This is a genomic window from Thermosulfurimonas dismutans, assembly GCF_001652585.1.
In the GTDB taxonomy this organism is placed as follows: Bacteria; Desulfobacterota; Thermodesulfobacteria; order Thermodesulfobacteriales; family Thermodesulfobacteriaceae; genus Thermosulfurimonas; species Thermosulfurimonas dismutans.
The window spans coordinates 337743-395269 of the sequence record NZ_LWLG01000001.1; the positions used below are offsets into that span (position 1 = coordinate 337743).

The window sequence follows — 57527 nt, forward strand, 5'->3', positions numbered from 1 at the left end:
TAATCTTGAGGAGGCCAAGAACTCCGGCATCGACTTTCGACTCGCCCCGGGCCTCTCCTACAATGTCTCCGTGTTTAAGCGGAGAGAGGCCTTTTTGTATTTTTCTATGTATCCGGTATTCGACGGCACCCTTTTTCCTCATATTACTATAGAGTTTAGGGATAAGGGTAAGGCGTATTTTGCCTATTTTATTCGATTTTAAAAGTTTTAGGCATAAGGAACCAGAATTAGCGAATATGTTTATTGAAAAGTTTAACGGTATTAATTTTAGAATTATTTTCCTCAGTGAATAGGATAGGAGGTAAAGTTATGAGCAAGGAATGTTTGGCTCTAGTCTTTTCTGACCTCCATCTCGGCGAGGAAGACAGTATCCTCATGTATCCCGACTCCAATGAGGGAGTGAATCGCCATTATCTGGAGGCCTTGAAGGAATTCCTATCCCAAAGTATCGGGACGGAAAGGGTACGCTACTTGATTCTGGCCGGCGATGCCTTGGATCTTTCTTTGGCCCGGCGACGGCAGGCCTTTTTGGCTTTCAAGACCTTTCTCGAGGGGATGCAAGATCTTTTCAGCGAGGCGGTAATTTATCTTCCGGGGAATCATGATCATCACCTTTGGGTAGCCCTCCAGGAAGAGGCCCTCATCTTTCAGAAGGTCCGCGCGGGTCGTCCGGTAGAACCCTATTACCACGCCCTTTGCCCATATCTTGACGAGGAGGGTATCCGCATTCCCGGCCGGAGAGTGAGTACCCCGTACGGAAAGAAGACTTTTCTCTATCACCTTCTCTCTGCCGAGGCCCAGGAAGACGGTCGGGGAATTCTCGTCGCTTATCCGAATCTTTATGTGCATACGGGCGATTTTTCCATCCTTATCACACATGGTCACTTTTTTGAGGAGGCCTGGAGGCTCTTCACCGATCTTTTGAAAGAATCTCTGGCCAAAATGGGATTAAAGCGTTTGAATTTTAAGAAGCTCGAACAGATAAATTCCCCCTTCATCGAGTTTGGTTGGTATTCCCTTGGCCAGGCCGGAGAACTGAGCAAGCTCATCGAAAAACTCTGGGACGACCTCCAGGCCGGAGGCACAGGGCCGATCACCGAGGGAGTACTCGAGGACCTTATCCACTATCTTGACGAACGCCTCACCCGGGAGCCCCGTCACAGAAAATCCCTCCTCGGGAAACTGGGCGCTCTCATGGGCCACTTCACCGGCACGCTATTTGAGGTGGGTTCGGATGCAGCCTTGCGGTTCATTGCAGAGATCCTCAAATACACAATCGTTGCCCAATTAGCCCCTAAAGGTGACCGGCACTCCGGGGCGCCTTTACGACATTTCCCGCGCATCTTAAGTGAGGATAGGACCAGGGCCCGCATTGAGGACTACTTGGAGATGGCCCTTCCGGCCTTTAAAGAGCTTAACACCTTAATCTTTGGTCACACCCACGTACCCTTTGAGCACGGAAGGATTGAAATCGACACCGTAGCCGGTAGAAAAGGCGTGACCTGTTTCAACACCGGAGGTTGGGTGACTGACGTCTACGAGGCCGATCATCTGGCCATCAGCAGGCCTTTTGTCTTCGCCTTAGGAGAGGAAGTCAAGACCTTGGAGATACCTTGGCCATCTTACGAAGAGTTTGAGTCCATTCTCGAGGGCGTAGAGGGGGAAGATCAGGCCCGGGAACTGGTAAAAAAGCTGGCTTGGGGCAAACTTTTTTAACAGGAGCTTCATTGATATTGGAGGGTATTAGATCTCCGATGAAAGGGCCGCAATCGGGCTCCCTTCGGAGTGTTGTTTTTTTATATCATAATCTACAAAGAACCCTCAAAAAACTCGCCTTTCCTTACTCCGAAAAGTCCATGCAGTATGCTCTGGAATTCTTAATCCTTCTAGGGAAAACGAGACTCCTACTGCAAACAAGTTCTCCCGCCAGACTGGTTCGATATCTGCATTGATGCTTACCGGGAAAGATTAGAGACCCGGGAACCGGTGCCCTCAAAGGGCTCCCCGTTTTTGTGCCCCTCGGTATAGCTTTCGAGGCTTGTTCTTCTGGCCCTTAAAAGGCTGAGAAAATAAGACCTTCTGGACAGAAATTATACAGAATTCTTGAGCCGAGGCCTCAAAAGGCATCTACTTTTCGTCACCGATGACTTCCGGAGCCTTACTGAAGCCACCTCCAATTTCTTCCCCTATAACTCAGCTCTACCTTCGGCGTAACTTTAAAGCCAAATTTCCTTCAAGGATTATCGCAGAGTAAGGGAGTTCTTTCCCAAACTGAAGATCTGATCGGATAGACAGGAAGGGGAGAGACTATTTGCAGAACTTTGCCGGGTGGTCAAGAACGAATATAGCCAATGGGGCCAGAGCCTTGAGGAAAAGGCTTCCCGTTACCTAGCCTTTCTAGATTGCCCCAGAGAAGTGAGAAAATACATCTATTCCCCCAATCCTGTGGAAAGCATCAATTCCGGGCTAGCTAGGATGGCTATGGAGCTTGGAAACTATTTTCCTTTGGAAAAGGCTCTCGAAGTGAACCTTTTCGTCCAAATGGCCGATCTCTAGTAGAGGTGGTGACTAAAACTCTTGTCCACCGTTCAGGCCTTGAGCTACGAGCTCTAGAAGAAGTTTATTTTGACCTATGAACTCAAGCAATCTAAAATGCCTTTACACAAAAGGCCCTGTAGGTCTTCTCAGGGGGCGTGACGTTGTCCCTCAGATTGAAGTCAGCCTCACTTGTCCCGCACCGACACTTAATCCTAATCTCTAGGAACATTAAGATACTTCTTATTAGGAGTATCTTAATCCACTATTACATAAAGCTGGGCAGATGGTCAAGATGGAGCTTTGCGAAGGATTCGCTCCAGAGTATAGGTGACCATAATCATTTTGATTTTAAGGGGGACACTATGGAGAAATTTGTCGCCTGTCTCAACTGTATGGATGGTCGGGTTCAGGAACCGGTGATCTCCTGGGTCAAGGAAAACCTGGGGATTCCCTTCGTGGATATGATTACCGAGCCCGGGATGGATGGCCTTCTGGGAAGAAATTTCGGGGAGGAGATTCCGCCACCCATCCTCGCTAAACTGCAAATATCTCTTAAAAAGCACGGCTCAAAGACTGTGATCGTGGTGGGCCACTACGACTGTGCCGGAAATCCGGTAGATGAAAACACGCATAAGGAACATCTCCGGGTAGCGGTGGAAAAACTTCGCAAGCTCTATCCGGAACTTACAGTGATAGGGCTCTGGGTTTCCGAAAAGTTCAGAGCCGAGAGATGGTTTTAGAGTTTGGCCAGCAAGCAGGAATACCGTAAGATGTTGGGTGGTAAAGACTTTAGCGACGGAGAAAATCCCCTCTTTGAGAGGGGGATAGGATGCCCTTTTGGGCCTGCGAGGTTAAAAGAAAGAACCTTTGCGGAGGTGGGGATATGAAGTTGGGATGGATAGGAGCGGGGTCTTTGGGTAAGGCCATGCTGGAAAGGCTTCTCGGGGAGGGCTGGAAGCCCCTGGTCTGGAATCGTACCCCTGAGAAGCTGAAAGATCTGAAGGTGGAGAAAGCCTCCTGCCCAGAGGAGGTGCTTCGGGAAAGCGAGGTGGTGGCCCTGTGTCTTCACGATTCTTCGGCGGTAAGGGAAGTTCTCGAAAGGCTCGTCGGTAAAGGTCTTCATGGGAAGATTTTGGTGGATTTTACCACCAACCATTTTGAGGAGGTGGTGTCTTTCCATGAGATGGTATCCCACGCCGAGGGCAGTTATTTGGAAAGTCCGGTGCTAGGTAGCGTTATCCCAGCCTCCCGGGGAGAACTTACCATCCTGGTAAGCGGAGAGGAAGGCCCCTTCCGCAGGGTACAACCTCTCTTGGAGTGTCTCGGACGTAAGATCTTTTTCTTTTCTGAGCCCGGTAAAGCTAGTCGTTTCAAGCTAGTCAATAATCTAGTGTTGGGAGGGTTCCTTGCGGTTCTGTCCGAGGCCGTAGCTCTGGCGGAAGAGTTAGGGTTTGACCGGAGTGAGACGCTTGAGGTTCTTGAGAACGGAGCCGGGCGTTCGCTGGTGCTTTCCGCCAAGAAGGCCAAATTCCTCAACGAAGATTTCTCCCCGCATTTTTCGGTCAAGAACATGCTCAAGGATCTCGACTATCTGTCTGAGATGGCCCGCAAAGCGGGAAAGCCCCTTCCCATTATCTCGGAAATACGTGAGCTTTATAGAAGCGCCTTTCGTCGCGATCCAGAAAAGGATTTCCTCCTAGTGTGGAAGGTCCTGCGGGAACTATAAACTCGCAAGGAAGGCGCAGCGAAGGCCGCCGTGTTCGGTAGTAAGGATTTGCCGGAAGCGAAGACCAGTGAGGCGCGAAAACTCCCGGGATCTGGCTTCGGGAAAGATCAATACGAGACGCCATCCCGAAAATCTATCCCTGAATATTTTTCCCAAAGTGCGATAGAAGACCACAAGGTTCCGGGATTTTAGGCGCTTTCCGTAAGGAGGATCGGTTATGATGTGTCCCGAACCCGGGCTCGGTGGCGAGAGTTCTTCTAATTTTATTTGAAAGGTTTCAACCCAGGGTTCAAGGCCTGAGGCCTGAAGGTTTTTCCGGGTAGCGGAAAGGGCCTTATCCGAAGCGTCCCCGGCAAAGATGAAGGGTTCCTCTGGAGGCGGGTTTTCGCAGGACCGGGCCTCGGCCTTTATTTCTTCCCAGAGCCCGGAGTCAAAGTTCGGCCAGTCTTCAAAGGGGAAAGACCGGAGAAGTCCGGGGGCGCGGTTTGCGGCGATAAGGGCGGCCTCGATGGGGATGGTACCGGTGCCGCAGAAGGGGTCAAAGAGGGGCGCGCAAGGGATCCAGCCCGAGGAAAGAATCAGGGACGCAGCCAGGTTCTCCCGGATGGTGGCCAGGCCCTTGCCCACCTTGTAGCCCCGCCGGAAGAGATCGCCCCCGGAGGTGTCAATACTTATGGTGCACAGGTCCTTCACGAATCGGACTACGATGAGGATCTCCTTTTCGGCAGCCTGAGTAAGGGCCCGTCCGAGACGATTCCCTAGGGCCGTAAGGACTCGTTCCTTGATGGCCCTCTCGTGATAGAGCTTTGAGCGATAGGAGGTCACCCGGAGCTTCACTCCGTAACCCTCGGGGATGTAGGTCTCCCAGGGATAGCGTTCGGTCTTGCGGATGAGTTCCGGAAAGGAGAGGGCCCGGAAACGAGCCACCCTGAGGAGAACACGGTTGGCCGTCCGCAACCAGAGGTTTGAAAGGTAGAGTTCTCTTAGACCGCCTTGGAAACGTACCCCTCCGATCTCAATCTCTCCTGAAAGACCAAGGCCCTTAAGCTCTTGAGCCACGAGCTTCTCAAGCCCTGGCGGAGAGACCGCAAAGAGTTCAAGGCTAGCCTCCCTCATCGTTCCTCCGAGTCTAACCCTTTTATATCTTTGGGCAATTATTCTGGAGGGCTTTTATTTATGAAAACTTTTTGACGTTGTCTATAGATTATCTTTAAAATTCCGATAAAACCCCTTGTGAGGGAGGCGGGGGATGCCCAGTCGACGGGATTTTCTTAAAATGGCGGGGATTGGCCTTATGCTTGCGCCGGAAATCCTAAAGGGAGAGGCCAGAGGCGGAGTGAGGCTTCCGATGGTGGGCTATGATTCCAGGAAGTGCCTGGGGTGTCAGGCTTGTGTGCTGGCCTGTCAGAACGCAAGGGGCCTTTCCCCGGAAACGAGACTGATCGAGATCACGATTTCGGAGAAAGGCCGCTACCCGGAAGTTAAGCCGGAATTCAGGCTGCGGGTCATGGGGTGCGATTTCTGTATTATGAAGCTCGGTGAAGGGGAGGTTCCGACCTGTGTAAGGGTATGTCCCACCGGGGCGCTTAGCCTGAAAGGCTCTTACAAAATCAAGCCGGGAAACCTGCCCCTTTCAGGGACGGAAAGGGTGGTGCATACGGTGTGTTTGGCCTGTAACGCCCGCTGTGGCCTGAGGGTCCGGGTCAGGGGAGATGGGATTGCGGCCGTGGATGGCAATCCCTATCATCCCTATAACCGCGCAGGAAATCCCATCCCCTATGAGACCCCGGTGCGGGAGAGCCTTTCGGAGGCGGCTAGCACCTGCGGAAAACCCCAGTGTGATCGGGACTATTTAAAGAATACCTACCGGGTCCTTTTGCCCTTGAAGCGAAACGGGCCCCGGGGCTCGGGCCGTTTTGTGCCCATCTCCTGGGATCAGCTTATAAGGGAGATCGCCGAGGGCGGAAAACTTTTTGCCCATCTCGGTGACGAGCGTCACTACCCGGGTCTCAGGGAAATACTTTCGGATGACCCCATTGACCCTTCTGCTCCAGAACTTGGGCCTAAGCGGAATCAGCTGGTCTGGCTTACCGGGCGCTCGCAGGCGGGCCGAAAGCACTTTATAAACCGGTTCGTGAAACAGGCCGTGGGGTCCGTGAACCACATCGGGCACACGGACATCTGCGGGATCGGTTTCCGGATGGGAAACTACATCCTTACCGACGGAAGGCAGGTGGAGCTTAAGGCCGATCTCAAAAATTCCCGTTATATGATCGTTTTCGGGGCCAACATCTTCGCCGCCGGGCAACCTGGAGTGAACACCGCCGGGGCTATCATAGCCCGTAGAGCCGTGGCCGGAAAGCTTAAAGTGGTCATCGTGGATCCTAGGGGGCACGAGGGGCTAGCCATAGCCCACGAGTGGCTTCCGGTTAAGCCCGGGGAAGACGGGGCACTTGCCCTGGGGTTTTTGCGGGTCCTCCTTGAGGAAGGGCTTTACGATCGGGAGTTTCTGGAGCTTCCTTCAAAGGAAGCCGCTTTTCGTGCCGGGCGGAACCTTTACACCAACGCCACCCACTTAGTGGTGACCAATGCGGACCATCCTCTTTACGGAAAAATTCTCAAAGTGAAGGATGTGGCCGGCGTTTCCGGAGCGGCCGAGGACCCAATGGTGGTTTCACCAGAAGGAAGGCTTTCTCCCGCCTCATCGGTGTCCTGCGGTGTGCTTGAGTGGGCCGGGGAAATTGAGCTTGCGGATGGCAGCCGAGTTCAGGCCAAGACCACCTTTCTTATTTTTAAGGAAGCCGTTTTTGAACATACGCTTGACTACTACGCCGAAAGATCGGGGATCCCGCGGGAGAAGATCGTAAAGATCGCCCGTGAGTTTGCGGCTCACGCCCCACAGGCCGCAGCCTTTGCCTATCACGGTGGCGGAAACTATCTGGGCGGGGCCTACGCCAGCTATGCCATTGCGCTTTTAAACGCTCTTGTCGGCAGTGTAAACCGTCGGGGAGGATATCTCCCTTCAGGTGGGGCCGCGGCCGACTGGCGGAGAGGTCTCTATGATCTTAAAGACTTTCCCGGGGCCTTAAAGCCCCGCGGGGTCAAGATCTCGCGTGAAAAATACGCCTATGAGAGGACCTCGGAATTCAAAAGAAGGGGGTATCCCGCGCCCCTTCCCTGGTTCCCCTTTACCAAGGGCGGCCTTTCGGTCTCGGCCATGGTGGGGATCGACCGCCAGTATCCCTACCCCGTAAAAATCCTTTTTACCTATTTCTTTAATCCGGTCTATAGCATGCCGGGTGGGAAGAGGTTCGAGAGGACGCTCGCCGATCCTGAAAAGGTTCCTCTCCATGTCTCCATAGATGTCACCATAAACGAGACCAACATCTATGCAGACTACATTGTGCCGGATGTGACCTATCTTGAGGGGCACTACGGGTTTCTCAACCCCCACGCCCCGGGCGAGAGGTTCACCGCGGTGCGTACCCCGGTGGTGGAGCCTCTAACCGGCCGCACCCGGGACGGGCGCCCATTCTCGCTTGAGACCTTCCTCATTGATCTTGCGGAGTATCTCGGGCTTTCGGGGTTCGGGGATAAGGCCATCCCGGGAGAGGACGGAAGGCTTTACCCCCTTCATCGGGCCGAGGATTTTTACCTGAGGGGGATTGCGAATCTTGCCGAAAACGCCGGGGTTCCTCCTGCGGCCGAGGAGGAAAGACGCTATGTGGAGGCCAACTATCCGGTTTCCCGCCATCGGGATCTTTTAAAGCCCCAAGAATGGGCCCGGTGCTGCACGGTGCTCGCCCGGGGCGGGGTGTTTCTGTCTCCGGAGTCCCTCTTTGACGAAAACGGAAATTTTAAGAAGGGCCTTCCCTATGTGCTTTTCTGGAACGAGAAACTGGCAAGCTGTGGGGATGGTCTTTCTGGGAGACACTTCCACGGCACGGTTCGCTATCGGCCGGTCTCCATCCGTGGGCAGGAGGATTTCCCCTTCGTGCTTCTATCGCACAAGCTTGCCCTCCACACGCAGTCGCGGACCATCTGTTATCGGCAGGCCCTGGCCCTTTTCCCCGAGCCCCCGCTTCTCGTAAACCGGATGGATGCGGAGCGCCTGGGGCTTTCCGACGGGGATCGGGTGCGGCTTACCTCGGCCTCCTATCCCGAAGGGGTGATCGTGAGAATCATGGTCTCGGAAAGAATTCGGCCCGGATGCGTGGCCCTGCCCCATCACTACGGGCACTGGCAGCACGGGGCCTCGAAACTTCAGGTTTTGCGGGCTGAAGAGGTCTTTCTCGGGGGAGGCCGGGTGGCCCGTGGAGATCGGGTTCTTCCTGATCCGAGGAGGGCCCGCGGCGCAAATCCAAACCTTTTGAGTTTCCGTTCGACCGAAAGTTTTGATCTACCTCTGGTAGATACCCTAGGGGGCATTCCGGATTTCAGCCTCACCAAAGTACGGGTAGAAAAGGTCTCAACGGAGGGGAAAGATGCGTAAAGTGATCCTTGGGTTCTTTTTGATTCTTGCGGTTTTTGGAACCGGAAACTGGGTGCGGGCGGAGAAGAAGATCTCGGGGCGGATGGTCTGGCGCTTAAGCATCTCCCCTCCGCCCGGGGCCAAGAAAGCCCGCCTCTGGCTTCCCTATCCCCGGACGGACAGGTATCAGAGGATACAAGATCCAGAGGTTTTCGGTAATTACGCCTATCACGGCCTTTTTACCGACGAGCACGGAAACCTCATTCTCTATCTCGAATGGGATCTTGACCGCACCACAAGGCCGGAGATGGTCCTTTCCTACCGGGTCTTGCGCTGGGAAGTGGTGCGGAATGATTTTCCTGAACCCCCTCAAAGCTTTAACCCCGAGAATTTCAAAGAGTTTCTTTCCGGAAACCGCTACGTAGAGGTTGGAGGGGAAGTTAGGAAACTAGCCTTGGAGATCACCCGGGGCAAGACCTCGGTTCGAGACAAGGCCCGGGCTATCTATGACTGGGTGGTGGATAATCTCAGGCGGGATCCGAAGGTCAAAGGCTGTGGTAAGGGTATCGTTTGCAAGGTGCTAAAAAATCGGTGCGGGAAGTGTGCGGACCTCAACTCGGTCTTCGTGGCTCTGTGCCGGGCAGCTGCCATTCCGGCCCGGGAAGTCTTCGGTCTGAGGCTTGGCCAAGAGGGCGGGGAGAACCTCACTGGAGCCCAGCACTGCTGGACGGAGTTTTTCGTTCCAGGCTACGGGTGGGTGCCGGCTGACCCGGCCGATGTCCTGAAGACGGCCCTCATAAAGGGGCTCTCGCCCAGGGCTCCGGAATTGAGACCCGTGAGGGAATACTACTTTGGGGCCGTGGATGCCTACCGGGTGAAGCTCTCAGAAGGGAGAGACTTAATTTTCAATCCTCCCCAGGAAGGTGAGCCCGTAAACTATTTCGTCTATCCATATCTAGAGATAGACGGAAGGCCGGTGGATATCTTTCGTTCGCCAATTCTTGACTTTGAGATCACCTGGGAGAAGGAATAATATGTTTTGGCATGGGAAAGATTATTTGGCTTCTTGCCGGAGTGGTCGTGCCTCTAATTCTCGTCAAAATAGCCTACGCTGTAAGCATGGTCTTGGTCCTTCCGAAAACCAAGGGAGCCCTCTTTGTCTCCACCTCACGTCGTAAGATCCGGGCCATTCTTGAGGCCGTCTCCATGAGTCCCGAGACCAGGCTGGTTGATCTCGGCTGCGGGGACGGGCGATTTCTGCGGGCGGCCTGGAAACGATACCAGGTGCGGGGTGTGGGCTACGAGATCAATCCCTGGGCCTATTTTTTGGCCAGAGCGAAAAACGGACTCTTTCGGGTTCCGACAGAGGTGCGATTTAGGGATTTCATGAAAGAAGATCTCTCGTCTTATGAGGTAATTTTTTGTTATCTTTTTCCGGACGTTCTTCGAGAACTGTCGCCCAAACTCCGGCAAGAATTGCGAAAAGGGGCTATCGTGATCAGCTGTAACTTTCCTCTGCCGGGTTGGAGGCCTCAAAAGGTGATCCAGGAAGGTGATCCTATTTATATCTATCAGGTCTCCTAGGAGGGCCAGGTTTGATCCAACAATTTCTGGATGAAGTCCGAAGGAAGGCCATAACGAGTCATGACCCGCCTGAAGATTTCGGTGGAGGCCACCAGTTCTTCGGCAACCACTTCGTCGGCTCCCAGATTTTTGAGAACTTCAATTTCAGTGGCAAACCTAGTCCTTGCAATGAGATAGACCTTGGGATTGATACGCCTTACTAAGGCAACCACAGCCCGGGCGGTCTTGGCATCAGGAATGGTTACAGCTACCACACGTGCCATCTCTAGACCGGCTTCTTGCAGGATATACGCATTAGAGGCGTCGCCAAAGACGATAGGAGTCCCTTTCAGCTTTTCCCTTTTGACAGTCAAGGGGTTTAGTTCGATAACTACAAAAGGCAAGGAGGCCCTCTTGGCAGCTAAGGCTAAGGTGCGCCCAATAACTCCGAAGCCGATTATAACCAAGTGGTCTTTGAAGAATTTATCTGAGGCTGAAGGTTTGGCTATGGCCCCCCAAAAGCGCCCGCCAAAACGTATCAAGAAGTTATAGCTCAAAGGCGTAAACAAGATGGAGAAGAGGGTAGCTGCAATGAAGATCCGGTGTTCTTCGGGTGAAAGGAGCTGGTATTTCAAACCTTCCTGGGCCAAGACAAAGGAAAATTCTCCTACTTGAAAGAGCAAGAGACCTGAAGTCAGGGCGATCTTGAAGGGATATCTCAAGAGCAAGACTGCTCCCAGAGCGATAAGACCTTTCAGAACGATAATGCCCGAAGTGAGTCCTAGGACCTTGAGCGGCTGTTGCCAGAGTGTCTCCGGTGAAAGCAGCATGCCCACCGAGATGAAAAATACGCACACCAAGAGGTCCTTGAAGGGCAGGATTTCGGCTACTATCTGGGCGTGGTAGGGGCTGCGGGAAAGGAGGAAGCCTGCCAGAAAAGCACCCATAGAAAGAGAAAGGCCGGCCTTGTAGGTGATGAGGGAAATGCCTAGGCAAAGAGCGATCACGATCAAGAGAAAGAGTTCGCGGTTGCGGGTAAGAGCCACCTGATCCATGATCCAGGGCACCAGCTTGGTGCCCGCGATATAGAGGGCGACGAAGGCCCCTGCGCTTTTCAAGAACAGAAAGGGCCAGCTTTGGGTTTCCCCGCTCACATCCGGGTTGAGCAAAGGGATGGCCATGAGCATGGGTACCACCATGAGATCCTGGAAGAGGAGGATTCCCATGGCGATCTGTCCTTGAGGGGTCTCCAGTTCATGACGATCCTGCAGCAAGGAGAGTACCACTGCGGTACTGCTCAGGGCCACCACCAGGCCCCAAAAGATGCTTCGGCCTAGAGTCAAGCCCGCTAATACTTGCAAGAGCAGAGTTACGGTCAAAGCCGTGGCCAGGATCTGAAAGGTGCCTCCCAGAAGGGCAATCCTCTTGAGGCGGGAGAGTTGGGCAGGCGAAAACTCGATCCCGATAGTGAAAAGCAGCAAGATGACCCCGATCTCGGCCCAGAGGTGGATTTCTTCCAAGTTTTGTATAAGGGCTAGCCCCGAAGGCCCTATGAGGACTCCGGCCAGTATGAAGCCTATGAGGGTTGGAATACGCAAATGATGGGCTAAAAGACCAGTCAGAGCCGCAGAGCACAGGATAAGGACGATTTCTTGGAGTAGGGCCACCCTTTCTCACCTTAGAAAGAACGGGGAGGGCCGGTCATAAGCCGGGTTCTGTAGCCTGCGGAGCCTTTCGACCCCCGCAGGTGGTGGTCATTCCTCTAGGCGGCCGGTTGCCCGGCCGCTCTAGCGGCCTACCCGGGGGCATCGGGCGGGCCACCCTCAAGCGCCCCCCTATGCGGCCTTTCTCCGGGCGGGGTTTGCCGTGCCTTCCTCCCTCTCGGGAGGAAGCGGTGGGCTCTTACCCCACCTTTTCACCCTTACCCCGAGGCCAAGCCCCGAGGCGGTCTGTTTTCTGTGGCACTTTCCAGGGGTTACCCCCTCCGGGTGTTACCCGGCGCCCTGCCCTGCGGAGCCCGGACTTTCCTCCGGAGGTCAAAGACCTCCGGCGACCACCGACCGACCCTCCCAGAAATAAAATTTAAGACGGAGTAACCTATAAGCAAGGGCGGGTTTAGGCCCGGGGCCCTTCCTGATCCTCTTTTAGGGCCTGACAGTATTCCTCGATCAGTTCGTCAATAAGTTCTTGGACCGAGACGATCTTGTCTACCCGCCAGGCATTGGCCCCGGCAAAGACGAAACCAGCTTCAAGTCTACCTCGCTGGGCGTTTATCAGGGCCGCAGCGATACAGTAAGGACTCTTGCGGTAATCGCAGGTCTTGAGGCAGTGATAGATACACTTATAAGGCTTCTTTTTGCCGGCCTCTACCTCTTTGATGAAAGTACCCCGGATGGCTCGACCGGGAAGTCCCACAGGACTTTTGATAATGGTGAGATCTTCCTTGGTGGCCTTGACGAAGGCTTCCTTGAAAGCCGGGGCAGCGTCGCACTCGTGGGTGGCCACGAAGCGGGTGGCCATCTGGACCCCGGCAGCGCCGAGTTTGTTAATGTAATAATAGATGTCGCGTCCGGTGTATATGCCGCCTGCTGGAATTACCGGAATAGGTTTGCCCGCCTTGTCTTCAAAGGGTTTCATGGCTTCTAGCACTTGGGGAACCAGGACTTCAAGGCGTGACTCCTCGGCTTCTATCTTGTCCGGGGCAAATCCTAGATGGCCTCCGGCCTTGGGACCTTCCACCACCACCGCATCGGGTACGTACTGGTACTTGCTCCACCAGCGTTTGGCAACGAGTTGAGCCGCCCGAGGCGAAGACACTATGGGGACCAGCTTGGTGTTCGCTCCCTCGGGCCGAAGTTCTGGAAGGTTCAAGGGAAGCCCGGCTCCGCAGAATAGGATGTCGGCTCCGGCTTCACAGGCCGCCCGGCATAGGGGCTCAAAGTCCGTAAGGGCCACCATGATGTTGACCCCGATGATTCCTCCCGGGGCCTTCTTCTTGGCCAGGGCGATCTGGCGTTTAATGCCTTGGATGTTGGCTTCGGTGGGATTCTTGAAGAAATAGGCCTCGCCCTCGTAGATTCCAACCAAAGCCGCAGATATTACACCAATCCCACCGGCTCTAGCTACCGCCGAGGCCAGGCCCGCCAGCGAAATACCTACGCCCATGCCTCCCTGGACAATAGGTACCCGCGCTACGAGATCACCAATTTTGAGGGCCGGGGGTTCACAGGACCATTTGGATTCCATCATAACGATGACTTTTTTAATTCTTTTTGAGACTAAAGTCAATCTCTAATATGTCAATATCAAAGCCCTGTAGGAAATTTGGGTAATTTCTCCAGAGCCTCCCGGATCTTTTCTTCTGGATACTCGTAGTCTTCAAGCTTCCCTTCCAAGAAAGCGTCATAGGCCGCTAGATCAAAGTGGCCGTGCCCGCTGAAGCAGAAAACAATGGTTTTCTCCTCGCCAGTCTCTCGACACTTGATGGCTTCGTCTATAACCGCCCTTATGGCGTGACTGGTTTCGGGTGCCGGAATGATTCCTTCAGTTTGGGCAAAGAGCACCGCCGCTTCAAAACAGGGGTTTTGGGGATAGGCCCGTGGTTTTATCACGCCCTCTTTTACCAATTGGCAAATTAGGGGAGCATCTCCATGATATCTCAGACCTCCCGCATGAATGCCTGGAGGCTCAAAGGTATGCCCCAGGGTGTGCATCAAAAGAAGAGGGGTGAGACCAGCGGTGTCGCCAAAGTCATAACGATAGACGCCCTTGGTGAGCGTAGGGCAGCTGGTGGGTTCAACCGCAATCACCTCCGCCGAAAGACGACCCTCAAGGATCTCTCCAATGAAAGGAAAGGTAAAACCAGCGAAGTTACTTCCCCCACCGACACAACCAATAAGGATGTCCGGTCGCTCTTCTATCTGTTCAAGCTGTTTCTGGGTTTCAAGGCCGATAATGGTCTGATGAAGGAGTACGTGGTTTAGAACACTACCTAGAGCATAGTTAGTGTCCTCGTGAGTGGCAGCATCTTCTACCGCTTCAGAGATAGCAATCCCCAAGCTACCCCGAGTCTTCGGATTTTCGGCAAGGATTCGACGGCCGGCCGCTGTGCGTTCAGAGGGCGAGGGGAAGACTTCTGCTCCCCAGATGTGCATTAGACTCTTACGGAAAGGTTTCTGCTCGAAACTCACTTTCACCATGTAAACCGTGCACTCAAGGTTAAAAATCTTACAGGCAAAGGCCAGGGCGCTGCCCCATTGCCCGGCCCCGGTTTCCGTGGCCAGCCGACGGATACCTTCCTTTTTGTTGTAATAGGCCTGGGCCACGGCGGTATTGGGCTTGTGGCTGCCAGGAGGGCTAACACTTTCGTCCTTGTAGTAGATTCGGGCCGGCGTCTTCAAAGCCTTCTCAAGATTGTGGGCCCGGCGCAGCGGAGTCGGCCTCCAGAGACGATAGACTTTTTTCACTTCCTCGGGGATTTCAATCCAGGGTTCCGGGCTCATCTCCTGCTCGACAAGGGCGCGGGGAAAGATGGTGAGGAGGTCTTCGGGCTTTATAGGCTCCCCACTTCGGGGATCAAGCGGTGGAGCTGGCGGTTTGGGTAACCGGGGAATGATATTAAACCACGCCTCCGGCAGTTCGGTTTCTGGAAGGAGGATTTTGGTCTCCAAGATGATTAAACCTCCTTAAAATAAACAGTCTAGCGCAATCTAGACTTTACACAAAAGAAGGTTCTATGCAAATAGGAAAAAATTAATAAATAAACATTAATAAAAGAATCAGGAAACTAACCATTACGGTTTTCGCCCCTAAGAAGTGGTATTCGGAGTTGGGTGAAGATTAAGCACGTCAGTTCCGGGCAACATCGCGGTCAAAACTAAAAGGTCTGTACCCTTTTACGTTGCCCCAAGCCAAAACGATGGCGTCCACTATGTCGACTTTTCTGGCTCCAAAGAGGACCAGGGCTTCCCTGTAAACGGCAAGCTCTCCTTCTAAGCCTTTGTAGTCCAAGAGTTGGGATAGCTTCTCCACGGCCTTCTCCTTGGGCACACCGTAAACTTTCAGAAGAACGTAGACGGTCTCGGCAAGAACACTTTCCGGGATGAAGGCCTGAACCTTTCCGAGTTTGACTTGCTCCCAGAAGGTCCGGGCTTTCTCGAAGTGCTCTGGGTGATCCCCGATGAGGTAGCGGATGATAACGTTAGTGTCTACCACTACCAAACTTTTCACGCACGGCCTCCGTCCAGGCTTCTTCCTTGGCTTTGGTTAGGTCCACGGGCTTAGCGTATTCCTTGAGAGAACCTGCCAGGTCTTCCACCGGCTCAATGATTACTTTCCGATCCCGGAGAACGAGCCTGAGAACCTCGGAGCCAAGGGCTTCTCTCATCTCCTTGGGAAGCGTGATTTGTCCCTTTTGGGATACTTTGACAGTCTTAATCAACATGACTTTACCTCGCACGCAAGCTTTACTTTGATTGTAAGTCAAACCAGAGGGAAAAGGAAGTGGATGCCATTCAAGGAATACGCCTGGGACCGCAAGTGGAACCTCAACTGGACGGCCGATCACCTAGCAACTGAGGCCAAACTCATAAACGACCTTTTGGCTCAGATCCAAAACCAAAACATAAGGGGTTAAACCATGAGCACCAGAGAACGCTTAGACCTAAAATCCAAGATCCTTGAGACTAAAGTGCACGAACTTATGGACGTGTCTTTGGCCCTGGAGGTTTTGGCAGACGTGGCCCGGTTGGCCGAGGATGTCCAAGAAGTCGATCCGGAAGGCAAGCTAGGCCTTTCTTTTCTAGCCGAGAAAGTCAAGAACTCCTACTCTACAATCTTTAAGACTTACACCATGTGGATGACCGAAGACCTGGGCAAAGCCAAGTTTGAGATCAGGCAAGCCGTCAATGACCTTCTGGCCCAGACCAAGACCCAGAAACCCGGCCCCGAGGAGGAAGAGGACATCAACGACGGCTGCGGGTGCGAGGACTAAGTTCGCCAGGGCCGAGATTACGAACTTACTTCCTGGCCCTGGTCACCAAAACTAGACCGAGGAGGGGGAAGTCATGAACATCAAAGAAGCCATCTAAGACCACGTTAAAGGTATCCGCATGAGGACGAGAGAGATCTTCACACCGAACACCTTGCCATTGAGAACCTTGCTTTTTTGGGAGTGTTTGCGAGACTTCGTCTATTTCTTCCGGGGCACGGTTAACCGCTACGGGTTCTCCGATGTAGATATACAGGAGAGTGCCCCTGGACTCTCTGCCCTCGCTTTTTGATCTCCTAGCTCACTTTGCCTTTGACCGTAAGTGGGCGCTTGTCGAGATCTAGGAGGCTCTTGAAGCCGAAAGGAAAGGCCTCATGATCTTGGCATCCGAAGAAGAAGGCTCCAAGCCCAAAACACCACACCACGGAGGTGCCAAAATGCCTAAACTGAAAAATCGAAGGCTTTCGACAAAGAGGCTTTGATCGAGGCCCATTACGTCCTTTCCGAGGCCTACCATGAGCTTGAGCGGTTACCTGCGGCCATGGAGGGGATAGCCGAGGCCCTGAACATGCTTTCCCGGTATGCGAGCCTTGAGCAAGCTCTTTTTACCGGGCACGCTAAAAACCGAATGTGCTTCCATAAATTTCCAAGGAAGAGGTGGAGAATTAGGATCTATCTTACTTCTAGGTAATAGGTGGGGAAAATCAAATTATCAGGAAGAATAGATCTTCTGAAACCGTTGAGAATCAAGGTGCCGGGGGGCGGAATCGAACCACCGACACGCGGATTTTCAGTCCGCTGCTCTACCGACTGAGCTACCCCGGCACGTAATTTATTTACATACCATCTTTTGAAAGGCTTGCAAGCCCCTAAGCGGGTTTCATCTTCTTGTGCTTGGGGACCTCCTTACGACGCTTGATAAGATCCTCGCCGAAAAGGACGCTCTTGAGCCACCGGAACCCGAATTGGAGTAACGCCAGATCATCCTCCCGAATGCGATCTTGAGTTTCCTGGTCCACCTCAAAGATCTCTAAAAATTTGCTCTCAAATACGAACCGGCGGAACCTTTCAGGATTAGTGCTCACCATGAAAAAGAGCTGAAGGCTCTTTTCCGGGACCTCAATAGGGCCCAGGGACTCTTTTTTCATGACGATCTCGGCCCACTCCTTAACCGGCTCCTCGGTCTCGGGAATGCCCTGGCTCTGACGGTACTCTTCGACCGTTATCTCCGGGCCGGAATCGAGTCCCTGGCAAAATCCTTCCTTGACCAAGTAATAGAAATCTTCGTTACGGCCTTCGTCCCGGTTGCGGAAAATTCCCAGTCCAAGGGGATAGTAACGACAGGCCAAAGGCCTTACTTCGTAAACTTTGCACCCTTCTTCACTTAAAAAGGGACAGGTCTTTTCCTCGTTGTCTTGCATCTTGAGGCGAGCTACCGGCAGTCCGGAGCGAGGTAAGATGAAAGGCTCGGTGTACTGCAGCAGAAACTCGTCGGTCGAAAGTCCTAGGTGATTTCTCAAACGAAGGATGTCATAAGGTGTAAGCGGAAGATAGAGGGCCGAACAGCAGAGTTTGAAACAGGGCACTCCCGGCCCGCATTGAAAAATGAACTTCGTCCCTGGTTCGAGCTTAATAGGGACGATGACGCGATCCATACCTCGAAGTTCGGTGATGGCCATCTCTCTCTCCTCAACTCCTTTTTTTTAATCTTACCCCGAAAAAACCATCCAGACCATGGCGATGGGGATAGGTGTGCAGAAAACCATTTTCGTCAATGAGCTCCCGGGCGGCTTCGGGAAGGGCCTTTCTGGGGTCGTCGATCTCGAATTCTGGATGACGGGCCAGAAATTGCTGGATCACCTCTTCGTTTTCCTCGGGTTCAAGGCTGCAGGTAGCGTAAACCAGAAGCCCCCCTTTTTTTAGAGTTTCGCTAAGAGATTCTAGAAGGGCCAACTGTTTCTCCGGGACTTTTACCAAATCCTCGGGTTTGCGGGCCCATTTGATGTCGGGATGCCTCCGAATAACCCCGGTTCCGGTGCAGGGGGCATCGATCAAGATGCGATCGAAAAAGTTCCCTCCGAGGGCCTTTACGGCCTCTGTCACGTCAGCTGTGATGGTCTCCACGTTGGTGATTCCCAGGCGCTCGGCGTTTTCGCGAAGCCTCTTAAGGCGCCATTCATAAAGATCGTAGGCATAGATGTGACCGGTATTGCGAAGGAGTTGGGCCAGATGGGTGGTCTTGCCTCCAACTCCGGCGCAGGCGTCAAGGATCTTTTCTCCCGGCCGAGGCGAGACCAGGTAGGAGACCAGCTGGCTGGACTCGTCCTGAACCTGGAGCCAGCCCACCCGAAAGGCCCGGAGGTTTGTCACGTGACCCCGAAAGCCGTGTAGAATGATGCCGTCAGGGCTATAGCGGGTAGGTTCGGCTTCTGGTATCTCGCTTTTGAGATAGAGGAGGAGCTGATCCCTGGTAACCCGCAAGGTGTTGGCCCTCACCACCAAAGGGGGTTTTTCGTTGCCGGCGGCGAGCAAACGTTCAGTTTCCTCTTCGCCAAAACGGGCTAACCACCTTTCTACCAGCCACTCGGGGTAAGAGTAACGCACGGAGAGATAGGCCACAGGATTCATCTCTCGGGGAGGTTCAGGCGGATTCTGTCTTTTAGCGGCGATTTTCCTTAAAACGGCGTTTACGAACGAGATAATCCACTTCCCGCGGCCTCTTTTGAGGAGCTTTACGGCCTCGGCCACCGCGGCCCGCTCGGGTATGCGGGTAAAAAGGAGTTGGTAGGCCGAAAGCCGCAACAAGTTCCTCACTTGGGGATCCATTTTCTCTAGAGGCTCTTCAGAAAAGCGAGAGATCACGTAATCAAGGTAATAGAGATGCCGGACCACTCCGTTCACCAGCTCCCCACACAGAGCACGGTCCCGAGGGTCCGGAAGGACGCTCTTGGTTAGAACTTCGGCCAAGATCTCGTCGAGGAGAGGTTTCCCCCGTTCCCAGCGGATAAGGGTTTTTAAGGCCATAGCCCGAGGATTTCTGCGTGGGAGCTTCGGCATAGGCTAAAGGACTTTCCTTATACGTTCGACGGTTTCGGAGTAAAGGGCCCTCAATTTCTCGGAGATGCGAGTAGAGGGTGTACGTTGCCCCTTCCGGATGTCTTCGGGAAGGCTTTTGAGGTTCTCGGCGGCTTTTTTTCGTATTTCCGGAAGGGGCGGGTTTTCCATGAGGAGACGGCCATCCCGCATGAAGCATTTCAGAAGGGGGTTGCCTATAAGATTTTCTTCCCTAAGACCTAATTCATCTTCGTAGAAGAGCCCCGAGGGGTCAAAACGCCGGAAGACCTGCTTGCGGCCGGGATAGGTGACCTTGCCTTCGGAAAGTTTGAGTCGAGGTTTGCCGTCATATTCCACCAGCTTATAGGCTAGGTCGAGATAAGGGGCGTCGGCCGAAACGCCCATCTTGGTGCCTATGCCAAAGGCGTCAACCGGGGCTCGGGAGGAAACGATTTCGGCGATTTTGTGCTCGTCAAGGCCACCGGAGACAAAAATCTTTATTTCCGGGAATCCGGCCTTATCAAGAAGTCTTCGAACCTCCCGGGCCAGTTCGATCACGTTTCCGGAATCGAGCCGCACCCCACGGACGCGAATACCCCTTTCGGAAAGCCGTCGGGCGACCTCGATGGCCTTTTCGGCTCCGCGGAGGGGATCGTAAGTATCGATGAGAAGAACCGTGTTTTCGGGGAAGTTTCTGCCAAAAGCTAAGAAGGCCTCTTCCTCGTTTGGGAAACTTTCCACATAGGAATGGGCCATGGTCCCGGTAACCGGTATGCCGAAGAGTTTTCCGGCCAGCACGTTGCTGGTGGCCGTAAACCCCGCGATATATGAGGCTCGGGCGGCATGTAGGCTGGCCTCAAGGCCCTGTGTACGCCTGGCCCCAAAGTCCACACAGGGCCGTCCATCTGCCGCTATTACGCATAGGGCAGCCTTGGTAGCCACTGCGGTTTCAATATTTAAGATGTTGATGACTAGGGTTTCTACAATCTGGGCCTCGGGAAGGGGTGCTGTAATCTCCACCACAGGTGCGTTTTCAAAGAAAACCGTGCCTTCTGGAAGGGCCCAGACCTCCCCGGTAAAACGGAAGTTTTTGAGATAATCCAAAAAAGTGGGCTTAAAGAGCTTTAGAGATTCCAAATAAGCGAGGTCTTCTTCGGAAAATCGGAAGTCTTGAAGGGCCTCAAGCAGGGGCCAGAGACCTGCGGCCAGCAGAAAAGAGCGATTTTGGGGAAGTTTCCGAACGAAAAGCGAAAAGGTTGCCGGAGCGAGCATGTCTCGCTCCACATAAACCTGGCTCATAGTGAGCTCATAGAGATCCGTAAGAAGGGCGGAGACGTTAAGCCAGGAGGACATCAAATCACCTTGGCTTTATAGATCCTCTCCATACGTCGCAGAGCAAAGGCGTGGGCTTCGGGATCGAAGTCCCCTACGGCCCTCTTCGGAACAACTACCTTAAAGCCCCGGAAAAAGGCCCCAGCCGCGGTGTCCATCACGCAGATGCTGGTGCAGACCCCGCAGAGCCAGACCTCGGTAACTTCGAGTTCCTTGAGGACTTCTTCGAGCTCGGTGCGGAAGAAGGCGTCAAACCGGGTTTTGGGAAGTACCTTATCCCCGGGCTCCGGGGCGATCTCCGGGATGACCTCTGCCCCCCACGTGCCCTTCACACAGTGGGCCGGAAAGGCCTGAAATTCCCTGTCGTCTGGATCGTGAGCGTCGCAGACATAGATAACCGGTTCTTTCCGCGATCGGAATTCTTCGATGAGCTTTTTGACTTCCGGAATGATTTTTCTGGCCGCTTCACCGCAGTAAAGTATCCCCCTAGGGTCCATGAAATCATTAAGCATGTCTATAACAACCAGGCCCCGCATCTTGCCCTCCACGTGGAAAGATTAATCAAGGGCAAATCGTTTGGCAAGATGATCTGAATGGGTTAGAAATAGAGAGCATGAAGCGTCGAGAAATATTAAAGTGGATATTCGCAGGGGGAGCGGCTGGAGTTTTTGGTTACATGGGCCTAAAAACTGTGGTCTATTTTCTCCCCAGACCGCCGAAAAAGGTTTTTGTCAAGGCCGAGGAACTCCCTCCCGCTGGAACTCTCAAGGTGAAAGAGGAATTCTTTATGGTGAGGCCTTCCGATGGTCATCTCCGAATTCTTTCCCGCCGGTGTCCTCACCTGGGCTGTACGGTGAACTATAGCTCTGGAGAAGATCTCTTTATCTGTCCTTGCCATCAGAGCCGGTTTGCTCTGACCGGGGCCTATCTCTCCGGGCCGGCCAAAAAGGACCTTGTGAAAATCAAGTGGGAAAAAGTTGAGGGCGGAATCATCCTCGAAATTCCGGGTTAGTCCCCGAGTGGCCTGGGGACTTTCAGCCAGTTTCCTCGTGGCGATCGTTACGGGTATTCTGCTGGCTTATCCTTTTAATGAGAGCTATCCCCTCCTTTCTACGGTGGGCATAGAGAACGTAGTACCCTTCGGGAGGTTTTTTCGAAGATTGCATTACTGGAGCGGATTCTTTACCCTAATTCTCCTTTTCTATCATGCTGCCGAGACCTTAGTGGCCGAAGGGTACCGCAGACGCGATTGGGCAAGGTGGCTGGCCCTTTGCGCCACCCTACCGCTTTTGATTCTGATAGCCTTTACCGGCTACGTGGCCCGAGGCGACGAGACTGGACGGTTTGCCGGTTATATCGCCGAAAGTTTGGTGCTCAAGGTCCCCCTTTTAGGATCTCTGTTGAACGCTTGTCTTTTCTTGGTCCGGGAGTCCGGAGTCCATCGACCTTATCTCTTTCATTTCTACGCCTCGTTAGCCCTTTTCTTTGTTTCAGGAATCTGGCACTTCCGGCTACGGCGCTTGCCTCTAGAAGATCTCCTTGGGTGGCTCCTTGCCCCTATGATCCTGGCCCTGGTCTATCCCTTGGGGTTGCATGCCCCTGGACCATACCTTTTGATAAAAGGCCCCTGGTTTTTCCTAGGGGTACAGGAAGCCCTGAGATATTTTCCACCGGTTTGGGCTGGTATTTTATTTCCGGCTTTAGGGATCTTGCTCTATGTGCTGGTTAAAATGGATAGTCTAAGGAAGTGGGTCTTCGGAGGCCTCCTAGTCTGGACAGGGGTTTATATGTTCTTCATGGTTTACGGGCTTTTGCGATGAGAAATCATTGGTGGTTTTTAGTTCTAATGCTGGCCATGTTTGCGGCTCTGATCCAAGAGTTGCGTTTCAAACGCGCCGACAAGGTCTATACCTTAGCCTCCGGTCGGGTGGACATGTGTCTTGCCTGCCACAAGGAGGCTCCTGGGAAAGCCCATGCCCGAGGGGTAGTGGGGTGTGCGGACTGTCATTTGGGCGACCCCCTAACGGTAGAGAAGAAGCGGGCCCACCGGGGGATGGTGAAAAATCCGGGAGACCTTCGGGTAGCGGATCAGACCTGTGGTCGGCCGGAATGCCATCCGGGCTATGCCGAAAGGGTCAAAAAGAGCCTTATGGCCACCAACCGAGGTATTATTACTACTCTCCGTTATTACTGGGGGGAAATCGAAGACTTTCACGCTGAAGCTTCGGTGGAGACCCTAATGAAGACCGACGAGACCTCACCGGCCTTGGACTATTTCCGCAAACTCTGTGGCACCTGCCACCTGTGGCTCCCCAAGGAGAAGCTTCCGGGATTTCTTAAGAAAAAGGGCGGAGGTTGCGTGGCCTGCCATTTGATTCCGGGTAAGAATAAGGATAAGAAGGTACATTCCATACTTACCCGAAAGATCCCGCTTGAAAATTGCGTGCGCTGTCACAACCGGAGCGGACGTATCGGATTGTCTTACCAGGGGCTTTATGAAGACGAACAATACGGAGCGCCTATAGAGGAAGGCGAATTCGCGGCCGAAGAACTCGAAGACGGACGTTTTGTGGCCCGTATACCACCGGATGTACATTTTAAGGCCGGTATGGTTTGCGTGGACTGTCACACCCAGAACGAGACCATGGGAGACGGCAAGGCCTACGCCCACTTTGAAGAATCGCTTGAGATCACCTGCGAGGCTTGCCACGAGGGGACAGGCCGAACCCGAAAGGGCACGCTCCTCACCAACCTCAAAGTAAAAGACGGAAAAATTTACTGGCAGGCCAAACTCAGTGGAAAAGAACTTGAAGTTAAAAGGCCGGATCCGGTGGCCTGCCGACATCCGGTACACCGCAGGCTCACCTGTGAGAGTTGTCACGACCAGCGGGTTCCCCAGTGCTTCGGTTGCCATGTGAGGCGGGATCCCCGAGAAAAACAGCTTGACAAGTTGTCTTTTAAGGAGACCCCCGGCCTCTGGGAGGAGTTCCGGAGCTATATGCGGGTTGAGGTGCCCACCCTCGGAGTTCGAGAAGACAAGGTAGTGATTTTGGTCCCAGGATGACAGGACTTCATTTCCTTTCTTTCCCCGGAGGGGAAGTTGGAGAAGGAATTTAAACGCATCACCTGGTCTTTCATGTATCCCCACAATACCGGCAAGGCCCGTACTTGTAAGGACTGTCACCAGTCAGCCAAGACCGTGGGCCTGGGTTACGGTAGCCTTACCTACTTAGGAAAGGGTCGCTTTCGATTCACGCCGGCTGAGGCTCCCTCGGAGTTGCTCGAAATTGAACACGGGCTTTCGGCGGTGGTGGATCTTTCGGGGAAACCCTTGGTGAACTTCCGCCCCGGGGTGAGAGGCTTTAATGGGAAGGAAATTCGACAAATTTTAAGGGTTGGACTCTGCCTCTCGTGTCACAGAGACTTTTCCGATCCCGTTATGCGGAACTGGCCTCCCAGGAAGCCCTGTCCGGTTTTCAAGGAGTAGAGGTGCTGGTTCAGCTCTGGGAGAATCGAGAGGCTTTAAGGACTCTGGTGGAGTCCAAAGGCCCTCTTGGGCCGGTGATTTTCGTGCTGATTCAGGCCGGCCAGGTGGTGCTGGCTCCGCTTCCCGGCGAGGCCACCGGGCTTGCTGCGGGTTTTATCTTCGGGGCCTGGGAGGGCTTTGTACTGGCCATGATGGGCCTGGCTCTAGGGTCAAGCGCCGCTTTCGGGCTGGCCCGTCTTTTCCGTGATCTAGTCCACCGGCACCTCGCAAGGAAGGTCTTTTACCAAAAAGTTCTGCTCTTTAATCGCAAGCACGGGCCCACGGCAGCTTTTTTACTCTTTCTCTTTCCCGGTTTTCCCAAGGACTATCTATGTTACGCCCTAGGGCTTCTCCCTCTCCCCTTTCGGGTTTTTTTCCCGATTATGTTACTTGGAAGGGCTCCGGCTACCCTAGCCCTAACCCTGGAAGGTGAAGCCCTTTATAGGGAAGATTGGCGGATGGTAATTTGGGTGGCGGTAGTGGCCGTAGTGGTGCTTGGGCTTTTTAGGGTGTTCAAAAAACGATTTTATCAGGAGATTTCGGTATGAAGCGGGCCTATCTTCAGGCTGTGGGTGGGGTTTCTGGAGACATGTTCCTTTCGGCCTTGATCTCGGCTGGGGTACCAGCTGAAGAACTTGCAGGATTTCTGGCCAGGCTTCCGGGGAAGCTGCGTTTAGAGGTAAAGGAGATCACAGTTTCCGGTCTCAAGGCCATAAGGATCAATCTTTCTGCTGAAAGCCCCGGGGCCCTTCCGTCCAGGTTCCCGGATTTTATGGCTATGCTGGAGAAGCTGGACCTTGAACCTTCGCTAAGAGAAAAGGCCCGGGAGATCTTTGCACTTATTTTTCAAGCCGAGGCCCGGGTGCACGGTCGGGAACTTTCTGAGGTTAATCTCCATGAGCTTTCGGCCTACGATACGCTGGGGGATGTCCTGGGCGTGCTTTACGGGCTTAACTTTCTTGGAATCTCTGAACTTTATGTCTCTTCTCTTCCTCTAGGGGCGGGCCTGATCGAGACCGCCCACGGGCGGCTTCCCCTTCCGGCCCCGGCGGCAGCCGAGATCCTTAAAGGAGTCCCGGTCTATGGCATTTCGGAGTCCTTTGAGACTGTGACCCCCACCGGGGCAGCCCTGGTAAAGGGTCTGGCGAAGGATTTCGGTCCTTTTCCGGAAATGACAATTGAGGCCGTGGGAGTGGGTACTGGGACCTTTTCGTTTGAGGCTCGGCCCAACCTTTTGCGTCTATTCGTTGGCGAGCCCGTGGAGAAACTTCCCAAAGAAGAGGTGTGGGAGATTATTACCGATCTTGACGACGAGTCACCGGAAACTCTGGGATATTTAATGGAAAGGCTTCTTTCGGCTGGAGCTCTTGATGTGGGGTTTAGTCCGCGTTTTATGAAGAAAAATCGTCCAGGGCTAAAAGTAGAGGTGATTTCGTCTCCGGATAAAGTGCGAGAACTCGCCCTCATCCTACTTGAGGAGACCTCTACCTTAGGAGTGAGAATCCGCAGGGCCGAGAGATTATGCCTTCCCCGTGAGATAAGAACGATAGAGACCCCTTACGGCCAGGTCAGGGTCAAGATTGCCCGTACCCCTTCGGGAGAGACCAAGTTCAAACCAGAGGCCGAGGACCTTATCAAGTTCTCCCGCGAAAGCAGGCGCCCTCTGAGAGAGGTGAGACAAGCGGTCTTAAACGAGATTAGATTTAAGTTTAGGGACTCAGCCTGATTTTTCGGTCAGGATGTTTCCTGCCTGAAAGGCATTAACTTATGAGATGAATATGTTCTACGGTTCGCGGAAAAGGGAAGAAGAGTTTAGACTGGCCACCGAACTCAAGCCCTGTGGGGATCAACCGCAGGCCATTGAGGCCTTGGTGGAGGGGGTCTTTTCCGGGGTAAAGCACCAAGTCCTCCTTGGGGTAACCGGCTCCGGTAAGACCTTCACCATGGCCAATGTGATAGCCCGGGTGAACCGTCCCACCTTGGTAATCGCCCCCAACAAGACCCTGGCTGCCCAGCTCTACAACGAATTTCGCCGTTTCTTTCCGGATAACGCCGTGGAGTACTTCGTCTCCTACTATGATTACTATCAACCCGAGGCCTACATCCCGGCCACCGACACCTACATCGAAAAGGACGCCTCCATCAACGACCTTATAGACCGCCTTAGGCACGCGGCCACCTCTGCGGTGCTCTCCCGCAAGGATGTGATCGTGGTGGCCAGTGTCTCTTGCATCTATGGCTTGGGCTCACCCGAGGAGTACGCCCGTATGCACCTCTATCTTCGGGTGGGGGACACCTATCCTCGGGATCAACTCATAAGACGCCTCGTCACCATGCACTACGAGAGAAACGATTACGACTTTAAACGCGGGACCTTTCGGGTTCGCGGAGACGTGATCGAGGTCTTTCCGGCAAGTGAGGAGAAACGGGCCCTTAGGATCGAGCTTTTTGGGGACGAGGTGGAAGCCATCAAGGTCATAGATCCCTTTCGAGGAAAAGTCCTCGGGAGACTTAAGGAAACGGTCATTTTCCCCGGGACCCACTATGTGACCACTGAAGATCGCCTACGCCGGGCCATAGAGGAAATTCGGAAGGAACTAGAGGAGAGGGTGCGCTACTTCGAGAGTCGAGGAGAACATCATTATGCCGAACGCCTCAAGAAACGCACCCTTTATGACCTTGAGATGCTCGAGGAGATGGGCTTCTGTCACGGGATCGAGAACTACAGTCGCTATCTTGATGGCCGACGACCCGGCGAGCCTCCCTACACCCTGCTTGACTACTTTCCGGATGACTTTTTGATCTTCATCGACGAGAGCCACATCACTATTCCCCAACTCGCCGGGATGTACCGAGGTGACCGCTCCCGCAAGGAGACCCTGGTGGAATACGGTTTCCGGTTGCCATCGGCCCTTGATAACCGACCGCTTACCTTCGAGGAATTCGAGGCCCGGGTGAACCAGGTGATCTATGTCTCGGCCACCCCCGGACCCTACGAACTCGATAAGGCACAGGGCCGCGTGATAGAGCAGATCATAAGACCCACCGGACTTATGGACCCGAAGGTGGAGGTACGTTCGGCAGAAAACCAGGTGGACGATCTCCTCGGCGAGATCCGCAAACGCATTGCGCGCGGCGAAAGGGTCCTGGTCTGCACCCTTACCAAACGCATGGCCGAGGAACTGACCGACTATTACGCGGACCTGGGGATCAAGGTAAAGTATCTCCACTCCGACATCAAGACCCTAGAGCGGGCAAGGATCATAAGGGACCTGCGCCGGGGGGTCTTCGATGTCCTTGTCGGAATAAACCTTCTGCGCGAAGGGCTTGACATTCCGGAGGTGTCGCTGGTGGCCATCCTTGATGCGGACAAGGAGGGCTTTCTGCGTTCCGAGCGATCGCTCATCCAGATGATGGGCCGGGCGGCTCGGAATGTGAACGGCACGGTCATTCTTTACGCCGACACCCTTACCCCCTCCATGAAAAGGGCCATCGAGGAGACCAATCGCCGAAGGCGTATTCAGGAGGAATACAACCTTCGGCACGGCATCACCCCAAAGACGGTGAAAAAGGAAGTGGAGGATACGCTCGCCCGCATCGCCGAGGCCGATTATGTGGATCTTCCGAAACTGATGGAGGTCGAGGAGGAGAGATTCGAGAGCCTGGAAGAGCTGCGCCGCGAGATCAAAAGGGTGGAAAAGGAGATGAAGAAGGCCGCCAAAAACCTCGAGTTTGAAAAAGCCGCCGCTCTCCGCGACCGTCTATTCCATCTGCGCCAACTTGCTGTGGAATGGAATTAGCTCCTTCTATTGACCCCCTTTATCCTCCTTGATAGCCTTAGAACGAAATGGTAAAGGGAGCGATTCTGGCCATCGGGGACGAACTGCTCTCGGGCCGGGTATTTAATACCACCAGTTTTCTGGCTGCCGAAAGACTTTACCGGGCAGGCTATCGTATCCTTGAGATCGTAACGGTTGGAGACGAAAAGTCCGAAATCGTATTTCAACTGAAACGTCTTCTTGAAAAAGTAGATTTTCTTATAGTAAGCGGGGGGCTGGGCCCCACGGAAGACGATCTTACCAACGAGGCCGTGGCTGAAGCCCTGAGTCTAAAACTCGTTCCCCGTCCGGAGATTCTTTCTCGTATAAGAGAGAACGAAAGGGCCCAAGGACTCAAGCCCAACGTGTTAAGGGACAAGATGGCCTATCTCCCGGAGGGGGCCGAGCCCCTGGCTGATGACCTCGCGGTTGCAGGCTACCTCTTGAAGTATCAGGGAAAACCCCTCTTTTTCCTACCGGGTGTGCCCTCGCAGTTTGGTAAGCTTCTTGAGGAAAAGGTCCTGCCTCAGCTCTTCAAACTTTATCCTCCGAGAGAGGCTGTTTTTACCAAAACCCTGCGTTTTTTTGACCTGCGGGAAGCCGAAATCAACCAGGCGGTAAAGGAGTTAAAGGCCGAAGGGGTGGAATTCGGTTTTTATCCCGTTTTCCCGGAGGTACACCTAACCATTACCGCCAGGGCCAAAACCGAGGAGGAAGCCCGCAACCGGGTACTTTTAGTGACCGAAGCCCTTAAGACCCGCTTCCCGGAGCACCTTTTCGGTGAGGATGGGGAGGAGTTGCCACAAGTGCTAGGCCGTCTCCTTGGAGAAAAAGGGAAGACGCTTTCCGTGGCGGAGTCTTGCACTGGGGGGCTAATGGCCTCCTTGATCACCCGCATCCCTGGCTCCTCGGAATATTTCATCGGTGGAGCCGTGACCTACGCCAACGAGGCCAAGATGAAGACTCTGGGAGTGCCGGAGAGGTTTTTGAGGCTTTTTGGGGCCGTCTCCCGCGAGGTAGCTCTTTCTATGGCTGAAGGGGCCAGGAAACATTTCGGAACGGACTTTGCCCTTTCGGTAACCGGTATCGCCGGCCCGAGCGGTGGCAGCTCTGAGAAACCAGTGGGCACGGTCTGGATAGGCCTTTCCGCCCCCACTGAAACCGTGGCCCGCAGGTTCCTCTTCCCAGGCACCCGCTACGAGATCCAGACCCTCACGGCCTACACCGCCCTTGACTGGCTTCGGAGGTACCTCCTTCATGATACGCTGTTTCCTCGCTATCGCTTTGCCCGAGAGGATTAAAGAGATATTGGCTGGCCTACAAAAGGAACTTAAGACCATCGGGGCGAATGTGCGCTGGGTGCGGCCGGATGGATTTCATCTGACCCTCAAGTTTTTCGGAAACATTCCAGAGGAAAAACTTCCGGCCTTGGTCCGGGCAACCGAAAAGGCCAAGGACGACTTTAACCCTTTTGAACTTTCCCTATCCGGGCTTGGCTTTTTCCCGGAGAAAGGACCGCCGCGGGTCATCTGGGTAGGGCTCTCTGGAGAGCTTGAGCCCCTACTTGCCCTTCAGAGGCGTCTTGAAAAAGCCTTTAAAAAGGTGGGCTTCCCGCCGGAGAAACGTCCCTTTCATCCCCATCTTACCCTTGGGAGGGTAAAGGAGTCCAGAGGAACAGGTAAACTTAAAGAGCTGGCCGGAAAGCTAAAAATTCCGGCCGAGAGTTTTCGGGTGGAACGGCTTACCTTTTACCGCAGTGTGCTTCACCCTGAGGGAGCAGTCTATTCGGTTCTTGAGGAGGTGGAATTGTAGATCGTGAAGTTCGGGATCAAGCTTCTAATAATTTGGTGTCTTATTTTCTATAGTCTTTTCTGTGGTCGGACTCCGGCTCAGGACTACGGGGACGCTCTGGTTATTGGGACCATTGGGGACGCCAGTACCCTGATCCCGATGCTGGCCACGGATGCCGCCAGTCACGAGGTGGCCGGTCTCATTTTTAACGGTCTGGTGAAATACGATCCCTATCTCAATATCGTGGGAGATCTCGCCGAGCGATATGAGATTTCTCCAGACGGACGCACCATCACTTTTTATCTTCGCAAAGGGGTCAAATGGCACGATGGAGTGGAGTTTACGGCTGAGGATGTCATGTTCGGTTTTAGGCTTATCACCGATCCCAAGACCCCCACGGCCTATGCCGGAGATTTTCTTGAGGTGGACAAGGCCGAGATCGTGGATCGCTACACCTTCAGGGTGCACTACAAGAAGCCTTTCGCCCCGGCGCTTTCTTCTTGGGGCAACCTGGTAGTGCTTCCCAAGCACCTTCTCAAGGGCCAAGATATCACTAAGACCGATTTTGGGAGACATCCGATTGGCACCGGTCCTTTCCGTTTCAAGGAGTGGCGGGCCCAGGAGAAGATCGTTCTTTCGGCCAATCCCAATTACTTCGATGGCCGACCCTATCTCAACTACATCATTTATCGGGTTATTCCGGATCCGGCCACCATGTTCATGGAACTCAAGGCCGGAGGCATCGACTGGATGGGACTTACCCCCCTCCAATACGCCCGTCAGACCAATTCTGAAGAGTTCCTCTCCCGGTTCCGTAAGTATAAATATCTGGCCTTCTCGTACACTTACCTAGGATACAACCTGAAACATCCGCTTTTCAGAGACAAACGTGTTCGTCAAGCCCTTTCCTACGCCATCAACAAAAGGGAAATCGTGGACGGGGTGCTTTTCGGCCTGGGGGTCCCGGCCACCGGGCCTTATAAACCTGATACCTGGTTTTACAATCCCGATGTAAAACGTTATCCCTATGATCCCCAGCGGGCTAAGAGGCTTCTTGCCGAAGCGGGCTGGCGGGACACTGACGGAGACGGCATTCTCGACAAAGACGGTCGGCCCTTCGAGTTTACCATTCTTACCAATCAGGGAAATCTCTCCCGCTTGCTTACCGCGCAGATCATCCAGCGCCGTCTTTCCGAGATCGGGATAAAGGTCCACATCCGAACCGTGGAATGGACGGCCCTTATCCACGAATTTATTGACAAGCGTCGCTTTGAGGCCGTGATTCTGGGCTGGACCACCGGACCAGAACCCGATCTCTACGATATCTGGCACTCAAGCAAGATCAAACCCCCGGGCCTTAACTTCGTCGGCTATGCCAACCCGGAGGTTGACCGACTGTTAGAGGAGGGCCGGAGGACCTTCGACCGAAATAAGCGCAAAAGAATATACGACCGCTTTCAAGAAATCCTGGCTGAGGATCAACCCTACACCTTCCTCTATGTGCCTATGGCCCTTCCATGCATCCACAAACGCTTCCGGGGCATAAAACCTGCCCCTATTGGCATCTCCTACAACCTTGAGCGCTGGTGGGTCCCGAAAGCCAAACAGAAATATCTTTTACCCTAAGGGCTTTTCGGGCTTGTCTTGTAAAATTGGGCCGGGTGCCAACCCGGCCCTTGATATGATATTAAATAACTTCTATTTCACCTTGGACGTATTTCTGGCGGCAGATGGTAACGAGCTCGAAGAGGATAGAGATAACCTCTTCGAATATGGGATAGAGATTTTCTTCTAGCCACTTTATTTTTTCCTCGGTAGAAACTATATGGTTAGAGCTATCCATGAAGCGATCCAGTTCGTTGACCATCTCATGCAGTCTACGATGGGGTTCCTTCACTTTTTCTACCAGAGAAGCCAACGTGGGATCTTCAGGTTCCCAGACCGAAAGCACCCGGCCGAGGTAACAGCGTGTGGGGTCCCTTTCGACTTGGGGCGAACTACCTGTTAGAACGGCTTCTATCACGCGGCATCTCCACATGATGTGTCCAAGGATCGCTTCTTGAAGGGCCAGGGCACAGGCTACGCCTTTAACTTCCAAGTGAGTTTCTCGACTCGAAAAGAGCCGATTTATCCTTTCGAGTTCTTCTGTGCTTTCTTTTATACCTTTAAGGGTAACATACAGTTCTTGGGCCATCTGATTAAAGTCCTCGGAAATACGGGTGAGGTTTTCGGATTTCTGGGAAAGGCTGTCTACTTCTTGAGATACCTGGCCAAGATTGCTGGAGATTTCGGAGACCACGGCTGTTTGTTCCTCTACTGCCGAGGCAATGGTATTGGCATGTTCGTTGAGCTCTATCACCGTGCGGGTAATCTCATCCGTAGAGGCCACGGCTTCCTCCACGCCCTGCTGAATACGCTGGATAGTTTCTGTGATTCGTTTGGTGGCTTCAGCGGTCTGACGGGCCAACTCCTTGACCTCATTGGCCACTACCGCGAAGCCTTTGCCGGCTTCGCCGGCCCGAGCGGCCTCAATGGTAGCGTTCAGCGCAAGCAGATTGGTCTGTTCCGCGATGGTCTGAATGGTCTCTACGATGGAGCCTATCTCTCGGGCTTGCTCTCCTAAACGCTTGACCACCGCGTCTGTGGCCTCGGCTTTGGTTCGGGCCTCACCAGTAGCCGCAGCCGTGCGGGTTACACTTTCGGAGATCTCATTAATGGCTTGCGTGAGTTCTTCCGCCGAGCGGGTTACGGCTTCTACCGATTCCCGGGTGGTGATTACCGCCTGAGCGATATCTTCCGAGAAGCGGTTGAGTTTTTCGGATTCAGACCTTAGCCGATCCGCACTTTTACGCACGGTGTCTTCAGAGGCCTTTTGGACTTCGTTTTGGATCTTTAAGGCCTGAAGAGTTCGGGAGATAAAGTTGGCCAGCCCCATAGCTGCTTCAGAAAGGATCTTGACCTCTGTAAGTTGACTCTTAGGAAACTCCACGCGCATATCTCCGGTTCCAATGTGTCGGAAGACCTCGGTGATCATGGCTAGTGGTCTAATAACCAATCTCCTGGTGGTTAAGAATACGACCAACAAAATGATAAAAAATATACCTAAAATAACCAATAAAGATGTTTCTGTGCGCTTTTGATTTCTTAAGGAGACTTCTTCTATGGTTTTTACTACAGAATTGCTTATTTCAAGGAGTTTTAAATTATTATTTAGAATATATTCCATGTGTCTTTCGAAGTCGGCGTCTCCAGGGGAAAGAGTTAAAAGTATTTCAATTTCTTTCTTGAAAATTTTCCAAAAGGCGAAGTTTTTACGGAGGGCCTCTTGAACGGAGGTCTCTTTTTCGAGGCTTGAGGCTGCTTTTAACTTGTGGAGGCTTTCATCGTAAAGTTTTAAGGTAGTCCTTATACGTTTTCGGTTTTCCAAAGAAGGGGTTCTTCGATATTCTAAGATTTCCTTGGTCATCCTCTGGGTGAGCATACGTTGCCTGCCAGAGAGGTTTATTAAAGTGGCTAGTTCGCCCTGATTCCTAAATAGGTACCAGACAATGCCTACCGAAAGAAGTTGCAAAAATAACAAAACTCCCAAACTTAATGATAACAGGGATTGTAGAGAAAGACTTTTTCGCATTTTTGCCTCCTTAAAATTTAGTTTAGCGAATGTTTATTTCTGAACTATCGCAATTTTGGATAAAAAGATCCTCAAAATTGAATCTGTTAGTTAGCATTTATGATGCTTGAAGTTATTTAAGGTTATAACAATAAGTAAATTATAACAATATCATTCGTAATTCAAGAGATCCCAAGAGATTCCCTCGATTCCTGCTTAAGCGGGAATTGGGGGAGCTAAACCCGTTGATATGTTTGGGATTGAGTCGAATAGTCGGTCTCATCCGGTGGGTGAAAGGTGAATCGGAAAACATACAGACTAAACCGAAAAACACCGCAGGGGTTTTATGGGGGCACAAGCTTCCTGAGGAAACGATTAAGCGGGTATGAGGGAAGAAAATAATGGCCGAAATGTTCATTGAAATTTAATAAAATTGAAACTGGCCAAGGAAAGAGAGAGGCCCATAAGAAGATATAGGGTGCCTAGATAAAGGTGCGGGATAGGAGAATGTCGCAGGAGAATGCCCAAAGAGATCATGAAAAGCATGATGCCATAGCTTTTGGCCGGCTGGAAGGCGAACATACATACTTTGTCCGGGAGTTTTTGGATATGGGTGAGGGTTCTGCGGGTGACCCTCATAAGGATTTTGGAGGAAAAGGCGATGGCTAGCGGAATCAAAGTAACGAAATATAAAATAGAAAGGGTAAGACTGAAGTTTTCTTGCCACCAAAGGAAGCCTCTTATCATAAGCCCCAGGCCTACCGTAAGCCACAGGCCTCCAGCGATATAAGGAAGATATTTGCGTTTAACGCGCATGATTTTTGAACTCTTCCTTTAGGCGACAGACTAAACAGGGGCTTGAGACGGCAGGCTCCCCGCAACGTTCACACTTTATAAGGGCCTTGTCCATAAAATTTTCACGTTTTTCCGCAAAGAGGGGTAGGGCCTTTCGCAAGTACTCTAGGTAGAACCGGAGCTTGGTTCCCGGAGCCTTTTCTTCAAGTTCGTCCATAAGTTCGGCATAAAGAGGCCTGGTGGCCTCTTCCGAAAGAGGACAGCTTTCGGGAAGATAAGGTAACCCTTTTATTTCAGCATAAGTCCGTATCTCTTTAGCTGTAAATCGGCAGAGGGGCTTCACCTTGCGCACAAAACCGTGTTCCTCGGGAAGTACGGGGTATTTCCTGGCTAAATATTTAAGGTTCCAGTTGAGAAGATTCCCGAGAAGTGAGGAGGCCTCATCATCAAGGTTGTGACCGGTGGCAATGACCTGATAGCCTAGCCGCTTGGCAAGTTGATTCAGATAATAGCGTTTTACGCTTCCACACATCGAACAGTACTTGCGGGTCTTCTTACGGAGATCTGGAATGGTGAAGCCTAGTTCGGCTTCCATATCTATAATGTGCAGGGGACGGCCAAGTCTTTCGGCGGTGGCCTCCACCGCCCGTCGGGAGAGAAGAGAAAAGGAGTTTTCCTCTATGCCCAAGTAAATGAAAAGCCCGTCGGCCTCATATCCGAGGGAAGTCAGGGCCTGCCAGAGGGTAAGACTGTCCTTGCCACCTGAGACTGCTACTAGGATCTTTTCTCTGCGGGAGAACATGCGGAAGGATCGGATTGTGCGTTCCAAATACCGTTCGAACCACTCTACAAAGTGCTGACGACAAAGAGGTAGCCGATGAGCCGGAAGGTAAATTTCGGCCGGAGTACGTTTCTTTTCGTTTCTACAGAGACGACAACGGGCCATCTTTAACTTTTCAGCTCCGCAAGGGTCTTCTCTAAGAATTTCTCCAAAGTTTTAAAGCTAAAATAGGCCTTCTGCAAGCTTTCTTTGGCTGGAGGTTCTCCAGGGAGTTCTCCAATAAAGGGAGACACTATATCTTTTATTTTTATAGTGACCATGTCCCTGGCCAAGAGGAAGCCTCCTTCCGTTCTAAGGATCAAGGACTTTTCTTCCAAAATTTCCAGGACTTCTTCAATGAGAGCGGGGGAGGTATTCAATTTTTGAGAGAGCTCGAAGATTTCAAGAGGGGCTTCTCCTTTTTCATAAGCTCTTCCTAGTTCTAGGGCTATAGCCAAAGCGAGCAGCGGTTTGGGAATTTCATAGCCATTGGCCAGCCATTCCTTTTCTTCATACACGGCCGCGGCTTCGGCCCCAAAGAGGGTTACGGCCCAAGAAAGGAAGAGCCAGAGCAGGAATAAGGGGAAGGCCGCCAACGACCCGTAAAGCTTGGAGTAGGCCACGGCTTTAGCGGTATAGAGAGTGTAAAGATAGGCAGTAAGCACCCATAGAAGTCCGGCCACCAGGCCCCCGAAAAAGGCCGCCTGAAGCTTTACCTTCCTTCCAGGAAGATAGAAATAAAGTCCGATAAAGAAAAAAATAACGGTAAAAATGTGAAGCCCTCTTAGGGTCCAACTTAAGAAAGAAAATCTTCCAGCGAAATGTGAGAGATAAATAGAACCGATTAAAGGCAAGAGTAGAAGCACCGGTCCCAAGGTAATACCCATCCAGTAAACCGTAATTTTTTGGGGGATATTGCGACCTTTGCGGACTCTAAAGATCTTGTTTAATACTCCTTCGGTTTGCATAAGAAGACCAAGGATCATAAATAAAAAAATGAGCATACTGGCTTTGCCCAGAGGGGCTTCCTGAGCCTTTTTTAGGAGACCAAAAAGGGTTTCTTGGACGCTTTCAAGGGCGGCGGGATTTAGAAACTGAGAAAGGAGGGTCTCAGCCCGGCTCATGATGTCTTCGGCCTGGATGAAGAGCCTGGCGATGGCGAAGACCAGGGCCAAAAGGGGGATCAGGGCAAAAAGTGTGGCGTAAGTTAGGGCTTGGGCTTGGGTAAGACAATGATCTTGCCAGAAACGTTTTCCGACGGTTTTCCAGTAGATGAGATTTAGCATAGAATAAAATCGTAAGGATTTTTCTTTCTCTTGACAAGACAGTGGTTAGTGGATATAGGTTTTTTGCGGTTACTCGGGACGTAGCGCAGCCTGGCAGCGCACCCGCTTGGGGTGTGGGGGGTCGCCGGTTCAAATCCGGCCGTCCCGACCATTTTGTTTTTTTAAATCTTTTAAAACCAGGCCCTGGCCTGGGGGGAGGTGCGTCATGAGGGAGATGACCCCTGTGTGCCAGATTGACAGACTGGATGTTTTTCCCGCCCAGGGGGGCAGGCAAGAAAGTATTCCGGTAACGACTCATCTTTTGGTTGAGATGTGGGAGGCACCTTTTAACGTCTTAGCCCGGGTCAAGGAGGTAGAAAAGGCCCTTCGATATTCCGGCAATGGCCATGGCGAAAGTGGTGAGGTTATTTCCTATCAGTTTGAGCCTTACGGGGTTTCGGCCAAGGCTACCTTTGAGGAAGTTCATATTTTCATTCATACCTGGCCGGAAAACGGATACGCTGCGGTGGACATCTTTGCTTCTTCAAAAGAGGGGGCCTACGAGATCCTAGAACGCATGAAAGAGGCCTTTCGGCCTCGGTATATGCATGTCGTAGAGGTCAAAAGAGGCAATCTCGTTTCCGAGGGGGAAACTTGACTCATTACTGGTGGCGTGAACGCATCGGCCGGGATTACGGTCACGCCTATAGGGTTAGCCTAATCTACGAGGAACGCACCCCGGCCGGCCAACACCTGCAAATTTTCAAAAATTCTTTGTGGGGACGTTTTATCGTCCTCGACGGTATCGTTCAGTTTACTGAGCGGGACGAGTTTATTTATCATGAGACTATCGTCTTCACTCCGGTGGCTATGCTTTCGTCCCCCCCTGAGGCCGTCCTTATCATCGGTGGGGGGGATGGAGGCGTTTTGCGTGAGGTTCAGAAACTTTCCGGGGTAAAGAGGATCCTTCAGGCTGAACTCGATCTGTCGGTCTTCGAAGCCTGCCATAAATATATACCCGAAATTTCGGGAGATTATGGTGATCCGCGGCTAGAGTTTAGAGTGGCGGATGGTTTGTCAGTAGTAAAGGGGTTACCAGAGGCCTCCTTTGAGGTGGCCATCGTGGACTGCACGGATCCGGTAGGTCCGGCCAAAAGTCTTTATACCGAAGAATTCTATCGAGAACTTTACCGTGTCCTTAAGCCCCAGGGTGTTTTTGTTCAGCAGGCCAGTTTGCCCGGGTTCTTTCCCGAGATTCTAAAAGAGGCCTATGCCCTTGCTAGCAAAGTTTTTCCTAGGGTGTACGTTCTCCGGGCTCCGGTCCCCTGCTATGGAGACGAGATTGCTTTCCTCTTGGGGGTAAAATCTCCGGAAATTTCCCCTGAACCCCGACAAACTTTTCGGGGTAGATTTTACAATCCAGAGGTCCATAAGGCCTCTTTTGCCCTACCTGAGTGGTGGCTCCGAGAGCTTTTATCTTAAATACGGATTTGGATCGAGCTTCCCTCCTTTCCGGGTATGACTTCCAAGATGGCCGGAATGCGATCCCGGAGTTCTCTAACATGGGAGATGAGGCCTACCAGACGACCTCCGGCTTTTAGTCTTCCAAGCACGGAAAGGGCTGTTTCCAGGGCTTCGGGATCAAGATTGCCAAAGCCCTCGTCGATGAAAAGACATTCAAGAGGCCTTCCGCCGGAAAATTCCTGAACCACTTCGGAGACCGAAAGGGCCAGGGCCAAAGCGGCTAAAAACGATTCTCCACCCGAAAGGGTGGCCACCGGTCGGGTCTTGCCGTGCCAGGCATCAAAAATCAATAGATCGAGCCCTGCAGCTCGTCGGCGGTCCAACACTTCGGTTTCCCGCAACAGGGTGTAACGTCCGCCGCTCATACTTCGAAGTTTTTCCGAAGCCCGAAAGAGGATCCTTTCAAGGAGGGCTGAGAGCACAAATCGATGAAAAGAGAGTCGTTTTTCGTTTTGTCCGGAAAGAAAGGCCGACAGCCTTGCCACCAGACGGTAACGTTTCTCCGTTTCTCGAAGCTCTTCGGCCAGTCTCTCGATCTCATTCTTTCTAGCTGCAAGGGTTTCCTTCCTTTCATGAAGGCGGGCCAGTTCCTCCCTCAGAACCTGCTCTTGTTTTCTGAGCTCTTCACACCTGGCTTTCATTTCATCTACTGCCGGCGGACTTTTCGCCCGAAGTTTGGTCTCTAGTTCTTGGAACTGGTGCTTTAAGATCTGAAATTCTTCTTCGAAGGTTTGTACCCGGCGTTGATACTCCGCCTTCTTGCCGTCTTCAAGTCTTGCGGCTAGGAAGGCCTTTCGGTCTTCGAAGCCGGCTTCTCTCAGGGCGATCTCAAATCGGGCTTCAAGATCCTTCTTTTCTTCTAAAACCTCTTCTTGACGTCGCGCAATCTCCTTGAGCAGTTGACGGAGCCCCTCTTTGCGAGCCGATAGTTCTGAGAGCCTTTTCTCAAGGCCCCTTAAATGGCTTTCCCAGCGCTCACAGGTGCTCGTCAGTTCTTGGATGTGCCTGAGGATAGTTGGGGAGTCTTGTTTTTCGGGGACTTCGTTTCTCAAAGTGGCTATTTGGCTCTTGAGGGCTTCCATTCGAAGGGTCAGGTCTTCCTTTTCCCGCTGAAGTTCTTCTTTGCGAGTTTTGAGGCTGTTGAGTTCGTTTCTTATTTTTTCGGCCCTCTGGGTAAGCTTTCCAAGGGTTTCCGCCTGTCTTCTCTTTTCCTGATAAAGTCTTTCCAGTTCTGCCTGTTCTCGGGCTAATTTTTCAGGATCTTCCTCACTGGAAATATCTTTGCCAAACCTTTCAAGCTCCTCGAGAAGGGTCCGGGCTCGTTCCTTGAGGCCCTCCAGTTTGGCTATTCGAGCTTGTAAAGCCTTTTCCTTTTCATTGATTTTGGCCTCCAGACTTTCGGGGTCTTCTGCCATAAGGGCTTCCGGGGGCGAGGCCGGATAAGGATGCTCTCTTGAGCCGCAGACTGGGCAGGGTACTCCTGGTTCTAGCTTTCGCGCCAGTTCCCAGGCCGTATGCTTCCATCTTAGTTCTTGGAAAATAGCTAATCTTTGCCTGAGAGCCGAAAGTTCTTTTTTCTGGGCCTGGATTTCTGACAGAAGTCTTTGCCTTTCTACCGATATTCGGGAGAGTTCCGCTTTTAACCGCTGGCTTTCTCGGAGTTTTTCAAGCATACGTTTCCGGACCTGGAGTCTTTCGAAAATGGAGGAGGCTTCATCGCCGGCTCGAAAAGCCTCTTCCTGAGCCCTCTGGACTTTCTCGAGTTCTTTTTCTAGGAGATTTTCCTTCTGTAAGAAAGATTCAAGTCTTCTTCTGAGAGTTGAAGAGCGGTCTTCCAGTTGCTTTAACTCTTTCTGGAGGGTCTCTAGCTTGGCCAAAAGTGGGAGTTTTTCCTTGAGGAGAAGGGCCTCCTTCTTTAGTTTTTCCATTTCCTCTTTGCGGGCCGATTCTTGCTCATACCGATGGAGGGTCTCGGCCGAAATTCGTTCCAAATCTTGGAGGCTCTTATGGATCTCGGCTTGCCGTTTTTGGTCTTCGAGTAGCCCCTTTTCGATGCGAATAAGGGCCTCATAGAGAGGAAAGATTTTTTCGGCAGCTTCAGCCTTGAGGAGGCGGCTTTTCAGAGTCTCTACGATCGGTCTTTGATGTTCGAGTTCATCAAGGCGTTTGCGGGTTTTCTCAAGCTTACGAAACTTTTCGGCCAGCTTCAGGGCCTCCTCAAGTCGGGCTTCTTTCCTGCGGAGACGCTCCTCGATCTCAGATAGTCTCTCCCTGAAGCGGGCTTCTTTTTCTTTAAGGCGATGTATTTCTTGCAAAAGTTCGGATAACTCCGAAAAGCCTTCGGCTTTGAGCAGGCTCTCGTAGGCCGCTCTTAGTTCTGAGATCCTTTCTCGGGTGGTCTGCTCGAGCTTTTTGAAATATTCCTCGATTTCAAGGAAGCGTTCGGTCTGAAAGATGGTCTTGAGGAGGCTTTCTCGTTCTTCGCCTCGGGCTAGGAGTATTTCTCGGAATTTTCCCTGCGGGATTAGGAGTACCCGGCGGAATTCTTTGGCTGAAAAACCTAGGAGCTCCTTTATTTTGCGGTTGACCTCGGTTATACGGTGGGCTAGCAGGCATTCCTCTTCCCAAAGGGCGGCCTCTTTGCGAAGGTCATGGCGGGCTTCCGTAAGTACCCTTCGTACCCGATAACGACGGCCTCTAAGGAGGAATTCCAGTTCCGCAAGGGTGGCTATTCTATTGGAAGCTTTAAGGTTTCTAAGATCCCGGTCTCGCTTTTCTTCCAGACTGGTTTCACCATAAAGGGCAAAGGTTAAGGCATCAAAAATAGTGCTCTTTCCGGCTCCGGTGGGCCCGGTTATTAAAAAAAGTCCATGTCTTTCGAAAGAGCTGAAGTCGATTTCAACTGGCTGGAGATAGGGACCAAGGGCCTGGATTTTGAGCTTTAGCGGTCGCATTTTTTATATATTTTCTTTTCTAGGACTTCAATATAAAAATATATGGGCAAGGCTTTCTCTTTTGAAACGTCATTGCAAGAGAAAATTTTTTAAGTTATTTTCTCTATTATAGCTTATCTCAAGGAGTAAGGAGACATGCAACCTGAAAAAACCATTTTCCTATCTTTGTTTCTGGCAGTAGTTTCAGCCTTTGTCCCTGTAATAGGAAAGTTTACAGAGTTATGGGCTTATATTTTTCCATTCTTGACGTTGATTTTGGTAGGTTTTGCTTTTCTAAAGTTTAGGACCATGAAGACCCTTTGTCAGAAAGCCGCTCAAAGGATGGAGGGGTACACACATTTAGAGTTCAAGGATGTGGTCTGTGGAGAGGAATTGCCGGGAGTTTTGGCTCCCATGGCAGACAAAGTAGCCAACTTTGCGGCTCTAGTTTCAGCCCAGCTTAACACTTTGGCCCAACAGGCTAGGGTGCTTTCGGAGGTCAAAGACTTTGTAGGGGATTCCGCCGAAAAAATAATGACCTATGCCGAGAAGACGGACCAGTTCGCTTTGGATATGTTGAATTCTGCTTCTCGGACCGCTCAGGATGTAGAAACTCTAACCCAGGCTCTTACAGATTTAAATACCGCGGCCTCTGAAATCGCAAGTAGCATCGCCCATACTGCACAAAAGACTTCCGAGGCCCGAGAGAAGGCCATCCAGGCCAAGGAAACCATTGAGAAACTTCTTGAAAGTTCGGAAAAGATAGGTTCAGTAGCTCAGGTTATAAACGATATTGCGGATCAGACCAATCTTTTAGCCCTTAATGCTACCATTGAGGCCGCTCGGGCCGGCGAGGCCGGCAAAGGCTTCGCGGTAGTGGCCAATGAGGTCAAGGAGTTGGCCCGTCAGACCGCCGAAGCCACCAAGGAAATTACCCATATTATAGAAAACATCCAGGCCGATACCCGCCGGGCCGTAGAGGCTGTGGAAAGCATTACTGGTGGGGTGCTCGAGATAGACGATTTAGCCAATACCATTGCCTCGGCCAGTGAAGAACAAACGGCTACCATCGCAGACATTACGCAAAACATCGAAAACGTAAAAGCCTTGGTGGAAAAGACTTACCAGCAGGCCGAGACCTTAATGAAGCATACCAGAGATTTTGGAGAACTCAGAAATCTTCTTGAGACCTCCAGGGTCTCAGTGGAAAGCATCGCTCTAGAAAATAATGTGCTCCTTTCTGGTCTAGTGTTGGAAGATCACTTTTTTGAAAAGGCTCAGAAGTGTCTGGATGAACACATCCATCTTAAGATTATCCTTTTAAAGCATTACGAGTGGGTAAACGAAGTCATAAACGGCCTGGTACTCGGGAAACCTCCGGAGGTGCAGACGGATCCTAATTTGTGTGCTTTGGGTGAGTTCCTGAAGTCTTATAGGCCCGATGCAAAGACCGAGCCTATTCTTGAGGAACTTCTTCCTCTGCATGAGGAACTTCATCGTTCGGCCATTGAGATCCAAAAGAGGCTTGCGGCTAATGACCGGGAGGGGGCGTTATCCTATTTCGAGAAAGAGACGCTTCCGATCTTTTTCCGGATATCTGAACTTTTTAATCGCTGGATAACAGCCGTGGGGGGGAGGGTAGAAGAGGTCTCCTTGGTTCGCAAGGAGACCCAGGAGGAATTTATGAGCTGGGGGCCTCAGCTTGAAATCGGTATCAGGGAGATAGATCAGCAACACCGAAAGTTGGTCTCGATGGTGAACGCCCTCTATGGCGCCATTAAGGAAGGTAAAGACAAAGAGTCCCTGGGCGAACTATTGAACGAGCTGGTCTCTTACACCGACTATCACTTTAAGACCGAGGAATATTACTTCGATAAGTTCGGCTATCCGGAAGGTGAGATTCACAAGGAAATTCATCGTAAGCTTACGCAAAAAGTGTTAGACTTCAAGGAGAAGTTTGACCGAGGTGAGGCTACCATTTCCTACGACCTGCTTAACTTTCTCAAGGACTGGTTGGTTAACCACATCGGTAAAACCGACAAAAAGTACGGGCCTTTCCTTAAGGAAAAAGGGGTTAAGTAGAAAGGTGCCTTAAACTGTTAAGGCCCTCTTCAAAAAGATAAGTCTCTTCGCTTGAAGGGGGCCGGCCAGTTATTTCGCGGAGGAAGGCCTTGAAAAGCTCTCTTTCGTCAAGGCAGAGATCGATTTCGGGACTAGAAAGTTCTCCCCCCTCTCCCCGCAGGTAAGGGGTCTCAAGGGCTAGAAGATTCGGGAACACCTTCCTTAACCTTTCGAAAGCCTCGGGGACGGGATTTTCGTCTCTGAGGATGGCTTTTACGTAGGCTTCGGTTTTGGGATAGTGCAGTAGTTCTGCGAAATATTCTTCCACCACCAGAAATTCGCGTGGGGGAGTGAGAGGGATAAATTCTCGGTGTGGTCGGGCTTGGGAGCTGACCTCCAGGAGCACAACGCCCTTAGCTTGTCCGACCTCTGAAAAGGAAAGGGGGAGAAGAGAGCCGGAGTAGAGTACGTTTTCGGCTGGGCTCTGATGGCGATGGAGGTGACCGAGAAGGACGAGATCGAAATCCGAAAATAAAGACTCTGGAAGGGCTTCCTCACCTCCTACCCATAGATTGGTCTCGGAGTCCCCCTTTTTTCCACCCTCAACGAAAAGGTGGGCCGAAAGAATTCTTCGTTCTCCACCCTTGGGAAGACTTTTTAAGAGAGTTTCCCAAAGATCTCGGATCTCTTGCGTATCTTCTGAAAGAAGGCCTCGCTGTTTAAGAAGTTCCCGCAACTCCAGAGGCGAAAGATGGGGTATGAGGAAGAAGTTGGTGTTCGAAATTTTTAGGGGTTCAAAAAGATAAGTGTCGGAAGAAGCCACAAAGATGTGGAGGCGAGAGAGTAAATCTCGGGCAAAGGCCAAGCGTTCGGCGCTATCGTGATTCCCCGGCAGAAGAATGATCTTGGTGCCGGTCTCATGTAGCCGAGTCAAGATTTCGCTTAAAAGGGAAACGGCTTCGGCCGGAGGGATCGGCCGGTCGAAGATGTCTCCGGCTACAAGGACGACATCTGGTTTGAAGTCCCGTACGAGAGGCACCAATTCCCGTTCGAAGAGAAGGGCTTGGTCTTCGGTGAGATGTAGGCCATGAAAGAGTTTGCCGAGATGCCAGTCCGCAGTGTGGAGGATTCTCATGGAAGATTTTCGCTTTCGAGTTGGCGCCTGGCGCTGGCGATGGCTTCACGGACCCTTTCTGGAGCCGTGCCTCCTAAGGTTCGACGGCGGGCCACGGAGCCTTCTACTGTGAGCCACTCGTAGACGTCCGCTTCTATGCTTTCGGAAAACCGCCGCAGTTCCTCAAGACTGAGCTCCCACAGTTTGACTCCCTTCTCCTCGGCATAAGCTACGATTTTACCAGTAATTTCGTGAGCCTCCCGAAAAGGGATACCCTTCATAACCAGGTAGTCGGCGAGATCCGTGGCCGTGGTGTAGCCCTCTTCGGCGGCGGCTCGTAGGCGTGCAGCGCGTGGCTTTAGTCCCGAAACCATGAGGGTTGCAAGTTTCAAAGACCGCTTCACCGTGTCCGCGGTGTCAAAGACCGGCTCCTTGTCCTCCTGAAGGTCGCGGTTGTAAGTAAGAGGAAGCCCTTTGAGTACGGTTAACAGGGCCATGAGGTGACCATAAACCCGGCCGGTCTTTCCACGGATTAGTTCGGCCACGTCGGGATTCTTTTTTTGGGGCATGATGGAACTGCCCGTGCAGAGGGCATCCGGAAGATCGATAAAGCCGAACTCCGGACTCATCCACAGGATGACCTCTTCGCATAGTCTTGAAAGATGCATCATGACTATTGCGGAGTTGAAGAGAAACTCCAGGGCGTAGTCTCGATCTGAGACCGCGTCCAGGCTGTTGGCAGCCGGTTTCTCAAAATCTAATTCTTGAGCGGTAAGCTCTCTATCTAGGGGGTAGGGAGTGCCGGCCAGAGCCGCCGAGCCGAGGGGAGAGATCCGGAGGCGTTTTAAGGCCTCTCGGAAACGTTCGGCGTCCCGGGTGAACATCTCGTAATAGGCCATAAGGTGATGGGAGAAAAGTACGGGCTGGGCGTGCTGAAGATGGGTAAAACCCGGCATGATGACGTCTAGATGGGCTTCGGCCTTGGCTACCAGGACTTGCCGTAAGTCTTTGAGAAGCGATAGGATATCTCGGGTTTCGTCTATGAGATAGAGCTTGAAGTCAGTGGCGACCTGGTCGTTTCGGCTGCGACCGGTGTGAAGCTTTCCGGCAAGGGGGCCGATCCTTTCAAAGAGGGCCCGTTCGATATTCATATGGACGTCTTCAAGCTCCATGCGGAACTTAAACCGGCCTTCGCGGATCTCGCGTTCGATGGCCTTGAGGCCCTCTGAAAGCCTTTGGGCTTCCTCTTCAGTAAGGAGCCCAGCTTTTTGTAAGGCCTTCACGTGGGCTAGGCTTCCTCGAATGTCATGGAGGGCGAGTCGGCGATCAAAGGAAACCGATTCCGTGAATTCCTCTACCAGCCGATCAGTGGCTTCCCGGAAGCGTCCTCCCCAAGGCTTTCTTAGCTCCGCCATACGATTCGCCCCTCCACCATAGTCATGACCGTCCGTCCTTTCATTTCCCAGCCGAGAAAGGGACTATTTTTACTTCTGGAATGTAGATTTTCCTCGGTAACTACCCAGGTCTCTTCGGGATCGATCAGGGTGATATCCGCCGGTGAGCCCGGTTTGAGCGTACCTCCCGGGACCTTCAAAATACGGGCAGGGCTGGTGGCAAGTAGTTCTACCATACGCAGGGGGGAGAGGAGCCCCTCCCTTACAAGGTTAAGGGTTAGCGGCACCGCGGTCTCAAGCCCGATGAGACCGAAGGCCGCTGCCGGAAACTCCACCTTTTTTTCAAGAGGACCGTGGGGAGCGTGGTCCGTGGCGATGGCGTCGATTACGCCTTCGGCCAGAGCCTGTCTTATGGCCTCGCGATCTTTTGCCGTGCGAAGAGGTGGGTTCACTTTGGCGTTGGTGTTGTATTCCAGGACGGCTTCTTCGGTAAGGGTAAAGTAGTGGGGAGCCGTTTCCGCGGTTACCGGAAGCCCGGATTCCTTGGCGCGACGAATGATCTCCACACCTAGAGCCGTAGAAACATGGGCGATGTGGATGGGATAGCCTACCAGTCCGGCGAGGGCCACTTCCCGAAAGATGGCTACGGCCTCGGCTTCTGCCGGAATGCCTTTAAGCCCCAGTCTGGCGGCCACCATACCCTCATTGATCTGCCCCCCGGCGGAAAGCCCGGGATCTTCGGTATGCGAGATAACCGGGAGATCGAAACTCCGGGCATACTCCAGAGCCATTCGCATGAGTCCGGAATCCGCGACGGGCCGTCCATCGTCGGAGACCGCTACGGCCCCGGCTTCCTTGAGTTCGCCGAAAGGCGCAAGGTTTTCTCCTTTTTGCCCCTTGGAAATACAGGCCACAGGATAGACCCTGGTGAGGGCTACTTCGCGGGCTCTGTCAAGGATATAACGGGTAACCTCGGGGGAATCATTGGGAGGCTTGGTGTTGGGCATACAGGCCACTGCGGTGAAACCCCCGGCCGCCGCTGCCCGCGTGCCGCTCTCTATGTCCTCCTTCCATTCCTCTCCCGGTTCCCGCAGATGGACGTGCATATCGATGAGCCCAGGCACGAGCCAGAGCCCCCGGGCAGAAACCACCTCGGTGGCGGCTTCCGCCGGGATCTTCCGATCTATAGTCCGGATAAGACCGTCTTCGATAAGAAGGTCGCCTTCCAAGTCTAGGTTCTGCGAAGGATCAAGGATACGGGCACCTTTGATGAGGAGTTTCATGGCGTTCATAAAAACTAAATTTTAATCTAATCCTTAAGTTATTCCCACCATAAAAATCAGACCAGCAGATATGGCCTTCCCTAAAGAAGACGCATAGCCGGAGTTTAAGGAAGTTTTAATGCCAGCCATTGCTACCGCTAGGGCGAGATTTGAGGGCCAATTTCTGAATTCAAAAAGTGGTCGCGGTCTCATGTTTCAGAGGCTTTAAGCAGCAAGAGAAGCAGGGCCATTCTTACGGCCACACCATTTTCTACCTGATCTAGGATGACCTGGCCAGGGAAATCTTCAAGCTCTGGGGCGAGCTCTATGCCCCAGTTGATGGGACCGGGATGCATGAGGATGGCGCCTTCGGCGGCCAGGGAGAGGACCCTGCGGTTTAGCCCGAAGTAGCGGGCGTATTCATGGAAGTTTGGGAAAAGTGGCCGACCGTGACGTTCCTTCTGGACCCGTAGGGCCATGACCACGTCTGCCCCTTCCACAGCTTCTTCCAGTCGTAGGCACACCTTGGCCCCCAAGGCTTCCCTTTCCGGTGGTAGAAGGGTACCCGGACCGGAGACATATACTTCGGCTCCCATCTTACGAAAGGCCAAGATGTCTGAGTGGGCCACCCGGCTGTGGCGGATGTCTCCGATGATAGCCACTTTCAGCCCTTTTAGGGTGCCTTTTTTCTCCCACACAGTAAGGAGATCGAGCAAGGCCTGAGTGGGGTGCTCATGAAAGCCGTCTCCGGCGTTGATGACCCCGGCTCGCACGTGACGAGCCACGAAATGCGGGGCCCCCGAGGCCGGATGTCTTATCACGAAGAGATCCGGCCCCATGGCTTCCACGTTTTTGACGGTATCAAGGAGATTTTCGCCCTTCTCCAGGCTGCTTCCCCGGGCCGAAAAGTTCATGACCTCAGCCGAAAGGACCTTGGCCGCCCGTTCAAAGGAAAGCTTGGTCCGGGTGCTGGGCTCGAAAAAAAGGTTGGCCACCACCTTGCCTCTGAGAGTGGGGACCTTCGGTATAGGACGTTTTAGAACCTCTTTCAGGTTGTGAGCAGTTTTAAGAATGGTCCAGATATCCTCCTCGGAAAGAGGCCCGATCTCAAGAAGATGTCGGTGGGGAAATTCTACGGCCATGGATAGTCCCTATTTAGTGGAAACACCCAAAAATTTAGCAGAAACATCCTCAAGAGGTCAAGCCTAGAAGGCCCTCTACCTGTTAAGGGACTCGGGAGTAAAATAGAAAAAAACCTTCGGAGAAGGGTCATGGCGGAGTTCGTGCATCTTCATGTGCATACGGAGTGGAGTCTCCTTGACGGAGCTTTGCGGGTCTCGGATGTGGCCAAAAAGGCTGTGGAATATAGAATGCCGGCGGTGGCCATCACCGACCACGGCAATCTCTTTGGAGTGGTTCACTTTTACGAAAAGATCAAGGCGGCTGGCCTCAAGCCCATCATTGGTTGCGAGGTCTATGTGGCCCCTGGGTCACGGTTCGAAAAGAAGGCCAAAAGTGCCACCGAAGCCGGGTATCACCTGGTCCTCCTGGCGCAGAACGAGATCGGTTATCGCAATCTCTTGAAACTGGTCACGAGAGCCCATTTTGAGGGTTTCTACTGGAAACCTCGGGTAGACAAAGAATTGCTTAAGGAGTACGCCGAAGGTCTCATTGCGCTTTCGGCCTGTCTTCACGGAGAGATTCCGGCAGCCATTCTTTCCGGGGACAAGGATCGGGCCGTGGCCCTGATAAAGGCTTACAGTACCATCTTTCCCGGTAGGTTTTATCTCGAGATCCAGGAAAACGGAATCCCGGAACAGAAAAAGGTGAACGAAGTTTTGCTTGAGATGGCTGAAACTTTTGGCCTTCCGGTGGTGGCCACTAATGATTGTCATTACCTCTCGCGAGAGGATGCTTCCGTGCATGAGATTTTGCTCTGCATTCAAACCGGAAAGACTCTCTCCGACCCCAAACGCTTTCGATTCGATACCGATCAAGTGTATTTTGCCTCTCCAGAGGAGATGAGGTCGCGTTTCCGGGATTATCCCCCAGAGGTCCTTGCTAGAACTCTGGAAATAGCCGAACGCATAAATTTTGAACTTACGCTTGGAGAACACCGCTTTCCGGTCTATCCCCTCCCTCCGGGGAGAACCTATGAGGAAGTCTTCGAAGAAAAGGCGCGGGAAGGCCTAAAAGAGAGACTCCGGGAACTAAAAGAAGGCCCTGGGCTAGCAGCTTCTGAAAAGGAATACTGGGATCGGCTAGCTTACGAAATTGAGGTCATCAAGAAGAAGGGTTTTGCCAGCTATTTTCTGATTGTTTCCGATTTTATCAACTGGGCTCGTAAACAACGGATTCCGGTGGGACCGGGGCGAGGTTCTGCTGCCGGAAGCCTTGTAGCCTATGCCATGCGGATTACCAATCTGGATCCCCTCCGCTATGGCCTCCTTTTTGAACGTTTCCTGAACGTGGAAAGGACCAGTCTTCCGGACATCGATGTGGACTTCTGTATGCGCCGGCGGGATGAGGTCATAGAGTACGTTCGAGAGAAATACGGGGGTAAGGATTACGTGGCCCAGATCGCTACCTTCGGACAGCTCAAGGCTCGGGCCGTGGTACGGGATGTAGGCCGAGTGTTGGGTTTCAAGCCCAAGGAGATTGACCCTATCGCCAAGTTGATCCCTGAAGGGCCAAATGTGACTCTGGAGATGGCCCTTTCATCCGAGCCCCGCCTGCGGGAGCTCATCCAAAAGGACGAGCGAGTAGCCCAGCTTTTTGCGGTTGCCCGAGCCCTTGAAGGACTTCCTAGGCATTCCTCGACCCATGCCGCTGGGGTTATTATCGCCGATCGGCCCCTTTCGGAGTATTGCCCCCTCATGAAAGGAGACAAGGGTGAAATTATCACCCAGTTCGATATGAAGGCCGTAGAGAAAATTGGCCTCATCAAATTCGATTTTCTAGGCCTCAAGACCCTCACCATCATAGATCATGCCCTCAAGCTCATTCGAGAATACTATCACCAGGATCTCGATCTTGATCGGATCCCTCTCGACGATCCCGAGACCTACGCCCTCCTCTGTCGAGGTGAGACCGACGGCGTGTTCCAGCTAGAATCTTCAGGGATGAAGGATCTCCTGCGCAGGCTTAAACCTACAGATTTTAACGACCTTATTGCGGTCCTGGCTCTTTATCGGCCGGGGCCGCTTGAGTCCGGTATGGTGGAACAGTACATCGAGGTCAAACACGGTCGCCGCGAACCAGATTATCTCCATCCTAAGCTTGAGCCGGTGCTCAAGGAGACTTACGGGGTGATCCTCTACCAGGAACAGGTAATGAAAATTGCTCAAGTGCTTGCGGGTTACACCCTTGGAGAGGCGGATATTTTGCGCAAGGCCATGGGCAAGAAGATCCCCGAGGTCATGGCCGAACAGCGCAAGCGCTTTGTCTCCGGGGCGGTGGAAAGGGGTATTTCCCGGGAAACCGCGGAACACATCTTCGACCTCATGGAAAAGTTTGCGGGCTACGGTTTCAACAAGAGTCATTCTGCAGCCTACGCCCTGGTGGCCTATCAGACTGCCTATCTCAAGGCCCATTATCCCCTCTGTTATATGGCAGCCCTCCTCTCCTACGAAATGGACAAGGCCGAGGAGGTCATGAAGTATGTGGCTGTCTGCCGGCGGATGGGGATCGAGGTTCTGCCCCCGGACATAAACCGTAGCGGACTGGAGTTCACCCTTGAGGAAGGGGCCATACGGTATGGTCTGGCGGCCATCAAGAACGTAGGCGTGGGGGCGGTGGAAGAAATCCTGAAGGAAAGGGCCTTGAAAGGACCCTTCAAGTCCTTTGAGGACTTTTGTTTGCGCGTGGATCCCGGCCGCATAAACCGCCGGGTCCTTGAGGCCCTCATCAAGTCCGGGGCCTTTGATACCCTGGGAGAGAATCGGGCCACCCTGATGCACAATCTGGACACCATCCTGGATTGGGCCCAAAAGGAAAAGGCCGCCCGAGAAAGGGGACAGATCTCCATTTTTGCCATGGGAAGCGGTGAGACCGCAGTTTCGCCCTTGAAATTGGAGCAGATTCCGGAGTGGGATCCCGAAATTAAGCTTACCGAGGAAAGAAAGGCCTTAGGGTTTTATCTTACCGGACATCCTCTTTCGTCTTATCGGGAGTGGCTTTCGATAATCACGCCCCATGCTGTGTCCAGACTTTCGGATGTCCCAGACGGTCGGAAGGTGATTCTCGGGGCCGCCATCGGGGCTATCAAGATCAAAAATACCCGCCGGGGAGATAAGATGGCCTTCATCCAGCTCGAGGACGGAGAAGCCGTGGTGGAGGCCATTGTCTTCCCGGATCTTTTCGGAAAGACCTTTTCTTTCCTTGAAGAAGGAAAACTGGTGCTTGTCCGGGGAATAGTAGAGAGAGAGTCAGGAGAGGTAAGGCTCCTTTTGGAAGATCTCAAACTCTTAGCGGACGCTTTGAAGGATCTTTCCGGAAAACTAGTTCTGGGGTTTAAGGGCGAGGGGTTGAGCACGGAGGAGTTGGAGACTCTCAAAGAATTGCTCACCTCCAACAATGGCAGATGCGAAGTGGCTCTGGAGCTCACCTTTCCGGAGGGTGTGGTCCGCATAGATCTCAACGGGAAATTCATGGTCTCACCGACCCCGGACTTTATGACCAATCTCCGCCGTTTTCTCGGAGATCACTTTGTGAAAGCCTCTTTGGAATGAAGAGGCTATGGATTGAGCTCTGAGAGGTCGGCTACCCGGAGGAAGAGCTCCGCTATCTCCTGAAGTAGGGCCAAGCGGTTTTCCCTCAACGCCTGGTCCTCAACCATCACGAAGACGTCTTCAAAAAACCGGTCAATGGGGGCCTTGAGGCTCGTAAACCTGCGGAGAGCTTCCTCGTAGCTACGAGCCTCAAGTAAGGGTTCGGTCTCGGCTCGGATCTCAAGAAAGGCTTCTCTTAGGGCCTTTTCGGCAGGTTCTTTAAGGAGGTCTTCATCAAAAGAAAGCTTTGCGGTTAGTTTTTTGACCATATTCATGACCCGCTTGAAGCCTACCGAAAGGGCGGCAAAGTCTGGACTTTGCCGAACCTTATGTAGGGCCGAAAGCCTAAGGTAGGCTTCATAGGGATCATCAAAGTCTACTTTGAGGACTGCCCGCACCTCGTCCAAAGGAAATCCCTGAGCGAGGAATTCGCCTTCTAGACGTTTTTCAAGGAAGGCGAGGAGCTCGGAGAGGACCTCCTCCTTTGAGGATTTGAGATGTCCCTGTCTTTCAAGGACAAAGAGGCTAAAGCTTAATATTTCGCGAAGAGAGAGAGAGAGAGCGTGATGAAGAACAGTCTTCAGTAGGCCGTAAGCCGCCCGTCTCAACCCGTAGGGGTCAGCGGCTCCTGTGGGACGTTCGCCTACCGCAAAGAAGGCCGAAAGGGTGTCCAGTTTGTCGGCCAGTGAAAGGAGGATGCCTACCGGGTTTTCGGCCACCCGGTCTTCGGCTCCCCGAGGTAGATATTGTTCATAAAGGGCGAGGGCTACTTCTTCGTCCTCTCCGGCCGCTAGGGCGTAAATTCGGCCCATCTCCCCCTGAAGCGAGGGGAATTCGCCTACTACTTCCGTCACGAGATCCGCCTTGGCCAATTCCGCTGCCCTTACCGCGAGGTCCTTCTTTTCGGGGAAGAGTTTCTCTGCTAGAAACCCGCAAATGGATTTTAGTCGTTCGGTCTTTTCGTAAAGGGTGCCCAGTTGGGCGTGATAGATCACTCCGGAAAGCTCTTTAACCCTCTGTGGAAGAGGGACTTCGAGATCCCGTTCATAATAGAAACGAGCATCTTCGAGTCTAGCTTTGAGTACCCTTTCGTGTCCTCTCCGAAGGATGTCCGGATCTCGGGGGCGGTTGTTGTTTATGGCGATAAAACCGGGGAGGAGTTTCCCGCCCTGGTCTCTTACGGCGAAATATCGCTGGTGTTCCCGCATGGCAGTGATAATGAGGGCTTCCGGAAGTTTAAGATATTCCTCCGGAAAGGTTCCGGCCAGGGCAAAGGGATATTCCACCAGGTTGGCGTTCTCAAAAAGGAGCTCCGGATCTTCTTCGGCTTCTCCTCCCAGACTTTCAGCTGCTTGACGAACCTCCTGTGCGGTAACTTGGCGCCTTTCTTCAGGATCGACCAGGACGTATCTCTCACGAAGCCTTTCGAGATACTCTTCAAAACTACCGACGGCCACGGCTTCTGGAGCGAGAAACCGGTGGCCATAAGTGTAGGGTCCGCTTTTTACACCTGCAATCTCAAGAGGAATCACCTCTTCCCCGTAAAGGGAGAGCAACCACTTTATGGGGCGGGCAAACCGGAAGTCATAGTTTCCCCACCGCATGGTCTTGGGAAAATGGATCCGAGAGACGAGCTCCTTAAGGAGCCCGGGTAGCAGTTCCCGGGTCTCTTTTCCCTGGATGTATTTTTCCACGCAGAGGTATTCCCCCTTTGCAGTGGACTTGATCTTGAGCTCCGAGGGGTCAACCCCTTGCTTGCGGGCAAAACCCAGGGCGGCCTTGGTGAAAGAGCCGTCTTCACCTATGGCCACCTTTTTGGGCGGTCCCATGACTTCTTCGACCCGATCGGGCTGTTTTTCGGAAAGTCCGGATATCAGAAGGGCCAGCCTTCTAGGGGTACCTACGGTTTTTATGGCTTTAAAGGAAAGATCACTTTCTGCAAGCAACTTCTGGGCTTCTTCGGCCAGACTTTGCAGGGCCGGTTCAATGAACCTTGCCGGTAGTTCTTCACACCCGATTTCGAATAGCAGATCCTTAGCCATTGTTATCCCTACCCACAAGTTTTTCTCGGTTCAGCCAGGCCTCGGCGCTTTTTTTGGCCAGGGCCCTTACCCGGGCGATGTAGGCCGTGCGTTCGGCCACTGAAATGGCCCCTCGGGCGTCCAGCAAGTTGAAGATATGGGAGCACTTGATGGTGCAGTCGTATCCCGGAAGAGCCAGGCCCAGTTCAAGGAGCCGAAGGCCCTCTTTCTCGTACCGGTCAAAGAGTTCGTGCAACATTTCTACGTCGGCCTCTTCGAAGTTGAAAATAGAATATTCCACTTCGGCCCGGTGATAAAGATCGCCATAGGTGAACTGTTCGTTCCAGCGAAGCTCAAAGACGTTTTCTACCCCTTGAAGGAACATAGCCAGTCGTTCAAGACCATAGGTGATCTCTACCGTGACCGGTTTACAGTCGAAACCGCCTATCTGCTGGAAGTAAGTAAACTGGGTAATCTCCATACCGTCCAGCCAGACCTCCCAGCCCAGGCCCCAGGCTCCGAGAGTGGGACTCTCCCAGTCGTCCTCCACGAACCTTATGTCATGGTCCTTGGGGTCTATGCCAAGGGCCTTGAGACTTTCGAGATAGGTTTCTTGTATGTCATCTGGAGAGGGTTTTATGACCACCTGGTACTGGAAATAGTGTTGCAGGCGATTGGGGTTTTCGCCATAACGGCCATCAGTTGGTCGGCGGCAAGGTTCGGGATAGGCCGCAGCCCAGGGCTCCGGACCAAGAGCCCGCAGAAAGGTGGCCGGGTGAAAAGTTCCGGCTCCTACTTCCATGTCATAGGGCTGAAGAATAAGACAGCCTTTTTCCGCCCAGAAACGGTTAAGAGTGGCTATCAGCTCCTGAAAATACATCCCTTCCTCCTGTCGTCAGAGCTTCACCCGAAACCAATTAACCCTAGATGGTTTAACCTTTCTGGATTTAAGATTCAAGTATACCGTAAAATTACTTTGCTGGCCTTACTTTCAGGTAAACCTTCCCCGCCTCTGTGGGGAGCTTTATAACTATCTCAGGGTAGGTTTTTATTATGCGGTACCCCACCGAGGTTTTTTCGAGCCTGATTTCTTCTTCCGGCAGGAGAAATTTCTTTTTACCTTTTGGGGTTAGAAACACTATTCGATTTTGGTGATGCCAGAAATAAAAAAATACTTTCTGACGGTAAGTTAGGAGCCCTTTTTTCTTTTCGAACCTTAGATCCAGACGGTAAACCCCATCTTTCAAAGGAGTTATACGGTAGGCCTTCAACTGATAGCGGCCGTCGGCAAAGCCTCCCAGAAAGTCGAACTTGGCATAAGAGGAATCTAAGATTTCAAAGTTTAGCGAGATTCGAGCTTGTGCTATCTCTTCACGAAAGGCCGAAAGTATCTCGGAAAGACCAGTTTTTTCTGTAGGCGCTCCGATTGAAAGAAACGGCCATAACCAGCATAGTAATCCGATAAAAGCTAACCGAAAAGTTTTGGCCACCATTTTAAAGCCTCCCTGCAAGAGGTCTTCGCCGAGGGCTCGTTTGAGCCTTATCGGCACCAATAGATCTTCACTCCTTAACGCCTTTAAAAGCCTATTTGGAGGTGCGCTCTGGGATAGATACCATTATACTGAAGAAAAAAGGGATCATGCAGGTCAGAGTAAAGACCAAAGAAATAAAAGCTAGGCTCGAAAACCTGGCGGTGGTTCTGGTAGAGACCCTTTATCCCGAAAATATTGGGTCTGCTGCCAGGGCCTGCGCCAATTTTGGTGTGTCCCAGCTCATTTTAGTCCGCCCCAAGGATCTTACCCCTGAGAAAATGCGGGCTATGGCCACCAGAAGCGGACTCCCCATCCTTGAGAAGATGAAGATCTACGACGATCTAATTGAGGCCCTGGCAGATTTCAATTACGTAGTCGGTACAACCGCTCGCCTGGGCAAACAGCGTAAGGTCTACGAGACCGTACGAGAAATCGTTCCTAGGATAGTGGATCTGTCACAGAACAACCGTATAGCTTTTCTTTTCGGAAACGAAAAATGGGGCCTTACCAATGAGACTCTCTACCATTGTCACACCGTAGTCACTATTCCCACCACCGAGGCCGCAAGTCTCAATGTTGCCCAGGCGGTGGTGATCGTGCTCTATGAGATGTTCTGTGCCTCGGCTGCGGTAGAGATACCGAAGCCGCGTCTGGCGACCATCAAGGAACTCGAGGTGATGTACGAGATCTTGAGAGAGACCCTGAAACGTATAGACTATGTTCCGCATGACAACGAAACCCTTTGGATGACCACCATAAGACGGTTTCTTTCCCGCCTTGACCTTACCGCTCAGGAGGTTCGGGTCATCCAGGGCTTTTGCAAACAGCTCCTTTGGGCCTTGGGATCAAGCTCTTCTTAGCACGGCCAGGGCTTCTAGATGATACGTCTGAGGGAACATATCGAAGGCCAGAATCCTTTCGATCTCAAAACCGGCCTGAAGCAAAAGTTTGAGATCTCGGGCTAGAGTTGGCGGGTCACAAGAAATGTAAAGGATTCTTTCCGTAGCTACTTCCGGAAGATACCGCATGAGCTCCCGGCAGCCGCCCCGGGGAGGATCAAGGATGATAAGGGGATAAGTTTCGGCGGCTTTCCAGGTCTCGATCAGGGCCTCCGTGGCCGAAACCCGTTCGAAACGGACCTTTCCGGAAAGCCCTAGATATTCGGTGGTGTACTGGGCGTCTTCTATAGCCCCGACATCCGTGTCTACCCCCAAGGCTTCCTTTAAGAGGGGTACTAGGGGCAGGAGGAAGTTACCCATACCTGAATGGAGGTCCAGGGCCCGGTCGAGACCTTCGGCAAAGGGCCGAATGGTTTCCATGATCTTGAGGTTTATTTCCCAGTTGGCCTGGGTAAAGACCCCCGGTCTGACTAAATAAAGGGGTTTTTCCGTTTGTGGAAAGTATGCTTGTGGTACTGGAAAGAGCCTTCGGCCGCTGTGGGGGGCATCCTTAGGAAACGGACCTTCGGGCTTCGGTCCTCGTACCCAATAAAAGACACACTTGGTATCTGGAAGCTCTCGAGCTAGCTCTTCCACGTCCTGGACTTCGGGTTTGACCGTGATCCAGAAAAGAATGGTCACGAGCCCTTCAACTGGAGACAGCTCCAGTTTTACCCGCTTGGCAAAACCTTGGAGTCTCTTCCAGGCTGGGATCTCCGGTAGGGCTTCAAGGACCCGATTGAGTTTCTCATGTCCAAGGAGACACTGCTTGGTGATTACCAGATCGTGGCTTTTGCGTTTTACAAATCCGAGCTGACCGGTTCCTGGTTCTACATGGAAACGCAAGCGGTTGCGGTAACGGAAAGGGATTGGCGAAGGAACGAGCCCTTCCACTAAGTTTTCGGGAAGGTTTCCTAGCCTCCGCAGAGTTTCCTTGAACATTTCAAGCTTTACGGAAGTCTGGGTTGGGTAGTCCATGTGCTGGAGCTGGCAGCCTCCACAGGTTCCGTAGTAAGGGCAGGATGGCTCTACCCGAGCGGATGAAGGGATGATAACTTCCTCAACCTCGCCCTGGACGTAGTCCTTGAATTCCTTTACAATGCGGACCTTGATCTCCTCACCAGGAATGACACCGGGGACGAAGAGGACTCGACCATCCGGTAGGCGTGCCAGGCCTTCTCCGCCGAAAACGATTTTTTCAACTGTGACGCGCATGCGGAAAATTGTCTCGAAGTCGAATTTATGGTAGGAGCCTAATATAAAATAGATTCAGGGATTTAGCTATGGCTGAAAAGCGTTTGAGTACCGTGAATCAGATAGCCAAGTTGATCTGTGAAGCCGTGAAAGAGGTCCTTGAAACTTCTACTCAGTCAAGTATTCGGTATGCTCCTACCATTCAGAGGGTCCCCCTGGTGAGTCTCAAACCGGATTTAGGCGTCTTCGTAGAGTTTACCGGGGACTATTCCGGTCTTTTCTGTATGAACTTTTCGGGTGAGGCCGCGGTGGAGCTCTACCGTAGGGCCATGCGTTTCATGGGGCTTCCGGAAGAGGATCTAGCCAAGGACTATACTTCGGATGAGGTGGTGAATTTTGTAGGCGAATTAGCCAACCAGGTGATCGGAGCGGTGCGGCGTAAAATCGAGACTCGATTTGGGCTTTCGGCCCAAAATAGTCAGCCTCG

General features: G+C 52.5%; 49 protein-coding genes, 2 tRNA genes, 1 other RNA gene and 1 pseudogene (2 of these 53 cut by a window edge). 28 read left to right on the forward strand and 25 right to left on the reverse strand.

Annotation, left to right across the window (positions count from 1 at the left end):
- The 5 genes and pseudogenes from TDIS_RS01800 to TDIS_RS01820 form a co-directional block, all read left to right on the forward strand.
- Positions 1-202: the 3' portion of a hypothetical protein gene (locus TDIS_RS01800; RefSeq protein WP_068668651.1), read on the forward strand. It extends 272 nt beyond the left edge of the window; 202 of the gene's 474 nt are visible here — the last part of the coding sequence; its start codon lies off the left edge, out of view; its stop codon occupies positions 200-202.
- Positions 203-309: 107 nt separating this feature from the next.
- The gene (locus TDIS_RS01805; protein WP_068668653.1) at positions 310-1716 is read left to right on the forward strand and encodes a metallophosphoesterase; all 1407 of its coding nucleotides are present in this window, start codon (positions 310-312) and stop codon (positions 1714-1716) included.
- 606 nt (positions 1717-2322) lie between these two features.
- Positions 2323-2556 (forward strand): annotated as a pseudogene (locus tag TDIS_RS01810) (transposase); the annotation flags it as partial.
- A 344-nt stretch (positions 2557-2900) separates the two neighbouring features.
- The gene (locus tag TDIS_RS01815) at positions 2901-3278 is read left to right on the forward strand and encodes a carbonic anhydrase (RefSeq protein ID WP_068668657.1); all 378 of its coding nucleotides are present in this window, start codon (positions 2901-2903) and stop codon (positions 3276-3278) included.
- An 89-nt stretch (positions 3279-3367) separates the two neighbouring features.
- Positions 3368-4264, forward strand: a complete 897-nt coding sequence (locus tag TDIS_RS01820; RefSeq protein ID WP_208595656.1) for an NAD(P)-dependent oxidoreductase — start codon at positions 3368-3370, stop codon at positions 4262-4264.
- Here TDIS_RS01820 and TDIS_RS01825 read toward each other — a convergent pair.
- Positions 4259-5380, reverse strand: a complete 1122-nt coding sequence (locus TDIS_RS01825) for a THUMP domain-containing class I SAM-dependent RNA methyltransferase (RefSeq protein WP_068668659.1) — start codon at positions 5378-5380, stop codon at positions 4259-4261. The two genes, TDIS_RS01820 and TDIS_RS01825, sit on opposite strands and share 6 nt — an antisense overlap.
- Positions 5381-5513: 133 nt before the next feature.
- Between TDIS_RS01825 and TDIS_RS01830 the strand changes: the two genes are divergently transcribed.
- Genes TDIS_RS01830 through TDIS_RS01840 form a run of 3 tightly spaced genes read left to right on the forward strand, consistent with a single transcriptional unit; the run spans position 5514 to position 10319 of the window.
- Positions 5514-8756 (forward strand): molybdopterin-dependent oxidoreductase, encoded by a 3243-nt coding sequence (locus TDIS_RS01830; protein ID WP_068668661.1) that lies wholly within the window; start codon positions 5514-5516, stop codon positions 8754-8756.
- A complete protein-coding gene (locus TDIS_RS01835) occupies positions 8749-9768 on the forward strand; it encodes a transglutaminase-like domain-containing protein (protein WP_068668663.1) in 1020 nt (339 codons plus the stop codon). The genes TDIS_RS01830 and TDIS_RS01835 overlap by 8 nt, the downstream gene beginning before the upstream one ends.
- Positions 9769-9779: 11 nt before the next feature.
- A complete protein-coding gene (locus tag TDIS_RS01840) occupies positions 9780-10319 on the forward strand; it encodes an SAM-dependent methyltransferase (protein ID WP_068668665.1) in 540 nt (179 codons plus the stop codon).
- Here TDIS_RS01840 and TDIS_RS01845 read toward each other — a convergent pair.
- The 6 genes from TDIS_RS01845 to TDIS_RS01870 all read right to left on the reverse strand — a co-directional run bounded on the left by TDIS_RS01845 (position 10316) and on the right by TDIS_RS01870 (position 15741).
- Entirely contained in the window at positions 10316-11965 is a 1650-nt protein-coding gene (locus TDIS_RS01845) for a cation:proton antiporter (protein WP_068668667.1), read from the reverse strand. The genes TDIS_RS01840 and TDIS_RS01845 overlap by 4 nt on opposite strands.
- Before the next feature lie 22 nt (positions 11966-11987).
- Positions 11988-12366: RNase P RNA component class A (gene rnpB, locus TDIS_RS01850), an RNA gene on the reverse strand.
- A gap of 47 nt (positions 12367-12413) precedes the next feature.
- Positions 12414-13547: an NAD(P)H-dependent flavin oxidoreductase gene (locus tag TDIS_RS01855; protein ID WP_208595657.1), complete on the reverse strand. Its 1134-nt coding sequence runs from the start codon at positions 13545-13547 to the stop codon at positions 12414-12416.
- Positions 13548-13603: 56 nt separating this feature from the next.
- On the reverse strand, positions 13604-14971 hold the full coding sequence (locus TDIS_RS01860) for a TrpB-like pyridoxal phosphate-dependent enzyme (protein WP_084270896.1): 1368 nt from the start codon (positions 14969-14971) through the stop codon (positions 13604-13606).
- 175 nt (positions 14972-15146) lie between these two features.
- Positions 15147-15527 carry a PIN domain-containing protein gene (locus TDIS_RS01865; protein ID WP_068668684.1) on the reverse strand — a complete coding sequence of 127 codons (381 nt, stop codon included), beginning with the start codon at positions 15525-15527 and terminating at the stop codon, positions 15147-15149.
- Positions 15499-15741, reverse strand: coding sequence for an AbrB/MazE/SpoVT family DNA-binding domain-containing protein (locus tag TDIS_RS01870; protein WP_068668692.1), 243 nt, complete (start codon positions 15739-15741; stop codon positions 15499-15501). Before TDIS_RS01870 ends, TDIS_RS01865 begins: the two co-directional genes overlap by 29 nt.
- A 63-nt stretch (positions 15742-15804) precedes the next feature.
- On the opposite strand from TDIS_RS01870, the gene TDIS_RS11445 reads away from it, so the two are divergent.
- From TDIS_RS11445 to TDIS_RS01880, 3 genes are all read left to right on the forward strand, one after another.
- Positions 15805-15933 carry a hypothetical protein gene (locus TDIS_RS11445; protein WP_279614528.1) on the forward strand — a complete coding sequence of 43 codons (129 nt, stop codon included), beginning with the start codon at positions 15805-15807 and terminating at the stop codon, positions 15931-15933.
- A 3-nt stretch (positions 15934-15936) separates the two neighbouring features.
- Positions 15937-16290 (forward strand): hypothetical protein, encoded by a 354-nt coding sequence (locus TDIS_RS01875; protein WP_068668694.1) that lies wholly within the window; start codon positions 15937-15939, stop codon positions 16288-16290.
- A gap of 475 nt (positions 16291-16765) precedes the next feature.
- Positions 16766-16978: a hypothetical protein gene (locus tag TDIS_RS01880; RefSeq protein ID WP_068668696.1), complete on the forward strand. Its 213-nt coding sequence runs from the start codon at positions 16766-16768 to the stop codon at positions 16976-16978.
- 61 nt (positions 16979-17039) lie between these two features.
- On the opposite strand, the gene TDIS_RS01885 is transcribed toward TDIS_RS01880, so the two are convergent.
- From TDIS_RS01885 to TDIS_RS01905, 5 genes are all read right to left on the reverse strand, one after another.
- A tRNA-Phe gene (locus tag TDIS_RS01885) sits at positions 17040-17112 on the reverse strand.
- Positions 17113-17156: 44 nt separating this feature from the next.
- The gene (locus TDIS_RS01890; protein ID WP_084270897.1) at positions 17157-17966 is read right to left on the reverse strand and encodes a YkgJ family cysteine cluster protein; all 810 of its coding nucleotides are present in this window, start codon (positions 17964-17966) and stop codon (positions 17157-17159) included.
- A gap of 10 nt (positions 17967-17976) precedes the next feature.
- Positions 17977-19344: a 16S rRNA (cytosine(967)-C(5))-methyltransferase RsmB gene (rsmB, locus tag TDIS_RS01895; RefSeq protein WP_068668698.1), complete on the reverse strand. Its 1368-nt coding sequence runs from the start codon at positions 19342-19344 to the stop codon at positions 17977-17979.
- Positions 19345-19347: 3 nt separating this feature from the next.
- Entirely contained in the window at positions 19348-20694 is a 1347-nt protein-coding gene (locus TDIS_RS01900; protein WP_068668701.1) for a nicotinate phosphoribosyltransferase, read from the reverse strand.
- Positions 20694-21209, reverse strand: coding sequence for a cysteine hydrolase family protein (locus TDIS_RS01905; RefSeq protein ID WP_068668703.1), 516 nt, complete (start codon positions 21207-21209; stop codon positions 20694-20696). Before TDIS_RS01905 ends, TDIS_RS01900 begins: the two co-directional genes overlap by 1 nt.
- Before the next feature lie 77 nt (positions 21210-21286).
- Here TDIS_RS01905 and TDIS_RS01910 point away from each other — a divergent pair, with 77 nt between their 5' ends.
- From TDIS_RS01910 to TDIS_RS01955, 10 genes are read left to right on the forward strand one after another with little or no spacing between them, the layout of a single operon-like run.
- Positions 21287-21685 (forward strand): QcrA and Rieske domain-containing protein, encoded by a 399-nt coding sequence (locus TDIS_RS01910; RefSeq protein ID WP_084270898.1) that lies wholly within the window; start codon positions 21287-21289, stop codon positions 21683-21685.
- Positions 21651-22493 carry a cytochrome b N-terminal domain-containing protein gene (locus tag TDIS_RS01915; protein WP_084270899.1) on the forward strand — a complete coding sequence of 281 codons (843 nt, stop codon included), beginning with the start codon at positions 21651-21653 and terminating at the stop codon, positions 22491-22493. Before TDIS_RS01910 ends, TDIS_RS01915 begins: the two co-directional genes overlap by 35 nt.
- Positions 22490-23737 (forward strand): hypothetical protein, encoded by a 1248-nt coding sequence (locus tag TDIS_RS01920; RefSeq protein WP_153303720.1) that lies wholly within the window; start codon positions 22490-22492, stop codon positions 23735-23737. Before TDIS_RS01915 ends, TDIS_RS01920 begins: the two co-directional genes overlap by 4 nt.
- Before the next feature lie 36 nt (positions 23738-23773).
- Entirely contained in the window at positions 23774-24160 is a 387-nt protein-coding gene (locus TDIS_RS01925; protein ID WP_068668712.1) for a hypothetical protein, read from the forward strand.
- A complete protein-coding gene (locus tag TDIS_RS01930) occupies positions 24085-24747 on the forward strand; it encodes a TVP38/TMEM64 family protein (protein ID WP_161939454.1) in 663 nt (220 codons plus the stop codon). The genes TDIS_RS01925 and TDIS_RS01930 overlap by 76 nt, the downstream gene beginning before the upstream one ends.
- A complete protein-coding gene (gene larC / locus TDIS_RS01935) occupies positions 24744-25925 on the forward strand; it encodes a nickel pincer cofactor biosynthesis protein LarC (protein WP_068668716.1) in 1182 nt (393 codons plus the stop codon). The genes TDIS_RS01930 and larC overlap by 4 nt, the downstream gene beginning before the upstream one ends.
- A 52-nt stretch (positions 25926-25977) precedes the next feature.
- Positions 25978-27999, forward strand: coding sequence for an excinuclease ABC subunit UvrB (uvrB, locus tag TDIS_RS01940; protein WP_068668718.1), 2022 nt, complete (start codon positions 25978-25980; stop codon positions 27997-27999).
- Positions 28000-28046: 47 nt separating this feature from the next.
- Positions 28047-29318: a CinA family nicotinamide mononucleotide deamidase-related protein gene (locus TDIS_RS01945; RefSeq protein ID WP_068668723.1), complete on the forward strand. Its 1272-nt coding sequence runs from the start codon at positions 28047-28049 to the stop codon at positions 29316-29318.
- Positions 29275-29829 (forward strand): RNA 2',3'-cyclic phosphodiesterase, encoded by a 555-nt coding sequence (gene thpR / locus TDIS_RS01950; protein WP_068668724.1) that lies wholly within the window; start codon positions 29275-29277, stop codon positions 29827-29829. The genes TDIS_RS01945 and thpR overlap by 44 nt, the downstream gene beginning before the upstream one ends.
- 27 nt (positions 29830-29856) lie before the next feature.
- Positions 29857-31434: a peptide-binding protein gene (locus TDIS_RS01955; protein ID WP_425263976.1), complete on the forward strand. Its 1578-nt coding sequence runs from the start codon at positions 29857-29859 to the stop codon at positions 31432-31434.
- Between the two features lie 61 nt (positions 31435-31495).
- Here the strand turns inward: TDIS_RS01955 and TDIS_RS01960 are convergent, their stop codons facing one another.
- The 4 genes from TDIS_RS01960 to TDIS_RS01975 all read right to left on the reverse strand — a co-directional run bounded on the left by TDIS_RS01960 (position 31496) and on the right by TDIS_RS01975 (position 36319).
- The gene (locus TDIS_RS01960; RefSeq protein WP_068668726.1) at positions 31496-33439 is read right to left on the reverse strand and encodes a methyl-accepting chemotaxis protein; all 1944 of its coding nucleotides are present in this window, start codon (positions 33437-33439) and stop codon (positions 31496-31498) included.
- Positions 33440-33832: 393 nt separating this feature from the next.
- Positions 33833-34234, reverse strand: coding sequence for a hypothetical protein (locus TDIS_RS01965; protein WP_068668728.1), 402 nt, complete (start codon positions 34232-34234; stop codon positions 33833-33835).
- On the reverse strand, positions 34224-35159 hold the full coding sequence (locus tag TDIS_RS01970) for a PP-loop family protein (protein WP_068668730.1): 936 nt from the start codon (positions 35157-35159) through the stop codon (positions 34224-34226). The genes TDIS_RS01965 and TDIS_RS01970 overlap by 11 nt, the downstream gene beginning before the upstream one ends.
- Before the next feature lie 2 nt (positions 35160-35161).
- Complete coding sequence (locus TDIS_RS01975; protein WP_068668733.1) at positions 35162-36319, reverse strand: YihY/virulence factor BrkB family protein; 1158 nt, start codon at positions 36317-36319, stop codon at positions 35162-35164.
- A gap of 74 nt (positions 36320-36393) precedes the next feature.
- On the opposite strand from TDIS_RS01975, the gene TDIS_RS01980 reads away from it, so the two are divergent.
- From TDIS_RS01980 to TDIS_RS01990, 3 genes are all read left to right on the forward strand, one after another.
- Positions 36394-36470, forward strand: a tRNA-Pro gene (locus tag TDIS_RS01980).
- 54 nt (positions 36471-36524) lie between these two features.
- Positions 36525-36956, forward strand: a complete 432-nt coding sequence (gene speD, locus TDIS_RS01985; RefSeq protein WP_068668735.1) for an adenosylmethionine decarboxylase — start codon at positions 36525-36527, stop codon at positions 36954-36956.
- The gene (locus TDIS_RS01990) at positions 36953-37780 is read left to right on the forward strand and encodes a spermine/spermidine synthase domain-containing protein (protein WP_068668737.1); all 828 of its coding nucleotides are present in this window, start codon (positions 36953-36955) and stop codon (positions 37778-37780) included. Before speD ends, TDIS_RS01990 begins: the two co-directional genes overlap by 4 nt.
- On the opposite strand, the gene TDIS_RS01995 is transcribed toward TDIS_RS01990, so the two are convergent.
- Complete coding sequence (locus TDIS_RS01995) at positions 37777-40776, reverse strand: AAA family ATPase (protein ID WP_068668739.1); 3000 nt, start codon at positions 40774-40776, stop codon at positions 37777-37779. The two genes, TDIS_RS01990 and TDIS_RS01995, sit on opposite strands and share 4 nt — an antisense overlap.
- Positions 40777-40911: 135 nt before the next feature.
- Here TDIS_RS01995 and TDIS_RS02000 point away from each other — a divergent pair, with 135 nt between their 5' ends.
- Positions 40912-42837: a bacteriohemerythrin gene (locus TDIS_RS02000; protein ID WP_068668740.1), complete on the forward strand. Its 1926-nt coding sequence runs from the start codon at positions 40912-40914 to the stop codon at positions 42835-42837.
- Here TDIS_RS02000 and TDIS_RS02005 read toward each other — a convergent pair.
- The 4 genes from TDIS_RS02005 to TDIS_RS02020 all read right to left on the reverse strand — a co-directional run bounded on the left by TDIS_RS02005 (position 42830) and on the right by TDIS_RS02020 (position 47728).
- Positions 42830-43951 (reverse strand): exonuclease SbcCD subunit D, encoded by a 1122-nt coding sequence (locus TDIS_RS02005; protein WP_068668741.1) that lies wholly within the window; start codon positions 43949-43951, stop codon positions 42830-42832. The genes TDIS_RS02000 and TDIS_RS02005 overlap by 8 nt on opposite strands.
- Positions 43948-45345, reverse strand: coding sequence for an argininosuccinate lyase (gene argH, locus TDIS_RS02010; protein ID WP_068668747.1), 1398 nt, complete (start codon positions 45343-45345; stop codon positions 43948-43950). Before argH ends, TDIS_RS02005 begins: the two co-directional genes overlap by 4 nt.
- Positions 45333-46607: a dihydroorotase gene (locus tag TDIS_RS02015; RefSeq protein ID WP_068668832.1), complete on the reverse strand. Its 1275-nt coding sequence runs from the start codon at positions 46605-46607 to the stop codon at positions 45333-45335. The genes argH and TDIS_RS02015 overlap by 13 nt, the downstream gene beginning before the upstream one ends.
- 188 nt (positions 46608-46795) lie before the next feature.
- A complete protein-coding gene (locus TDIS_RS02020; RefSeq protein ID WP_068668748.1) occupies positions 46796-47728 on the reverse strand; it encodes an aspartate carbamoyltransferase catalytic subunit in 933 nt (310 codons plus the stop codon).
- Positions 47729-47857: 129 nt separating this feature from the next.
- On the opposite strand from TDIS_RS02020, the gene dnaE reads away from it, so the two are divergent.
- The gene (gene dnaE, locus TDIS_RS02025) at positions 47858-51316 is read left to right on the forward strand and encodes a DNA polymerase III subunit alpha (RefSeq protein WP_068668749.1); all 3459 of its coding nucleotides are present in this window, start codon (positions 47858-47860) and stop codon (positions 51314-51316) included.
- A gap of 5 nt (positions 51317-51321) precedes the next feature.
- Here dnaE and glyS read toward each other — a convergent pair whose 3' ends face one another.
- The 3 genes from glyS to TDIS_RS02040 form a co-directional block, all read right to left on the reverse strand.
- A complete protein-coding gene (gene glyS, locus TDIS_RS02030) occupies positions 51322-53397 on the reverse strand; it encodes a glycine--tRNA ligase subunit beta (protein ID WP_068668750.1) in 2076 nt (691 codons plus the stop codon).
- Complete coding sequence (gene glyQ / locus TDIS_RS02035) at positions 53390-54256, reverse strand: glycine--tRNA ligase subunit alpha (RefSeq protein WP_068668751.1); 867 nt, start codon at positions 54254-54256, stop codon at positions 53390-53392. Before glyQ ends, glyS begins: the two co-directional genes overlap by 8 nt.
- Positions 54257-54347: 91 nt before the next feature.
- Positions 54348-54869: a hypothetical protein gene (locus TDIS_RS02040; protein ID WP_153303721.1), complete on the reverse strand. Its 522-nt coding sequence runs from the start codon at positions 54867-54869 to the stop codon at positions 54348-54350.
- Positions 54870-55015: 146 nt separating this feature from the next.
- On the opposite strand from TDIS_RS02040, the gene TDIS_RS02045 reads away from it, so the two are divergent.
- Positions 55016-55768 (forward strand): RNA methyltransferase, encoded by a 753-nt coding sequence (locus TDIS_RS02045; protein ID WP_068668834.1) that lies wholly within the window; start codon positions 55016-55018, stop codon positions 55766-55768.
- Here TDIS_RS02045 and TDIS_RS02050 read toward each other — a convergent pair.
- Positions 55754-57061: a class I SAM-dependent RNA methyltransferase gene (locus TDIS_RS02050; RefSeq protein WP_068668753.1), complete on the reverse strand. Its 1308-nt coding sequence runs from the start codon at positions 57059-57061 to the stop codon at positions 55754-55756. The two genes, TDIS_RS02045 and TDIS_RS02050, sit on opposite strands and share 15 nt — an antisense overlap.
- Positions 57062-57129: 68 nt before the next feature.
- On the opposite strand from TDIS_RS02050, the gene TDIS_RS02055 reads away from it, so the two are divergent.
- Positions 57130-57527 carry the 5' portion of a DUF3334 family protein gene (locus TDIS_RS02055; protein ID WP_068668754.1) on the forward strand. 196 nt of this gene lie beyond the right edge of the window, so 398 of the gene's 594 nt are visible here — the first part of the coding sequence; it begins with the start codon at positions 57130-57132; its stop codon lies beyond the right edge, outside the window.

Coding starts and splice junctions, on each gene's coding strand:
- TDIS_RS02045 (WP_068668834.1), top strand. CDS start 55,016: ATGCAGGTCAGAGTAAAGACCAAAGAAATAAAAGCTAGGCTCGAAAAC.
- TDIS_RS01855 (WP_208595657.1), bottom strand. CDS start 13,547: ATGATGGAATCCAAATGGTCCTGTGAACCCCCGGCCCTCAAAATTGGT.
- TDIS_RS01825 (WP_068668659.1), bottom strand. CDS start 5,380: ATGAGGGAGGCTAGCCTTGAACTCTTTGCGGTCTCTCCGCCAGGGCTT.
- TDIS_RS01975 (WP_068668733.1), bottom strand. CDS start 36,319: ATGCTAAATCTCATCTACTGGAAAACCGTCGGAAAACGTTTCTGGCAA.
- TDIS_RS01890 (WP_084270897.1), bottom strand. CDS start 17,966: ATGGCCATCACCGAACTTCGAGGTATGGATCGCGTCATCGTCCCTATT.
- TDIS_RS01820 (WP_208595656.1), top strand. CDS start 3,368: ATGCCCTTTTGGGCCTGCGAGGTTAAAAGAAAGAACCTTTGCGGAGGT.
- TDIS_RS01835 (WP_068668663.1), top strand. CDS start 8,749: ATGCGTAAAGTGATCCTTGGGTTCTTTTTGATTCTTGCGGTTTTTGGA.
- glyQ (WP_068668751.1), bottom strand. CDS start 54,256: ATGTATTTTCAGGAGCTGATAGCCACTCTTAACCGTTTCTGGGCGGAA.
- TDIS_RS01840 (WP_068668665.1), top strand. CDS start 9,780: ATGGGAAAGATTATTTGGCTTCTTGCCGGAGTGGTCGTGCCTCTAATT.
- glyS (WP_068668750.1), bottom strand. CDS start 53,397: ATGGCTAAGGATCTGCTATTCGAAATCGGGTGTGAAGAACTACCGGCA.
- TDIS_RS01965 (WP_068668728.1), bottom strand. CDS start 34,234: ATGCGCGTTAAACGCAAATATCTTCCTTATATCGCTGGAGGCCTGTGG.
- TDIS_RS02050 (WP_068668753.1), bottom strand. CDS start 57,061: ATGCGCGTCACAGTTGAAAAAATCGTTTTCGGCGGAGAAGGCCTGGCA.
- TDIS_RS02015 (WP_068668832.1), bottom strand. CDS start 46,607: ATGAAACTCCTCATCAAAGGTGCCCGTATCCTTGATCCTTCGCAGAAC.
- TDIS_RS01910 (WP_084270898.1), top strand. CDS start 21,287: ATGAAGCGTCGAGAAATATTAAAGTGGATATTCGCAGGGGGAGCGGCT.
- TDIS_RS11445 (WP_279614528.1), top strand. CDS start 15,805: ATGCCATTCAAGGAATACGCCTGGGACCGCAAGTGGAACCTCAACTGG.
- TDIS_RS01970 (WP_068668730.1), bottom strand. CDS start 35,159: ATGGCCCGTTGTCGTCTCTGTAGAAACGAAAAGAAACGTACTCCGGCC.
- TDIS_RS01875 (WP_068668694.1), top strand. CDS start 15,937: ATGAGCACCAGAGAACGCTTAGACCTAAAATCCAAGATCCTTGAGACT.
- TDIS_RS01945 (WP_068668723.1), top strand. CDS start 28,047: ATGGTAAAGGGAGCGATTCTGGCCATCGGGGACGAACTGCTCTCGGGC.
- TDIS_RS01905 (WP_068668703.1), bottom strand. CDS start 21,209: ATGCGGGGCCTGGTTGTTATAGACATGCTTAATGATTTCATGGACCCT.
- uvrB (WP_068668718.1), top strand. CDS start 25,978: ATGTTCTACGGTTCGCGGAAAAGGGAAGAAGAGTTTAGACTGGCCACC.
- TDIS_RS01920 (WP_153303720.1), top strand. CDS start 22,490: ATGAGAAATCATTGGTGGTTTTTAGTTCTAATGCTGGCCATGTTTGCG.
- speD (WP_068668735.1), top strand. CDS start 36,525: ATGAGGGAGATGACCCCTGTGTGCCAGATTGACAGACTGGATGTTTTT.
- larC (WP_068668716.1), top strand. CDS start 24,744: ATGAAGCGGGCCTATCTTCAGGCTGTGGGTGGGGTTTCTGGAGACATG.
- TDIS_RS02040 (WP_153303721.1), bottom strand. CDS start 54,869: ATGGTGGCCAAAACTTTTCGGTTAGCTTTTATCGGATTACTATGCTGG.
- thpR (WP_068668724.1), top strand. CDS start 29,275: ATGATACGCTGTTTCCTCGCTATCGCTTTGCCCGAGAGGATTAAAGAG.
- TDIS_RS02000 (WP_068668740.1), top strand. CDS start 40,912: ATGCAACCTGAAAAAACCATTTTCCTATCTTTGTTTCTGGCAGTAGTT.
- TDIS_RS01815 (WP_068668657.1), top strand. CDS start 2,901: ATGGAGAAATTTGTCGCCTGTCTCAACTGTATGGATGGTCGGGTTCAG.
- TDIS_RS01995 (WP_068668739.1), bottom strand. CDS start 40,776: ATGCGACCGCTAAAGCTCAAAATCCAGGCCCTTGGTCCCTATCTCCAG.
- TDIS_RS02020 (WP_068668748.1), bottom strand. CDS start 47,728: ATGGCCGTAGAATTTCCCCACCGACATCTTCTTGAGATCGGGCCTCTT.
- TDIS_RS01900 (WP_068668701.1), bottom strand. CDS start 20,694: ATGTCCTCCTGGCTTAACGTCTCCGCCCTTCTTACGGATCTCTATGAG.
- TDIS_RS02005 (WP_068668741.1), bottom strand. CDS start 43,951: ATGAGAATCCTCCACACTGCGGACTGGCATCTCGGCAAACTCTTTCAT.
- argH (WP_068668747.1), bottom strand. CDS start 45,345: ATGGCGGAGCTAAGAAAGCCTTGGGGAGGACGCTTCCGGGAAGCCACT.
- TDIS_RS01805 (WP_068668653.1), top strand. CDS start 310: ATGAGCAAGGAATGTTTGGCTCTAGTCTTTTCTGACCTCCATCTCGGC.
- TDIS_RS01960 (WP_068668726.1), bottom strand. CDS start 33,439: ATGCGAAAAAGTCTTTCTCTACAATCCCTGTTATCATTAAGTTTGGGA.
- TDIS_RS01870 (WP_068668692.1), bottom strand. CDS start 15,741: ATGTTGATTAAGACTGTCAAAGTATCCCAAAAGGGACAAATCACGCTT.
- rsmB (WP_068668698.1), bottom strand. CDS start 19,344: ATGCCGAAGCTCCCACGCAGAAATCCTCGGGCTATGGCCTTAAAAACC.
- dnaE (WP_068668749.1), top strand. CDS start 47,858: ATGGCGGAGTTCGTGCATCTTCATGTGCATACGGAGTGGAGTCTCCTT.
- TDIS_RS01830 (WP_068668661.1), top strand. CDS start 5,514: ATGCCCAGTCGACGGGATTTTCTTAAAATGGCGGGGATTGGCCTTATG.